Annotated in this window: 47 protein-coding genes and 1 other RNA gene (1 of these 48 running past the window's edge); 19 read left to right on the top strand and 29 right to left on the bottom strand. The window is 44.3% G+C overall.

The features are described 5' to 3' along the window. Positions 1-252 precede the first annotated feature (252 nt). From FNC98_RS02765 to FNC98_RS02725, 9 genes are all read left to right on the top strand, one after another. A complete protein-coding gene (locus tag FNC98_RS02765; RefSeq protein WP_143579829.1) occupies positions 253-780 on the top strand; it encodes a TIGR02281 family clan AA aspartic protease in 528 nt (175 codons plus the stop codon). 38 nt (positions 781-818) lie between these two features. Then, a complete protein-coding gene (gene nadC, locus FNC98_RS02760; protein WP_143579828.1) occupies positions 819-1,685 on the top strand; it encodes a carboxylating nicotinate-nucleotide diphosphorylase in 867 nt (288 codons plus the stop codon). A gap of 519 nt (positions 1,686-2,204) precedes the next feature. Then, positions 2,205-2,627: a prepilin-type N-terminal cleavage/methylation domain-containing protein gene (locus tag FNC98_RS02755; protein WP_313904113.1), complete on the top strand. Its 423-nt coding sequence runs from the start codon at positions 2,205-2,207 to the stop codon at positions 2,625-2,627. A gap of 95 nt (positions 2,628-2,722) precedes the next feature. Further along, on the top strand, positions 2,723-4,420 hold the full coding sequence (gene pilB / locus FNC98_RS02750; RefSeq protein ID WP_143579826.1) for a type IV-A pilus assembly ATPase PilB: 1,698 nt from the start codon (positions 2,723-2,725) through the stop codon (positions 4,418-4,420). Positions 4,421-4,495: 75 nt separating this feature from the next. Continuing rightward, positions 4,496-5,743, top strand: coding sequence for a type II secretion system F family protein (locus FNC98_RS02745; protein WP_143579825.1), 1,248 nt, complete (start codon positions 4,496-4,498; stop codon positions 5,741-5,743). Positions 5,744-5,814: 71 nt separating this feature from the next. Beyond that, positions 5,815-6,714 (top strand): A24 family peptidase, encoded by a 900-nt coding sequence (locus FNC98_RS02740; RefSeq protein ID WP_313904112.1) that lies wholly within the window; start codon positions 5,815-5,817, stop codon positions 6,712-6,714. Positions 6,715-6,766: 52 nt separating this feature from the next. After that, positions 6,767-7,375, top strand: a complete 609-nt coding sequence (gene coaE / locus FNC98_RS02735; RefSeq protein WP_143579823.1) for a dephospho-CoA kinase — start codon at positions 6,767-6,769, stop codon at positions 7,373-7,375. A 252-nt stretch (positions 7,376-7,627) separates the two neighbouring features. Further along, positions 7,628-8,374, top strand: a complete 747-nt coding sequence (locus FNC98_RS02730) for a cell division protein ZapD (RefSeq protein ID WP_143579822.1) — start codon at positions 7,628-7,630, stop codon at positions 8,372-8,374. Between the two features lie 21 nt (positions 8,375-8,395). After that, positions 8,396-9,223, top strand: coding sequence for a glycerophosphodiester phosphodiesterase family protein (locus FNC98_RS02725; protein ID WP_143579821.1), 828 nt, complete (start codon positions 8,396-8,398; stop codon positions 9,221-9,223). Here FNC98_RS02725 and FNC98_RS02720 read toward each other — a convergent pair. Then, positions 9,220-11,166: an LTA synthase family protein gene (locus FNC98_RS02720; RefSeq protein ID WP_143579820.1), complete on the bottom strand. Its 1,947-nt coding sequence runs from the start codon at positions 11,164-11,166 to the stop codon at positions 9,220-9,222. The two genes, FNC98_RS02725 and FNC98_RS02720, sit on opposite strands and share 4 nt — an antisense overlap. A 112-nt stretch (positions 11,167-11,278) precedes the next feature. Between FNC98_RS02720 and FNC98_RS02715 the strand changes: the two genes are divergently transcribed. Then, the gene (locus FNC98_RS02715) at positions 11,279-11,473 is read left to right on the top strand and encodes a DNA gyrase inhibitor YacG (RefSeq protein WP_409574573.1); all 195 of its coding nucleotides are present in this window, start codon (positions 11,279-11,281) and stop codon (positions 11,471-11,473) included. 183 nt (positions 11,474-11,656) lie between these two features. Here the strand turns inward: FNC98_RS02715 and FNC98_RS02710 are convergent, their stop codons facing one another. Together FNC98_RS02710 and FNC98_RS02705 are read right to left on the bottom strand one after the other, a co-directional pair. Next, entirely contained in the window at positions 11,657-12,178 is a 522-nt protein-coding gene (locus FNC98_RS02710; RefSeq protein ID WP_143579818.1) for a hypothetical protein, read from the bottom strand. A 243-nt stretch (positions 12,179-12,421) separates the two neighbouring features. Next, positions 12,422-13,303 (bottom strand): LysR family transcriptional regulator, encoded by an 882-nt coding sequence (locus FNC98_RS02705; RefSeq protein WP_143579817.1) that lies wholly within the window; start codon positions 13,301-13,303, stop codon positions 12,422-12,424. Positions 13,304-14,042: 739 nt separating this feature from the next. Between FNC98_RS02705 and FNC98_RS02700 the strand changes: the two genes are divergently transcribed. Then, the gene (locus FNC98_RS02700) at positions 14,043-14,525 is read left to right on the top strand and encodes a DUF3465 domain-containing protein (protein ID WP_143579816.1); all 483 of its coding nucleotides are present in this window, start codon (positions 14,043-14,045) and stop codon (positions 14,523-14,525) included. Position 14,526: 1 nt separating this feature from the next. Here the strand turns inward: FNC98_RS02700 and mutT are convergent, their stop codons facing one another. The 3 genes from mutT to FNC98_RS02685 form a co-directional block, all read right to left on the bottom strand. Then, positions 14,527-14,928 (bottom strand): 8-oxo-dGTP diphosphatase MutT, encoded by a 402-nt coding sequence (gene mutT / locus FNC98_RS02695; protein WP_143579815.1) that lies wholly within the window; start codon positions 14,926-14,928, stop codon positions 14,527-14,529. Positions 14,929-14,994: 66 nt separating this feature from the next. Then, positions 14,995-17,682 carry a preprotein translocase subunit SecA gene (gene secA, locus FNC98_RS02690; RefSeq protein WP_143579814.1) on the bottom strand — a complete coding sequence of 896 codons (2,688 nt, stop codon included), beginning with the start codon at positions 17,680-17,682 and terminating at the stop codon, positions 14,995-14,997. 86 nt (positions 17,683-17,768) lie between these two features. Continuing rightward, positions 17,769-18,674, bottom strand: coding sequence for a M23 family metallopeptidase (locus FNC98_RS02685; protein WP_143579813.1), 906 nt, complete (start codon positions 18,672-18,674; stop codon positions 17,769-17,771). A gap of 41 nt (positions 18,675-18,715) precedes the next feature. Here FNC98_RS02685 and FNC98_RS02680 point away from each other — a divergent pair, with 41 nt between their 5' ends. Further along, complete coding sequence (locus FNC98_RS02680) at positions 18,716-19,192, top strand: DUF721 domain-containing protein (RefSeq protein ID WP_143579810.1); 477 nt, start codon at positions 18,716-18,718, stop codon at positions 19,190-19,192. A gap of 157 nt (positions 19,193-19,349) precedes the next feature. On the opposite strand, the gene lpxC is transcribed toward FNC98_RS02680, so the two are convergent. The 18 genes from lpxC to FNC98_RS02590 all read right to left on the bottom strand — a co-directional run bounded on the left by lpxC (position 19,350) and on the right by FNC98_RS02590 (position 41,200). Beyond that, positions 19,350-20,264, bottom strand: a complete 915-nt coding sequence (lpxC, locus tag FNC98_RS02675; protein WP_143579809.1) for a UDP-3-O-acyl-N-acetylglucosamine deacetylase — start codon at positions 20,262-20,264, stop codon at positions 19,350-19,352. 200 nt (positions 20,265-20,464) lie between these two features. Beyond that, complete coding sequence (ftsZ, locus tag FNC98_RS02670) at positions 20,465-21,622, bottom strand: cell division protein FtsZ (protein WP_143579808.1); 1,158 nt, start codon at positions 21,620-21,622, stop codon at positions 20,465-20,467. Positions 21,623-21,671: 49 nt separating this feature from the next. Continuing rightward, positions 21,672-22,904: a cell division protein FtsA gene (gene ftsA, locus FNC98_RS02665; protein ID WP_144035427.1), complete on the bottom strand. Its 1,233-nt coding sequence runs from the start codon at positions 22,902-22,904 to the stop codon at positions 21,672-21,674. Continuing rightward, positions 22,897-23,610: a cell division protein FtsQ/DivIB gene (locus FNC98_RS02660; protein ID WP_260680418.1), complete on the bottom strand. Its 714-nt coding sequence runs from the start codon at positions 23,608-23,610 to the stop codon at positions 22,897-22,899. Before FNC98_RS02660 ends, ftsA begins: the two co-directional genes overlap by 8 nt. A 128-nt stretch (positions 23,611-23,738) precedes the next feature. Further along, the gene (locus FNC98_RS02655) at positions 23,739-24,689 is read right to left on the bottom strand and encodes a D-alanine--D-alanine ligase (protein WP_185968040.1); all 951 of its coding nucleotides are present in this window, start codon (positions 24,687-24,689) and stop codon (positions 23,739-23,741) included. Beyond that, positions 24,682-26,145, bottom strand: coding sequence for a UDP-N-acetylmuramate--L-alanine ligase (gene murC, locus FNC98_RS02650; RefSeq protein ID WP_143579806.1), 1,464 nt, complete (start codon positions 26,143-26,145; stop codon positions 24,682-24,684). The genes FNC98_RS02655 and murC overlap by 8 nt, the downstream gene beginning before the upstream one ends. Further along, positions 26,142-27,236, bottom strand: a complete 1,095-nt coding sequence (gene murG, locus FNC98_RS02645) for an undecaprenyldiphospho-muramoylpentapeptide beta-N-acetylglucosaminyltransferase (RefSeq protein ID WP_143579805.1) — start codon at positions 27,234-27,236, stop codon at positions 26,142-26,144. Before murG ends, murC begins: the two co-directional genes overlap by 4 nt. Further along, on the bottom strand, positions 27,229-28,443 hold the full coding sequence (ftsW, locus tag FNC98_RS02640) for a cell division protein FtsW (protein WP_144035425.1): 1,215 nt from the start codon (positions 28,441-28,443) through the stop codon (positions 27,229-27,231). The genes murG and ftsW overlap by 8 nt, the downstream gene beginning before the upstream one ends. A 28-nt stretch (positions 28,444-28,471) precedes the next feature. Continuing rightward, complete coding sequence (gene murD / locus FNC98_RS02635) at positions 28,472-29,812, bottom strand: UDP-N-acetylmuramoyl-L-alanine--D-glutamate ligase (RefSeq protein WP_143579804.1); 1,341 nt, start codon at positions 29,810-29,812, stop codon at positions 28,472-28,474. Between the two features lie 23 nt (positions 29,813-29,835). Continuing rightward, positions 29,836-30,918, bottom strand: coding sequence for a phospho-N-acetylmuramoyl-pentapeptide-transferase (gene mraY, locus FNC98_RS02630; RefSeq protein WP_143579803.1), 1,083 nt, complete (start codon positions 30,916-30,918; stop codon positions 29,836-29,838). Beyond that, positions 30,912-32,306, bottom strand: a complete 1,395-nt coding sequence (gene murF, locus FNC98_RS02625) for a UDP-N-acetylmuramoyl-tripeptide--D-alanyl-D-alanine ligase (RefSeq protein ID WP_143579802.1) — start codon at positions 32,304-32,306, stop codon at positions 30,912-30,914. The genes mraY and murF overlap by 7 nt, the downstream gene beginning before the upstream one ends. Continuing rightward, positions 32,303-33,847, bottom strand: coding sequence for a UDP-N-acetylmuramoyl-L-alanyl-D-glutamate--2,6-diaminopimelate ligase (locus FNC98_RS02620; protein WP_143579801.1), 1,545 nt, complete (start codon positions 33,845-33,847; stop codon positions 32,303-32,305). Before FNC98_RS02620 ends, murF begins: the two co-directional genes overlap by 4 nt. Then, the gene (locus FNC98_RS02615; RefSeq protein ID WP_143579800.1) at positions 33,840-35,597 is read right to left on the bottom strand and encodes a penicillin-binding transpeptidase domain-containing protein; all 1,758 of its coding nucleotides are present in this window, start codon (positions 35,595-35,597) and stop codon (positions 33,840-33,842) included. Before FNC98_RS02615 ends, FNC98_RS02620 begins: the two co-directional genes overlap by 8 nt. Next, a complete protein-coding gene (gene ftsL / locus FNC98_RS02610) occupies positions 35,594-35,902 on the bottom strand; it encodes a cell division protein FtsL (protein WP_143579799.1) in 309 nt (102 codons plus the stop codon). The genes FNC98_RS02615 and ftsL overlap by 4 nt, the downstream gene beginning before the upstream one ends. A 50-nt stretch (positions 35,903-35,952) precedes the next feature. Beyond that, on the bottom strand, positions 35,953-36,894 hold the full coding sequence (gene rsmH / locus FNC98_RS02605) for a 16S rRNA (cytosine(1402)-N(4))-methyltransferase RsmH (RefSeq protein WP_143579798.1): 942 nt from the start codon (positions 36,892-36,894) through the stop codon (positions 35,953-35,955). Between the two features lie 2 nt (positions 36,895-36,896). After that, positions 36,897-37,355: a division/cell wall cluster transcriptional repressor MraZ gene (mraZ, locus tag FNC98_RS02600; RefSeq protein ID WP_143579797.1), complete on the bottom strand. Its 459-nt coding sequence runs from the start codon at positions 37,353-37,355 to the stop codon at positions 36,897-36,899. 474 nt (positions 37,356-37,829) lie between these two features. Then, positions 37,830-39,245 (bottom strand): sugar porter family MFS transporter, encoded by a 1,416-nt coding sequence (locus tag FNC98_RS02595; RefSeq protein ID WP_143579796.1) that lies wholly within the window; start codon positions 39,243-39,245, stop codon positions 37,830-37,832. A gap of 395 nt (positions 39,246-39,640) precedes the next feature. Further along, positions 39,641-41,200, bottom strand: a complete 1,560-nt coding sequence (locus FNC98_RS02590; RefSeq protein ID WP_143579795.1) for a sugar porter family MFS transporter — start codon at positions 41,198-41,200, stop codon at positions 39,641-39,643. A gap of 650 nt (positions 41,201-41,850) precedes the next feature. Here FNC98_RS02590 and tkt point away from each other — a divergent pair. The 3 genes from tkt to FNC98_RS02575 all read left to right on the top strand — a co-directional run bounded on the left by tkt (position 41,851) and on the right by FNC98_RS02575 (position 51,079). Next, positions 41,851-43,860, top strand: coding sequence for a transketolase (gene tkt, locus FNC98_RS02585; protein WP_143579794.1), 2,010 nt, complete (start codon positions 41,851-41,853; stop codon positions 43,858-43,860). 19 nt (positions 43,861-43,879) lie between these two features. Continuing rightward, on the top strand, positions 43,880-45,520 hold the full coding sequence (gene pgi, locus FNC98_RS02580; RefSeq protein ID WP_143579793.1) for a glucose-6-phosphate isomerase: 1,641 nt from the start codon (positions 43,880-43,882) through the stop codon (positions 45,518-45,520). Positions 45,521-46,006: 486 nt separating this feature from the next. Beyond that, positions 46,007-51,079, top strand: coding sequence for a PAS domain S-box protein (locus FNC98_RS02575; protein ID WP_143579792.1), 5,073 nt, complete (start codon positions 46,007-46,009; stop codon positions 51,077-51,079). Between the two features lie 94 nt (positions 51,080-51,173). Here the strand turns inward: FNC98_RS02575 and rnpB are convergent. Next, positions 51,174-51,562, bottom strand: an RNA gene (gene rnpB, locus FNC98_RS02570) — RNase P RNA component class A. A gap of 37 nt (positions 51,563-51,599) precedes the next feature. Then, positions 51,600-52,454: a 16S rRNA (cytidine(1402)-2'-O)-methyltransferase gene (gene rsmI / locus FNC98_RS02565; RefSeq protein ID WP_185968039.1), complete on the bottom strand. Its 855-nt coding sequence runs from the start codon at positions 52,452-52,454 to the stop codon at positions 51,600-51,602. A 267-nt stretch (positions 52,455-52,721) separates the two neighbouring features. Here rsmI and FNC98_RS02560 point away from each other — a divergent pair, with 267 nt between their 5' ends. Genes FNC98_RS02560 through FNC98_RS02545 form a run of 4 tightly spaced genes read left to right on the top strand, consistent with a single transcriptional unit; the run spans position 52,722 to position 56,192 of the window. Beyond that, on the top strand, positions 52,722-54,608 hold the full coding sequence (locus FNC98_RS02560; protein WP_185968038.1) for a penicillin-binding protein activator: 1,887 nt from the start codon (positions 52,722-52,724) through the stop codon (positions 54,606-54,608). Then, positions 54,571-54,975, top strand: coding sequence for a YraN family protein (locus FNC98_RS02555; RefSeq protein WP_221932916.1), 405 nt, complete (start codon positions 54,571-54,573; stop codon positions 54,973-54,975). Before FNC98_RS02560 ends, FNC98_RS02555 begins: the two co-directional genes overlap by 38 nt. Before the next feature lie 2 nt (positions 54,976-54,977). Next, the gene (locus FNC98_RS02550) at positions 54,978-55,568 is read left to right on the top strand and encodes a phosphoheptose isomerase (RefSeq protein WP_143579790.1); all 591 of its coding nucleotides are present in this window, start codon (positions 54,978-54,980) and stop codon (positions 55,566-55,568) included. Between the two features lie 57 nt (positions 55,569-55,625). Next, positions 55,626-56,192: a BON domain-containing protein gene (locus FNC98_RS02545; RefSeq protein ID WP_143579789.1), complete on the top strand. Its 567-nt coding sequence runs from the start codon at positions 55,626-55,628 to the stop codon at positions 56,190-56,192. Positions 56,193-56,255: 63 nt separating this feature from the next. On the opposite strand, the gene FNC98_RS02540 is transcribed toward FNC98_RS02545, so the two are convergent. From FNC98_RS02540 to FNC98_RS02530, 3 genes are all read right to left on the bottom strand, one after another. Beyond that, positions 56,256-56,654 carry a ClpXP protease specificity-enhancing factor gene (locus tag FNC98_RS02540; protein WP_143579788.1) on the bottom strand — a complete coding sequence of 133 codons (399 nt, stop codon included), beginning with the start codon at positions 56,652-56,654 and terminating at the stop codon, positions 56,256-56,258. 31 nt (positions 56,655-56,685) lie between these two features. Beyond that, positions 56,686-57,327 carry a stringent starvation protein SspA gene (gene sspA / locus FNC98_RS02535; RefSeq protein WP_143579787.1) on the bottom strand — a complete coding sequence of 214 codons (642 nt, stop codon included), beginning with the start codon at positions 57,325-57,327 and terminating at the stop codon, positions 56,686-56,688. Between the two features lie 141 nt (positions 57,328-57,468). Next, positions 57,469-57,671, bottom strand: partial view of a cytochrome c1 gene (locus FNC98_RS02530; RefSeq protein ID WP_143579786.1) — the final stretch only. The gene runs 553 nt beyond the window's last position; only the last 203 of its 756 coding nucleotides appear in the window; the start codon falls outside the window, past its right edge; its stop codon occupies positions 57,469-57,471.

Raw genomic sequence — 57,671 nt, 5'->3', positions numbered from 1 at the left:
GATACCCGCACCATACTTATTGTTTAGTTCTAGTGCAACTGAAATGGCGTTTTCTCAGATGCAGGCGCATGAGATGAACGATTGAGATGAAAATTTCTGTCCCTATATATAGTGTAAGAAAACGGATTATGTTCTTAAATTCAGTATTATTGATGCTGTTGAGGAAGTTTCTATAGCGGTTGTACGATTACTGATGACAGAAAATATTTTCAGTAGTATCGTTTTTTTTAAACCACCAATTGAGAGAGTGATATGCAGCAACAGGATGATACCAAGAAAATCGGCAAAGTGATGATTTGGTTAGCCTGGATTATTGGACTACTTCTATTGGTGTGGTTCTTTCAGACAAAATTAGATGCCGACTATAACCCTAATCAAAATCCTGAAAACAGAATTTCCGCAAGTGGTTCGAAGCAAGTGGTATTGGAGCGAAACCGCTATGGCCATTATGTTACCGCCGGAACCATCAATCGAGAAAACGCATTGTTTATGCTCGACACTGGAGCTACGAGCGTATCAATTCCTCAGGAAATCGCTGATAGATATGGACTTCAACGTCAGGGAAGTCATATGGTTCAGACGGCTAATGGCACAGTTCGGGTGTATGCAACGGTAATCGATGAGTTGAGTATCGGGGATATAAACCTTTATAATGTGCGCGCCAATATTAACCCGGGCATGAGCGGTCAGGAAATACTGCTTGGTATGAGTGCATTGAAGCAACTCGAATTTAGCCAAAAAGGCAAATACCTTCACCTAACCGTGCCACAGACCTATTAGTGACAACACAGTAGTACATTTAAAAGCACAGGTAATTTATGCTGGAACACTTAGAAAACGAAATCAAACAGAGCGTAACACTGGCATTAGCAGAGGATTTAGGCGGTACTCCTGACGCTGAAAACGATATTACCGCAAGTTTAATCCCGGAACAGCATAGCGCCGTTGCCACCATAATCTGTCGTGAAGATTGCGTAATTGCCGGTGTCGCTTGGGTCAATGAGGTATTTCGTCAACTCGATGAATCTGCGGCGAATATTGAGAATACTGAAATTACCTGGTTTGTTAACGATGGCCAGGCTGTTAAGGCAAACAATACCCTGTGTGAAATTAAAGGCAATGCCAGATTATTGCTTACCGGGGAACGAACCGCGCTGAATTTTCTGCAATCTTTAAGTGGTACAGCAACCATTACCTCAAAATACGTTAAAGAAATTGCAGATACCAATACTCGTCTATTGGATACCCGCAAAACCATACCCGGTATGCGCAATGCGCAAAAGTACGCGGTAACCTGCGGCGGTGGTCATAATCATCGCATTGGATTGTTTGATGCGTTTCTAATTAAAGAAAACCATGTCAATGCCTGCGGTGGCATCGCTCAGGCAATTGCGGTTGCTAAAAATAACTTCCCGGGAAAAACCGTAGAAGTGGAAGTAGAAAGTCTCGATGAGCTTAAGGAAGGTATCGACGCTGGTGCTGATATCATCATGCTCGATAACTTCACCACCGAAATGATCGAACAGGCCGTAGCAATTAATAAAGGTCGAGCGAAGTTAGAAGTGTCGGGAAATATGACTCTGGATACGTTGAAACAATATGCCAAGGCCGGTGTCGATTTCATTTCAGTAGGCGCTTTGACTAAGCATATAAAAGCCGTCGACCTTTCTATGCGTTTTTTTTAAACAAAACGCATAGTAGACGGCAGATTGCAGATGGCAGACGGCAGAAATCTTGGCAAGTAGGCTAGCCATGATAAATCGCGTTCGCTTTAAAACAGGGTTAGCTCTTTTTACAGCAAACCAACCTAATTTCCCCTAGGCCTCTCTTAGACAACGTATTTCCCGACGCAGTCCTTTACGACGGAGTCCTCACCGATGAAATCCTCTACGACAGCGTCCTCACCCTATTAGTGTCTCCGGCGCCCCTTTGTCCTGCGCTGTCATCTCGATTTTAGGTTTGTATATTTGTGCAATAAATGTTTCATCAAATGTTAAAAAATGTTACCTAAGCTATTAATATTCATTGTTTTTTATGGAGGAAAGAATTTTCCCTGATTAACAAACGTGTATTTTTTCAGCAAATAAACAGTATTTAAGGAAAAAAGCTAATTTATTGTTAAAAAAAGTTTTACAGCCATTTAATTTTGAAGCATATTAGAAAAGGCCCCCTAAACATAAAAATAACGTTAATGGATGTTTAACATGAAAACTATGAAAAACAACAAAGGTTTTACCTTAATCGAATTGATGATCGTTGTTGCGATCATCGGTATTCTTGCAGCGGTAGCACTTCCTGCTTACCAAACCTACACCAAGAAAGCTACATTTACCGAGGTAGTAATGGCTACTCAAGCTATTAAGACCTCAGTTGACGTTTGTCATCAAACTGGCGGTACTTGTACAGCTTTAGGTACTGAAGGTCTTCCAACTGCAGCCTCCGCTGAAGCTGGGGCAGCAGTAGCATCTGTAGCGTTAGCTGCAGCAGGTACCGGTTATACAATTACGGCTACCGCCGCTACATATGGTGGTTTAGACGGCGAAACATATACTCTAACAGGTACGGCAAACTCAACAACAGGTCAATTGTCATGGGCTGGTGTTTGTTCTGATACTACTCTTTGTTAATATCGGAACAGAGTTAAAAAAAGCCTCAAAAAAGGGGCTTTTTTTATGCCTGAAATTAGGTACACTGATTTCATAGTTTCCGGGGTATAAAATCTATGAAAGGACTTCATCGTCAATCTAACTTATTATCAAAGTTTGTTCGTACAGAATTAATAGATCAACAACAGGCAGCTGACACCTTTAAAGTATGTCAGCAATCCAAGCAGCCGATTCTCGATTATATTATCGATGAGTTAAAGATTGACTCACACACGATTGCCAAAACATTGTCAAAGAGTTTCGGTTACCCTCTGGTCGAAATCAAAGATTTTGACTTAGATAGCCTGCCTGAAGGTCTGCGCAATCAAAAGCTAATTATCAAACACCGCGCAATGCCACTTTATCTTAGAGCAGGCGTCCTTCACATTGCCGTATCCGACCCAACCAATCATGATGCACTGGAAGAGTTCCAGTTCAATACCGGCCATACCACTGAATTCGTACTTGTCGATCGTTCCAGCCTTGAAAAGCAAATTGAAGCCTACCTGGATAACGAAGCGGATGCGCTAGAAATTACCGAACTTGATAACGAAGAGCTCAGCGGTATAGACGTTGCTGAAACAGAAGACAAAGACGATGACTCCGGTGGTGAAAATGATGCACCTATCGTTGTTTATATTAATAAAATCTTACTTGATTCAATAAAAAAAGGCGCATCTGATTTACATTTTGAGCCATTTGAGAAGAAGTTTCGCATCCGCTTTCGTATCGATGGGGTGTTACAAGAGGTCGCCACTCCACCGGTAGGCCTCGCCAGCCGGTTAACCGCCCGATTAAAAGTTATGTCGAAACTCGATATTGCCGAACGTCGGGTTCCTCAGGATGGTCGAATAAAGCTAAATATTACTAAGAATAAAGCTATCGATTTTCGTGTTTCCACCCTGCCCACCATGTGGGGCGAAAAGGTAGTAATGCGTATCCTGGATTCTTCCAGCGCAAAACTTGGTATCGATATTCTCGGTTACGAAGAACAACAAAAAGCCATGTATCTGGAGGCACTCAGTAAGCCTCAGGGTATGATCCTGGTAACCGGTCCAACCGGTTCCGGTAAAACCGTATCCCTGTACACAGGTTTGAACATTCTCAATACTGAAGAACGCAATATCTCCACCGCCGAAGACCCGGTAGAAATTAACCTTGAAGGGGTGAACCAGGTTCAGATCAATAACAAGGCAGGGTTGACTTTCGCAGAAGCGTTAAAATCTTTCCTGCGTCAGGATCCGGATATCGTCATGGTGGGTGAGATACGGGATTTGGAAACCGCAGAAATCGCCATTAAAGCCGCGCAAACCGGTCACTTAGTATTATCTACCCTGCACACTAACTCTGCGGCAGAAACCTTAACCCGCTTGCTAAATATGGGGGTGCCTTCCTATAACGTTGCCAGTTCAGTGAGTCTGATTATTGCCCAGCGACTCGCCAGACGTTTGTGTAACCATTGTAAAGAAGAAGACCATGTCAATGATGAGGCGTTACTGGAAATCGGCTTTAAACCGGAAGAGTTAAACGATTTGATCATATACAAACCAGTTGGTTGTGAGGAATGCACTGCCGGTTATAAAGGCCGAGTCGGCATCTACGAAGTGATGAAAATTTCTGAAAAAACTGCGGAAATTATTATGCAGGGCGGTAACTCTCTGCAGATTGCCAATCAGGCCCAACAGGAGGGTTATAACAACCTTCGCCAATCGGCATTGCAAAAAGCAAAAGCAGGTGTCACTAGTCTTGCAGAAGTCAGCAGGGTTACGGCATAGACACGACACAATAAAGCGCAGAAAGTATTAAATTGAGTTGCCCCCTAACAACAAGAGAATAACAGGTAATTATCCATGGCAGTGACTGCAGCAAAAAAAGCGCCAAAAGTAAAAGAGCTGGAGACCTTCATTTGGGAAGGGGTAAACCGCAAAGGCAAGAAAATTAAAGGGGAGCTGTCGGCTTCCAATATCGGTGAGTTAAAGGCCCAACTGCGAGCACAGGGTGTCACCCCTTTAAAGCATAAGAAGAAGCCAAAACCGTTATTTGGCATGGGGGGTGGTAATAAAAAAATTGTCCCCAAAGATATCGCCATTATGACCCGACAAATAGCGACGATGTTGGGTGCCGGTGTGCCTTTAGTGCAATCCATTGAGATGATTGGTAAAGGCTCCGAAAAACCTGCTATGCAGCAGCTACTGGGAGAAATAGGTGCTCGTGTACAGGCCGGTATCCCGCTCTCCGATGCGTTGCGTGAGCATCCAAAATATTTTGATGGTCTCTACTGTGATTTAGTACAATCTGGTGAGCAATCCGGTGCTCTGGAAACTATCTACGATAGAATCGCTCTTTATAAAGAAAAAGCCGAAGCCCTTAAATCAAAAATTAAAAAGGCAATGACCTATCCGATTGCGGTTATCGTGGTAGCAGCAATCGTGACCTCTATCTTGTTAATAAAAGTTGTTCCGACCTTTGTTGATATTTTTGCAAGCTTTGACGCGGAGCTGCCAGCATTTACTCGTTTCGTAGTGAGTATTTCCGATATGATGGTGGCCTCCTGGTACTTTGTGTTGGCAGGCTTATTCATCGCTGGCTACCTGTTTAAGCAAGCGCACTTAAAGAGTCAGGATTTTCGCGATAAGGTTGATAAAGCAGTACTGAAAATACCGGTAATCGGGATGATCTTAGATAAAGCCGCTGTTGCCCGATTTTCCCGTACTCTATCGACGACCTTTGCCGCCGGTGTGCCATTAATTGACGCCTTGGAATCAGCGGCCGGTGCTTCCGGTAATGCCGTTTACCGGGATGCTATACGAGAAATTCGCACCGAGGTTGCAGCTGGTATGCAAATGAACCTTGCGATGCGAAATGTAAACGTATTTCCCGATATGGTTATTCAAATGGTTAGCATTGGTGAGGAATCTGGTGCCTTGGATGATATGCTTGCCAAGGTCGCGACCGTTTATGAACAGGAAGTTGATGATGCGGTAGACGGATTAACTGCCCTGCTTGAACCTATGATTATGGCGGTGTTAGGTGTGGTGATTGGTGGCCTGATTATTGCCATGTACCTGCCTATTTTCCAAATTGGTATGGTTGTCTAACCTCCACAACATCTTGTATGCCTATAAAGGGTAAGCCGGTTGCTTACCCTTTCTGTTTTAAGGATTATATTTTGTTTTCCGATTTTATTACCCTGTTTGAACAATTACCTTACGTTTATTATGTCGCCGTGTTAATTCTCGGTCTACTGATTGGCAGTTTCCTGAATGTGGTCATTTTACGCTTACCGAAAATGATGGAAGCCGAATGGTATCAAGAATGTTGCGAGTTCCTCGCCGACAAGCTTTCAAAAGACACCCAGAAAACGCTAAAACAACAGGCACCTGAAAAAATTACCCTTATTCACCCAGCGTCTACCTGCCCAAAATGCCAGCATAAAATTAAACCCTGGGAGAATATTCCGGTTGTGAGCTGGATATTCCTGCGTGGCAAATGCTCTTCCTGCAAAACATCAATATCTCCTCGCTATCCAATCATTGAGCTGGTAACGGGATTGTTGTCTTTGTATGTCGCTTATCACTATGGCGTATCCTGGCAAGCCCTGGCTATGCTTTTGCTTACCTGGTGTCTTGTCGCGTTAACCATGATTGATTTCGATAAGATGATTTTACCGGATCAAATCACTCTGCCATTGATATGGATAGGTCTGCTATTAAATTTAAATGGCATGTTTGTAGATATTGAGCAGGCCGTGCTGGGCGCCGTTGCTGGCTACATGAGTTTGTACACGATATTTTGGCTATTTAAGCTGATAACCGGCAAGGAAGGTATGGGTTTTGGAGATTTTAAGCTGGTAGCGGTATTTGGCGCATGGTTTGGATATGCATTACTGCCATTACTGATATTAATGGCATCTTTAGTAGGTGCTGTTATCGGTATCGCACTGATGGTATTTAAAAACCATGAAGGTTCAAAACCGATTCCGTTTGGTCCTTATCTCGCCATTGCTGGCTGGATAACGGCTTTGTTTGGTGAAGATATCTGGTCCTGGTATATGGGACTACTGGTATAGTCGAATCGTAAAGTGCCAGCGTGATATCTTAAAATTTGATTAGGAACCCAATTTGTCTGAATTAATCATAGGTCTGACCGGCGGTATAGGTTCGGGTAAAACCACGGTCGCAAATTTATTTGAGCAATATGACATCGAAATTATCGACGCCGATATCGTTGCCCGACAAGTGGTAGAAAAAGGTTCTGAAGCGCTAAACCAGATAAAGAATCAGTTTGGTAATGATTATCTGTTGGCAGATGGGTCTTTAAACCGTGCCAAGCTGCGTACTAAGGTTTTTTCTGACCAAAAGGCAAAAGAATGGCTGAATGCGCTTTTACATCCACTTATTCGTAAATCAATGCTGGAACAATGTCAGCAGGCTAAAAGCCCGTATTGTCTGTTAGTGGCACCTCTTCTAATCGAAAACGGCCTTAACCGATTAGTCGACAAAGTGCTGGTTATTGACGTGTCCGTCGAAGAACAAATAAAACGGACAGTCGAAAGAGACAACAACAACAGGGAGCAAGTAGAGGCCATCATATCCTCACAGGTTGAACGTCAGGAACGTTTGAAACATGCGGACTTTGTCATTGAAAATACCACCGGAGAGCAACAACAATTGCTCTCTAAAGTGGAGAGTATGCATAGGGAATTTATAAAATTACTCGTAAAAGAGTAATAACCCCACCCGCTCTCCGATAAAAATAACCTTAAAGCCCAAAGAGTTAGGATCAGCGTAAATTTTTCTTCAAAAATTTAAAAGGTTTCGAATCTTTTTTCATATTTATCACTTTTTGCACAATTTTTACTGTCCCCTAGTTTAAAAAATTGTTAAGTTACTAAAATCAGGTGTGGATCAGAAGCACTAAATTAGTAAGTATCGCGCTATTTCCCCCAGATACGCCAAAAGAATAATAAGAAAAAATTGCATATGTCCGAGATACTGTACGAGCATCCGATGAATGAGAGGATTCGTAGCTACCTGAGGCTGGAACAATTGTTCGAGCAGGTGCACGGATCACTCGGTGATGACTTCGAAAATAGTTACCCTCTGTTTTTTAACGCTTTATTCGCGATTCTGGATACCCTTGATCGCCATGATATCCGTGGTGATTTGATCAAAGATTTGGAAAAACTGGAGCGTAACCTGACAACCTGGGGAACCTCGCCAAACGTTGACAATAAAACGTTGCAACAAAATCTGCATGCTGCGAAAGCGTTATCGACTATTTTTCGCTCCAAAAACCCACTTTGGTCGGAGCTCAAAAATGATAAGTTTTTGGACGGATTAAGAAAACGATTTACGCTTCAGGGCGCATATTCAGGTTTCGACCTTCCGGCCTTGACCTTCTGGTTCCACCAACCGCCTATTTTGATTCGCGAAGATATTAATCGCTGGCTCGCCGAAATTAACTGCCTTGAACATGCGTTAACCCTGATCCTGAAATTTATCAGACAACGATCAGAATTTGAAAATATCGAATCAGATAACAGTTTTTATCAGGACAGCGGTGAAGGTTTACAAATGCTTAGGGTAAAGCTCAACAAAAGTGTCGATTATTTCCCTAGCGTAAGTGGTAATCATTTTCGTTATTCGATTCGATTTATGGAATTGTGCGAGCGCAAAGGACAGCAATATATCAACGACAAAGTAAGCTTTAAATTAGCGAAGTGTTAAATAGACTTTGATGATAAATTAATGTTTAACAATATTTCACTGAAATTATTAATTTTATCTTCTTTCGGGTTAAGTCTGATACTTTATTCAGAATATCAGCAAATAAAAGATAGAAATATCCCCATACCTGAGTCTGAATTTCCAGTATTTCGAATAGCGCACGCCGGCGGCAATGTGGGAGGGCAGTCATACACTAACTCTATACAAGCACTAGAGGTTAACGCAGAAAAATCTTTTAAATATTTTGAAATAGACTTTTCTTTTACTAAAGACGATCAACTTGTTTGCCTACACAATTGGACTAGCAATTTTGAGGATATATTTGGCTATAGAACAAAAGAAAAATTAACCCTTGAAGAATTCAATTATTTGTTAGACTCAAAAAAAGGGCGGTTTCAAAACTGTACATTAGAATCACTTTCTTATTGGATGAAAAAATATCCAGATACTATTCTTGTGACTGACGCGAAAGAAAGGAACTTAGAAGCATTGACGATGATTTTTAACAGTATTCCACACGCAGCTGATAGAGTTATTCCGCAAATCTACAATCCAGAAGATTTTTATACTGTTAGGGAAATCGGCTTTAATTATGTCATTTGGACGCTTTACAAATTCAAAGAAGATGACAAAACGGTACTATCCTGGGCCAAGCAATTTGATAACAAAGTTGCGGTAACTATGCCACTGTACAGAGCTAACACGACATTACCTAAAGAATTGAATAAATTAAACATTCCCAGTTATTCACATACAATAAACGATTTAAATTTATTTAAATATCTTCAGCAAAAGGGGATCAGCGAAATATATACGGATATAATTCAACCCAGTCCCCCTGAATCCTAATGAGTCAAACTATCTAAATTAGAATTTGGATACCCAATAAATTTTTGCAATTTCATAAAGTTCATAAGGTGCTTAGATTGTTCGATTTTCGACACATCTTCGGGATCTGCCAACCGACACAAAAAGCGTTCATCGGCATAACATTCCCCGCTGAAATTGTCACAATATGAAGGCGAATTAAAGCAACTACTGTCCCCATATTTTAATGCATAGTCGTTGAAACCAAGATTAAATACTATTCTGTCAACATTTGTAGCATATTCACCTAACAAAGGCCTGCCAATAACTGACATAGACTTGTTGTAACCCAACATAGACAAGATTGTTGGCATTATATCAAGATGACTTGTTAATATTTGGGAACGATTTGGATTGATACCATAATGCCAAAACAGTAAAGGGGTTTGAAATAAAGCGTCTTGCTGTTCTATCTCATCCACGAGATGGTTTGGATAAACTGGTACTCCATGGTCACCAGTAATTACAATCAGTGTATTCTGATACAAAGGTGAACGCTCGAATTCTTCCCAAAATTCCCCTAACGCCAGATCAAAATATGTAACCCCCTTGACATAATCGTTATATTCGGGATTTTCATTGTCAATATGTAAGGAATTTATGGATTCATCTTGATAATCCCAGTTAAATGGCTTGTGGTTTGTGACTGTTAGAATTTGAGCAAAAAACGGCTCAGGCTCGTTTTCAAGCTCAGCTAGGGCGTACCTAAATACAGCCTTATCACTGATTCCCCATCCAATCATTTCATCATTTAATTCTGGGGAAGTTGCAAGCATCGCATTTAAGTCAATAAGCTCCTGGAAACCAAGACTAGGATGAAACACCCCACGATTATAAAACTCTATCTCATTTCCATGAAAAAATTTCGTTTTGTATCCTTGCCTGGTTAATACGTTTGGTAAACAATCACCGTTAAAAGCTCCATACCTGACCGAATATGGAACTTCCATATTCAAATCCAAATTACTACATAGTATCGATTGCTCTGATTTAATGGTATATAAAGACGTGCTATAGGCATTAGTAAACGAAGCAGATTCTTTGACAATGCGATTAAAATTTGGAGTGAATGATTGTTTTCTTTGGTTTTGACCAACTTCAAAAGCTCGTAAGCTCTCTGCGATTATAAGAATAACGTTTAGCTTATTTTCGGTTTCTCTAGCTTCAACTGGAACTACTTTGAAAGGATCTCCTTCCACTGGTACAGATACATGATTTGGATATGCAGCGATTAATTCTGTAAAATTTGAATAGTTATATTTATCTGGTAATCGAGTAGCTGGATTCTGGAGAATTGAATTTGCTAATAATGTATCTTCGGCTGAAATGTCGTGCTCATTTTTAAACAGTGCGCTTCTAGCTAAATACATAATAGGGTTTTCATCTTCAAATTTATAGTGTTGAAATTGATTGATGTTTAGAGGGTCGCTGATTCGCTCCTTATCCGAAAAAATCGATATTGTGTATGTTGTCAAAGTTAAATTAATAGCAACGATTGCAGATGTTGCAATAGGAGAGAATTTAAAGTGTAAAGGCTGAGAGAGTTTCCTGACAATAAAGAACACTAAAACAAGAGCAGTTGTCGCAATTGCAAGTTGTAAAATTCCAAAATGCTTAATTGCTATCAGAAATTCCTGAAACATAAACAAAGATCGAATTGAAATGTAGCCCTTATAATGCTCATAGAACAAAAAAGAAACTTGTAACCACATCAATTGAACTCCAACCAACAGAACAACTACATACACCCCCCTTCTTCCCAGTAAGATGAGCAGCACCTTTATAAGCAATATATTTATCAACACTAAAGTTGTAGAATCAACTAATGAGAAAATGCTTTTATGAAAGCCAAAAAATTGAGGGAAAAATATAAGTAGCACAGATAAAACTACTATAAACCAGTTTATTTTTCTTTCTTTAAACACTACTAAACCCGTTAAACCAATTGAAAATATTCATTAAAGCGGATGAAAACATGATACCAATCAGGAGCACCTATTGAAAACAGTAAATTGTCCCACTTGCCAAAAGCAAGTAGTGTGGTGTAGCGAGAATAAATTTCGCCCATTTTGTTGTAAACGCTGCCAATTGATTGACCTTGGCGAATGGGCAGAAGAAAATCATAAAATTTCACAGCCAATGCAAAGCAATGAGCCATTAAATGAGGAAATGCTGGACGCATTGGAGGAGCAATTCCTGCAACACAACAAATTTTTTGTGGATTCCGAGTAGCAACAATTTTAGGTCTAAATAAAATTCCTTGCAGACATGGTTAAGAGATAATAAAAAATGCGAATGGTCTATTAATAAACCATTCGCATTCGTTGTTGATCAGACATGTTGTAACCTTAGTTTTCCTTATTTTTACCTTTGCACCGCTCCTAATGGCGGGCCCATTTTCAAAAAATAAGTCGACTAAGGGGTAACTTGTGATCGTAAGTGTGCGACATTTAAACGTGTCAGGTTATCCATAACAATCTCGTCGTCACTTAGCTCCAGAGCTTTATTGATATCCGTAAACGCCCCTAAGGTATCATCCAGAAAATAACGAACTATCGCTCGATTACTGTATGCCATTGCCGACAAGTATTGAGAGGTTCGATTCTTTTCATTTAACCCAGAGATAGCGGATATCGCCTCACTGCAGGCGGTTTTCGCCGTTAAATATTCTTGGGTCTTAATGTGCAAGGCACACAATCCCATCGATTTTTCATAGTTACGAGATTGCTCTGGTAACGCCGCATTTAATTCAACAGCCCCCGCATCCAAACGACCTGAAGCGATTGCATCGCTACCAGGAGCATCTTTCACTACCGCAACCTTAAACGGTTTCTCGAGGACAGAAAGTCCCGCAAGCTCTTCTGAGTTTGACGCCGCTGACGCCGTGATTAAAGAAAACAGGATTGCACGATAAGCGAATTTCTTTTTCTTTGACATGATTTATTCCTCCCAGGAATGATAAAAATTAACTGTTGCCGTATAGCAACAATGCAACTTTAGTGAAAGAGGTATAAATCTGACAAACGAAAAATGTTGTAGATATAACGTGAATTAAATTCACTCAGCTTTTAAAGTACTTTGATATAGCAAATTCATACTGGGAGTTGTTGGTAGTTAAAGCTGGGATTTCGTTATGTAAAAGGGCCGCCATGATGAAAAGCAGCCCATATGGTTAGTTAATTATCTGTATTCTGAGAATGCCTGCTTTACCCACAAAGCAAAGGTTTCCAATTCCTTGGAGTTTTCAATGTTTTCATGTTGCAGCAGGAAGTATTTATCATTGGTCACTAATTCCTGCTCAAACAACCGGACCAGGTGTTGCTCCTGAAACCAGCTTTGGCTAATAGGCATTGGCACTAGCGCAATACCCATTCCCTGTTGTGCAGCTCGCGCCAGACCAAACATACTGTCAAACTGAATAATTTGTTTAGGGTCAAAATCAATAACCCCAGCCCTTTCTGCCCATTGATGCCAGGACCATGGACGAGACTGGTGCAATATCAGAGGTATTTTCTGCAAAGCCTGAAATCCATCCTGAGCAAATTTTCGGTAAAGTTTTTTACTACAAGCTGGCACATATCGCAAAGGGAAAAGTTCGGTAACGATACTGCCATTAGGTTTGCCATTGGCCAGAACGACGCTTAAGTCGCCACGAGCTGAAGTTGCGCCGGCTTTAGCCGTCTCTAGCTGTAGATTGATATCGGGATTAACATCTGTCCACTCACTCAGTTTTGGTACAAACAATTCGCTTGCAAAAAACTCAGGTAAGCTAACCGTAATCGTTTTATTTTGCTGATTATTGGTAAAATCTGAAATCGTTGTTTCTAAGTCAGTAATAATTGGCTGGACGGCCTTATAAAACTGTTTACCTGCATTAGTTAACTCAATGGACCGAGTCTGTCGTTTGAACAGGTCGGTGCCAAGCTGGTCTTCTAGCTGCTTAATTTGATGGCTAACTGCAGAGGGTGTGAGAAAAAGTTGCCCGGCAGCATGCTTAAAGCTTAAGCATTTAGCGGCAATACAAAAAGATCTGAGTCCACGAATAGGAGTTTGAACGGCCATAATAAGTCATTTATGTTATTGGAATTCCATTAAGTTAAAGCAAATCTTGCGCCAATTTAAATAGCCCGATATCCCCCCTTTTGCATCCCATCCGATGTATTTATCGCACCAAAAACAAGAAGCCGCACCAAAGTCGTGCAACAAATGTAAGATTCATAGGTTAAGAATGAGTTTCGACTCGCCTGCCCGGCCAGGCTGAAATAGTAACCTCTGCTTTTCACTATCCCTTTAGGGGAAATGCCGAAATGCGTTAACCAGCACCGGTCGTTCAGAGAGATACATGGACGTATTGAATGTCGGGATATCATGGATGGCAATATCCCGACGAAATACATGGACGTATTGAATGTAGGGATATCATGGATGACAATATCCCGACTAAATACATGTATAAACCCTCCCTTGCTACCATCCATGGTACGGGAGGATAAATACATCCCTGTGCAAACCCTCCCTTGCTACCATCCATGGTACGGGAGGATAAGCACGTCCGTGTATAAACCCTCCCTTGCTACCATCCATGGTTCGGGAGGATAAGCACGTCCGTGTGCAAAAAAAAAGGGCATCAAAGATGCCCTATAAAAAACCAAATGATACTTTGAAAAATCTGGGGAGATTTCGAAAGCAAAGTTAGAGTAAACAATCTAACTGTTTTTCACAAACAAGAAGAACTAAACTAATGGTTCGAATTTTTTCACTTATAGATTTATCGATATTTTAACCTCTGATGTGAGTTGATATGCCTCGAAACAAAAACCTATCCAGTAAAAATGTTATTACCGGCGTTATTCTTGTTTTTATTGTTGCTTACGTTATTAATCAACCAAGCCCCACTAATCAGCCCGACACTCCTAGAGAGCAACCTGTTGAATTAACAAACAGAGGGGCTGGCATTGAAGCAATTGAGCAAGCGTTCCAAAACCGTCAAGGGGACTTGCAGGTTCAGGCGCAAGGTAAGGTAGAAAGAGTACTTAGCGATGATAATAAAGGCAGTAGACACCAAAGGTTCATTATCCGATTAACCGATACCCAGACGCTGTTGGTTGCCCATAACATTGATTTAGCACCTCGCATAAACAATCTTAAGCCAGGTGATGTTGTCGAGTTTTATGGTGAGTACGAATGGAATGCCAAAGGAGGTGTGATCCATTGGACCCACCACGACCCTCACAAAAGACATGTGGATGGATGGTTAAAGCACAAAGGTAAGATCTATCAGTAGGCTAGTATCTGCTTGCAAATTTAAGTACTTCGTCAACAATAGCAGTATTAGCTTCGGGAAATTCGAGATCTTTTAGTTCGCTAACCTTAAACCAGCCTTGTTCCATCCCCTCCTGGGATTCTGGTTCTGAAGAAAACTGGTCAACGATGAAAACCTCAAGACAAACAGATTTGTCATGGTAATCATGGTTAATTGTTATTAGTGGCTGCATTGCTAAAACATCGATCGCCACTTCTTCCATTAATTCGCGATGAAGTGCCTGGTGTACCGTTTCTCCTTGCTCAACCTTACCCCCAGGAAATTCCCATTTGCCACCTTGATGCTGATGATGATGGCGACGAGTCAGAAACACCTGCTGATCACGGTAAATAACACCTACCGCAACATGCACTCTATTTACCATTGCTTTACCCAAACCCCGTTTAAAGAAAAGGCCGGATAATTCCGGCCTTTCGAATAAATGCTTAGCTTAACTTAACTTACCGTGACACTGTTTATATTTCTTGCCGGAACCACATGGGCAAGGGTCGTTACGGCCTACACGTTGCGCAGGCGCTTCAGAAACCAACGGCCCTGTTGCCGCTTCATGCTGAAGCTTTTGTTGCATTTCCTCAGCCTGTTTACGACGCTGTTCTTCCAGAGCATCGACATCAGATTGCTGCTGAATACGAACTTTAGAAAGAATACTTACGACGTCGTATTTGAGGTTCTCCAGCATATCGGAGAATAATGCAAACGACTCTTTTTTGTATTCTTGCTTAGGGTTCTTTTGAGCATATCCACGTAAGTGAATACCCTGACGTAAATGATCCATCGCAGCCAAGTGCTCTTTCCAATGTGAATCGAGACTCTGTAGCATGATGGCTTTTTCAATTTGACGCAGCGCATCAGGGCCTACTTGAGCTTCTTTTTCAAGATACGCCTGTTCAACGCTATCTATGATCTTTTGTCGTAGGGATTCCTCATGAAGTTTTTCGTCTTCTTCAAGCCATTTTGCAATCGGCAGGTCGATAGTCAGTTCGCCACGTAATTGCTCTTCTAATCCTTGGATATCCCACATTTCTTCCAAAGACTGAGGAGGGATATGCTGAGAAATCATGCCATCTAACACATCCTCACGAACCACTTTAATGGTCTCACCGATATCGCCATCTTCTAGTAATTCATTACGTTGCTCGTAAATGACTTTACGCTGATCATTGGCAACATCATCGTATTCTAGCAATTGTTTACGAATGTCAAAGTTACGTTGTTCAACCTTACGCTGAGCATTCTCAATACTGCGGGTAACCCACGGATGTTCGATCGCTTCTCCGTGCTCCATGCCAAGTTTACGCATCATATTAGCAATACGCTCTGATGCAAAGATACGCATCAGGCCATCTTCCATAGAGAGATAAAAGCGGGTTGAACCCGGATCACCCTGACGACCAGAACGACCACGTAATTGGTTATCTATCCGGCGGGATTCATGACGTTCAGTGGCGACAATATGCAATCCGCCCAGCTCAAGCACTTTGTTATGCTCTTCTTGCCACTGTTCGCTCACTTTGGCAATTTGAGCTTGATCAGCACCGTCGATTTTCGCCAACTCCGATGATAAGTTACCACCTAATACGATATCGGTACCACGGCCTGCCATGTTAGTGGCAATTGTGACAGCGCCAATTTTACCAGCCTGCGCAACAATTTCGGCTTCCTCAGCATGGAACTTAGCATTCAGAACTTTATGCTTAATTTTCTCTTTGCGGAGGAACTTAGACAACATCTCTGATGTTTCAATACTGATGGTACCAACAAGTACTGGCTGGCCTCGCTCAACACAATCTTTAATATCGGCAAGAATCGCTTCAAACTTTTCTTCGGTGGTCAGATAGATCAAATCGGCCATATCATCACGGATCATTGGACGATTGGTTGGGATCACAACGGTTTCAAGACCGTAAATGTGATTGAATTCAAACGCTTCGGTATCTGCAGTACCAGTCATACCGGATAGCTTTTGGTATAAGCGGAAATAATTTTGGAACGTAATCGATGCTAACGTCTGGTTTTCATTTTGAATATTCACACCCTCTTTAGCTTCAACCGCCTGGTGTAAACCTTCTGACCAGCGACGTCCTTCCATCGTACGACCAGTATGTTCGTCAACGATAACGATTTCACCTTCTTTTACGATGTAATCGACATCCTTTTGGAAAAGCTTATGTGCACGTAATGCTGCCATTACATGGTGTAATAGAGCAATCGAGCTTGCTGCGTATAAAGATTCGGATTCTTGCAACAAACCACGTTGCTGAAGAATTTCTTCGACACGAACCTGACCTCGCTCGGTTAAATAAACCTGTTTAGCCTTTTCATCAATGGTGTAATCGCCGGTACTTTCTTCAAATTCCTTGTCTTCCTCTTCCTGGACTTCGAGCTCAGGTACAACAGCATCAATCATTTTGTACAGCTCAGAGCTGTCCTCAGCCTGACCAGAAATAACCAACGGCGTTCTGGCTTCATCAATCAGGATTGAATCAACTTCATCGATGATCGCGTAATGCAGCGGGCGCTGCACACGTTGTGCAGTAGAAAACGCCATATTGTCGCGCAGATAATCGAAACCAAACTCGTTATTGGTACCGTATGTGATATCTGCCGCATAGGCGTTTTGTTTTTCCTGCTGAGAAATATTTGGAATATTACATCCTACCGTCAGCCCCAGGAATTCAAATAACGGACGGGACCAATCTGCATCGCGTCTCGCCAGATAATCGTTAACGGTAATAACGTGAACACCTTTGCCTGTTAAGGCATTAAGGTAAGCGGGCAAGGTTGCAGTGAGGGTTTTACCTTCACCGGTACGCATTTCCGCAATTTTACCTTGATGCAGAACCGTACCACCAATCATTTGCACATCAAAATGACGCATACCAAAGACACGAACCGAGGCTTCACGAACTACGGCAAACGCTTCAACAATTAAACTCTGCAGAGTTTCACCATCTTCAATACGCTGCTTGAATTCGGCAGTTTTCGCTTTTAATTCTTCGTCCGAAAGCGCTTGCAACCCTTCTTCGAGGGCATTAATTTTCTTTACGTCTTTTCCCATTTGTTTGATTAGTCGGTCATTTCGACTACCAAACAACTTTGTCATCATTTTTACAAACATGTTAAATCAAACCATTTCCCTGAAGCCTTGCTTCAGTTTCAATATTTATAAACTTCTTAGTTTAATGTTTAAATTGTTGGTACCGTTTATTTTTTAGGCTTTCGATAAACGTACTTAATCGGATTAATCTGTTGATTATCGCGCAGGATTTCGTAATGAACGTGAGGACCTGTTGAGCGACCTGTACTTCCCATGCGGGCAATAACCTGCCCCTTACTAACCACATCACCAACTTTTACTAATAGCGCCCTATTATGCCCATATCTGGTTTTAAAGCCAGTACCATGATCAATTTCTATCAATTTTCCGTAGCCATAACGCTCAGAAGCCCAACTAACAACACCAGAACCGGTTGCAATTACGTTCGCATTCTCTTTGCCGGCAAAGTCTACACCCTTGTGCATAGTCGGGTTGCCGGTAAATGGGTCCTTACGAATACCATAATATGAAGATAACCAACCTTTACTAATCGGTCTGCCAGATAAGTAACTGTTATCTTCTATGTGGTGACCAAGAGCGAGAGATTCAAGTAGGCTGAATTGATTTTGTTGCTGTTCAACATTTACCGCCAACAAGCCAAGCTGGGATTCCAGTTCGGTTAACGAATTTCGACTAACAATCGTTTCCGTCTGCAATGGTCCACCTGCTGAAGGTAAGGTACTCATATTAAATTCATCTTCAGGAATATTCGCTTCTTTAGCCAGACGTCGTGCAAGTGCATTCAGGCGCAGGATATGACTTTGTAATTCGGCAATTCTGGCAGTTAGTGCCGTGACCTGCAGGGCATCATGATTAATTTCACTTTCGGGCAGTTGTTGCGCCTCAACTAAGGCTACTTCGAGATGATTTGGTACGTCGACAGGCTTTAAGATCCAGTGCATAACAAAACCAGACAATAGAGTAAAACTGGCCAGGATAGCCACCCAGCGTGCTTTACTTAATTGCAGGGAAAATCGAACATTCTTTCCACGGTATAAAACTGTTAAACTCATAATTATTATTCTTTATCGCTTCTTTGGAACTCGCGTTTATCATGTCCCGTATCGAAAAAACGCCTCAGGATTTAGCCAACTTAATTCGCCAGTCTTCTGGCAATTTAGCTGGGTTTAGCGCGAAGGCAAAAACACTGCAAACCCTGGGTACCATTATTGCTGATATCTGCCCGGATATTCCCGATGAAATTTGGCAAGTAGCTAATTGTAGACAAGAAACGGTGATATTAGAAGTCAAATCAGCTGTTTGGGGGCAAAGATTACAATTTGAACGTAATCGTATTTGCCAACAACTGGCAAAGGCAAGCCAAGGGCAACTTACCAAGCTTGAACTTAAAGTAAATCCCTACGGCCATCGCCGGGAAGAGCCGCAAAAAGCCGTAAAAGAAGCGGATAAGCCAGGTAAATACATGTCGGAGAATACCGCCGAACAGCTGCAAGCGGTAGCCAAAAACGCCCCGGCAGGCTTGAAAGAAAAGTTAGAAAAACTCGCTAAACACGCAAACAAAAAGCCTTAACCGGTAAACCCGTTGTAACCCCTGCGATGCAGGATAATTTCGTCCATGTAATCACCCGTGCATCAATCCGTCCATGTGAACCAGGATACTTACGTATATGTATAAAAAAACCGGAGCCAGGCTCCGGTTTTTTCGTAATATTGCTGTTCACAAAAATTTAGTTGTGAGCTAACGCATCCGCATAAGCAATTGGTGCCGGGCGGTTATCTTCATAAGTTACCCACTCCCAGTTTTCGCTTTGCTTAAACACTTCACGCAATAATAAATTATTTAATCCATGTCCTGACTTAAACGCATTAAGTTCACCTAAGATGCTAACGCCAGACATATACAAGTCACCAATCGCGTCCAGGATCTTATGCTTTACAAACTCGTCATCATAACGCAGGTCATCAGCGTTAAGCATGCGATATTCATCAAGAACGATTGCATTTTCCAAGCTGCCACCTAAAGCCAGGTTGTGAGAGCGCAAGAACTCGATATCTTTCATAAAACCGAAGGTTCTGGCGCGGCTAATTTCTTTGATGAATGAGCTACTGGAAAAATCCATGCTCATGGTTTGAGCCGTGTTAGCAATAACCGGGTGATCAAAGTCAATGGCAAAGTTTACCTTAAACCCTTCATAAGGACGAAGTTCTGCCCACTTATCACCTTCTTCAACACGAATCGTTTTCTTAATACGTAAGAAACGTTTTGCAACGGATGCCTCTTCGATCCCAACGGACTGAATCAGATAAACAAATGGTAATGAACTACCATCCATAATTGGGATTTCCGGAGAGTCGACGTCGATAATCAGGTTATCAATACCAAGCCCCGCAACGGCAGCAAGCAAATGTTCAACGGTGGAAATCTGAACACCTTGCTCGTTAACCAGACAGGTACACAACGTCGTCTCGCCCACAGCTTCCGGGCAAGCTTTGATATCGACTACCGGGTCAAGATCTACACGGCGAAAAATAATGCCAGTATTGGCAGGAGCAGGACGGAGAGTGATCTGCACCTTTTCACCTTTGTGTAAACCGACACCTGTTGCCGAAATACTATCTTTTATCGTACGTTGTTTAATCATAATTCGCCTTAATGCTGCGCAAAATTAATCTTTTTTTGTTAACTCAATGTCCAAACAATCCTGAATTTAAACAGTTCAGACCAGTGAGCCGGGGGCGTAATATAACAAAACTCTCATTGGCAGTCAAAATTCCCCCCTCTCAGTTATATAAAAGTGAGAACTTTCAACCGCTTAATTTTTCCCCAAACAGGAGACTTTGGTTAATCTGCCTGCTTACGCAAAAATGCCGGGATATCTAAATAATCCGGGTCAGCACTATTTGCCTGTTGCGGCGCAACCTTCTCTTCCACGTATGGATTTGCTACCGGCTCAGCTTCGGCCGTGTTACCGGCAAAACCACCATTAACAACCATAGGTTCCTGAGCAGGTATATTCGGCACTATGGTGATTTCTGGCTTTTGCGTCACACCAATACCGGTTGCAACAACGGTTACGCGAAGTTCATCAGACATATCCGGGTCAATAACCGCACCAACAACAACCGTGGCATTTTCTGAAGCAAATGCCTTTACAGCATTACCAACGGTTTCAAATTCGTCGATGGAAATATCCATACCTGCTGTGATGTTAACCAGGATACCACGGGCACCCGCCAAATCGACATCTTCTAGTAACGGACTGGAAATTGCAGCTTCAGCCGCTTCTTCAGCACGATCTTCACCAGATGCAATACCTGAGCCCATCATCGCCGTTCCCATTTCTGACATGACAGTGCGAACGTCAGCAAAATCCACGTTAATCAAACCTGGACGGGTAATTAACTCAGCAATACCTTGAACAGCGCCCAACAACACATTGTTTGCGGCTTTGAAAGCGTCAAGAAGACTGGTACCCGGACCAAGCACTTTAAGAAGCTTTTCATTTGGAATTGTGATCAGAGAATCAACATTGCCAGCAAGGAACTCAATGCCCTGTTCGGCATAGTTCATACGCTTTTTCCCTTCAAACGGGAATGGTTTAGTTACGACAGCAACGGTCAAGATGCCCATTTCCTTCGCTACTTCGGCAACGACAGGTGCAGCACCAGTACCGGTGCCACCGCCCATACCGGCAGCAATAAATACCATATCCGACCCTTGTAGAGTCTGGCGAATGGTCTCTCTGTCTTCTTCTGCAGCACGGCGGCCAATTTCAGGGTTGGCGCCCGCACCCAAACCTTTGGTGACATCAGCACCAAGTTGCAAGGTAATGTTTGCAGATGAATTGCGTAAAGCCTGGGAATCGGTGTTAGCAGTGATAAACTCAACCCCTTCAATGGTTTGGTTTACCATATGCTCTACCGCGTTACCGCCGCCGCCGCCGACACCGATAACTTTGATGACCGCTTCCTCGTTGTGGTCGTCCATAAGTTCAAACATAGTTTTCTCCGTCTTTGTTACTTTTTTTGTTCCACCAAAAACTGTATTTCTAAAATTCCTTTAGCAGGGTGCGAAACTTACTCCAAAGCCCCGCCATACCCTCATTACTGCCCGCTTCGGTATTACCCTGATTACTGTGTTGTAAACCATAGTGGAGCAAACCCACTACTGTACTATAACTTGGGTCGTTTACATAGTCCGTTAAGCCTTTAATATTTAACGGAGTTCCTATGCGAACCGGCATCTGGAATATTTCTTCGGCAAATTCTACAACGCCTTCCATTTTCGCTGTACCACCAGTTAATACAATACCAGCAGCGATCTGGTCTTCTAAACCGGTTTCTCTTAATTCTTCCTGAATTAATTCGAACAGCTCATGATACCTAGGTTCGACGACTTCTGCCAGCGTGTGGCGTGACATACTTCTTGCAGGTCGACCGCCAACACTTGGCACTTCGATATTTTCTTCCATCGAAACCATATTTCTTAGCGCACAGGCGTATTGTACCTTGATTTCTTCCGCATGACTCAAAGGTGTACGAAAAATTTTTGCAATATCACTACTTACCTGGTTACCGCCAACGGCAATGACCGCGCTGTGTCGCAGTGCGCCACCAGTAAACACCGAAATATCCATGGTGCCCGCGCCCATATCGACAACACATACACCGAGCTCTTTCTCATCTTCGGTTAATACCGCATAACTTGAGGCGAGTGCAGAAAATATCAACTGGTCGGCATGAAGATCGCAACGTTCAACACACTTGACGATATTTCGTGCCATGTCATTAGCACAGGTAACAATATGGACTTTGGCTTCCATACGAACACCGGACATGCCAATCGGGCTCTTGATCCCTTCCTGACAATCAACGGTATATTCCTGAGGCAATACGTGTAGCATTCTCCGTTCCGCTGACAGCGGCACCGAGCGCGCGGTGTGAATGACGTTATCGACATCTTCTTGCATCACTTCGCTGTCATTAATGGGTACCATGCCATTTTCATTCTGACATTTAATGTGCTTACCGGAGATCCCCAGATAAACATTACCAATTCGACAGTCAGACATTAGCTCGGCTTCATTGATTGCGCGTTGAATGGATTGCATCACTAAAGTCAGGTCGTTGACGCCACCTTTGTCCATGCCCCGGGCAGCATGATGACCAACACCAACAATACTCAGGGTATTATCCGGCGTGACTTCACCAACAACGGCAACGATCTTTGACGTACCGATATCCAGTCCAACCACTAAATTTCTTTCCATTGCTTTAGGCATTACCATTGTGCTCATCTTTTTGTTGTTTGGGTTTAAAGCCGACTGCTAAACCTGTGTCGTAACGCAAATCGACATAATCCACTTGCTGCTGTTCTGTCTGTTGTGCCTTAATTTGTGGATAGGCGTCCATATATCTTTGTAATCGCTTAACCCGGTCTTCACGTCCCAGGTTAAGATAAATACCGTCACTCAATGTCAGCTGCCAGGCAAAGCGCTCGGTCAATACCAGTTCACTAATATCTGACTGAATAAACGTCAGCAGCTCGCTGAGATTACGGTAATTCTCCAGCGCCACTTTTTCGCTGCCCTCCGGGCCGAATAACTTAGGCAATGGATGCGTCACCCGCTCCTGTGCCGCCTGAAAAATGGTGCCATGTTCGTTGATGAAAAAATCCCGATTCCATTGCGCCACCGGTTTTTGATCTTCGACATAAACTCTAAGTTCATTAGGCCATTGCTTTCTGACGGTTACCGAATAAACCCAGGGAAGCGCTTCTACCTGACGCTGGATCTGATTGACATCCAATTGAAAAAAGTTATCCAGCTTCGCCCTGGTAATCGCCGAGACAATTTCATCCCTTTGGGTGTAAGGCATGTTGCCATTAATCACCAAAGACGACACTGGAGCCACATTTTCCTGCATCATCCCCTGCAATACCCGACTCAGGCCAAATACCAAGCCAATACAGGTGACAATAAAAAACACCAACCCAAACCAAAACCGTAGATTTGGTTGCGAGTTTGTCTCTATAACTGTCAGTTCCTTACCCATATTGCCCACACGTGTAATTTTACTTTGCCTATTCCTTGTCCTGGTAACCCAATCAGATTACGCTAAACTGCGCTAAGCTGCAGGATGCGCTCAGTTAAATCAGCAAAGCTCAACCCGGCTTGTTTAGCCGCTTTTGGCACCAAGGACGTTTCTGTCATGCCCGGTACGGTATTTACTTCTAATACTTGCCAGTTACCATCTGAATCCTGCATGACATCAACACGTCCCCAGCCTTTTGCGCCGGTAGATTTAAATGCCTGTAACGCCAGAGCCTGTAATTTAGATTCCTCTGTCTCAGTTAAACCACATGGACAATGGTACATGGTGGTTTGACTCTGATATTTCGCCTGGTAATCATAAAACGCATTTGGCGTTTCCATCCGAATCGCCGGCAACGCCTGGTCGCCTAGAATGGAAACCGTATATTCCGCTCCACTTAGCCACTGTTCGATCAACACCTGCTGGTCATACTCGAATGCGGTGGTTAACGCATTAGCGAGTTCTTGTTCAGAAGTTGCTATGCTCATACCAATACTTGAGCCTTCTTTTGCAGGCTTGACCATCACTTTGCCGCTAAGAGAAGACAATATCTTTGACAAATCAGCCTGCTGAAAATTTTCCCGGCTTAATACATGAAACGGTGCGGTGGGAATATTGCTCGCGGCAAACAATTGCTTCGAGCGGACTTTATCCATAGACAAGGCCGAACCCAATACCCCGGACCCGGTGTACGGTATTTTCATATATTCAAGAGCACCTTGCAGGCAGCCGTCTTCACCGCCTCGACCATGCAGGGCGATAAATACCCGATTGATTTTCAGCGCATGTAAATCTGCCAGGGCAAAACCCTGGGTATCAATAGCCAGTACCTCGTAGCCTTTTTGTTCAAGACCTTTAACGACAGCTTCGCCGGAATTCAGCGATACTTCCCGCTCAGCGCTATCACCGCCAAACAATACGGCAATTTTTTCATTGTGTAATTGGTCAATCGAAAGTAATGATTGGTTACTCATCCTTACCCCCTTGATCTTTTAATGCTCTGTCCGTTTTGACATTGAGCACTTTTGCATCAATGAGCTCCCGGGCAATGGCACCAATGTTACCTGCACCCTGGGTGATCAACATATCACCATCTTGCAGAATTGACGCCAGAATGTCTGCCACTTGATCCGGTGAGCTCACATAAATAGGCTCTAACGAGCCACGCGAGCGAATGCTTCGAGCCAAGGATTTAGAATCGGCGTTAACAATCGGTTCTTCGCCAGCAGCGTATACGTCGAGCAATACTAACGCATCGGTCTGTGACAACACCTCGACAAAGTCTTCATACAAATCCCGGGTACGGGAATAACGATGCGGTTGGAACATCATGACCAGACGCTTACCTGGCCATCCGTTGCGCATCGCTTTAATCGTTGCATCAACCTCACTAGGGTGATGACCATAATCATCAATTACCTGCATTTCACCCTGTTCGGTGTTCAGTGTTGCTAAAAACTCAAAACGTCGGCCGATACCTTCAAACTTACTGAGGGAATTAACAATGGCTTCATCACTTACACCTTCATCGGTAGCAACGGCTATCGCTGCCAGCGCGTTTAAAACATTGTGTCGGCCCGGCAGGTTCAGGGAAATATCAAGATCGGCTTTGCCATTGCGATGCACCGTAAAAGAAGAGGTTTGTGAACGTTGCTGATAATTGGTTGCCCGCACGTCGGCGTCTGATGAAAAACCATAGGTGATGGTTTGGCGGGAAATACGCGGCAATAATTCTTTTACAACCGGATTGTCCAGACACACAACCGCGAGCCCATAAAACGGCAGATTGTGTAAAAATTCGATATAGGTGTCTTTGAGTTTTTCAAAATCACCTTCATAGGTTTCCATGTGGTCAGCATCAATATTGGTTACCACGGAAACCATAGGTTGAAGATGCAGGAAGGAAGCATCACTTTCATCGGCTTCAGCAACCAGATAACGGCTGCTTCCCAAACGCGCGTTAGTACCGGCACTATTTAACAAGCCACCGATAACGAATGTCGGGTCAAGTTCGCCTTCGGCCAGAATACTGGCTATCAAACTTGTGGTTGTGGTTTTTCCGTGGGTACCGGCAATGGCAATACCATGTCGAAAACGCATTAGCTCTGCGAGCATTTCTGCGCGACGCACCACAGGAATACGCATTTTTTGGGCCGCTTGCAGCTCAACATTATTGGCATCAATTGCCGTCGATACCACGATAACACTGGCACCTTTAATATTGTCGGCGTTATGACCAATGGCGATCTGTGCCCCTAAAGACGTTAACCGGTTTACAACAGCGTTTACGCCAATATCAGAACCGGTTATCTGATAACCTTCATTCAAAAGTACTTCGGCAATGCCTCCCATTCCGGCACCACCAATGCCGACAAAGTGAATCGTTTTCACTCGGCGCATTTCTGGAATATGGGCTGTTAATTGTTTCATACGTGTACCATTGATTGACAGATTTTACTTACATGTTCAGTGGCATCGGGCCTGGCCGCCTGCACACTGGCTTTTCCCATATTAATTAAGTTTTGCTCAGAACTAAACAAGGTTGTCAGTTGTTGAGCCAACGCTGTTGCGGACAGCTGTGTTTGCGGCATTAACGTTGCCGCACCAGCATTAACCAAAAACATCGCGTTCTTGGTTTGATGATCATCAACTGCATGTGGCAAAGGCACAAAAATCGCCGGTTTCCCGGCAAGCGCCAGCTCAGATACCGTTAGCGCCCCAGCCCGGCAAATTACTACATCGGCCCAGGCGTAGGCAGCTGCCATATCATCAATAAATTCACTTACCTTTACTTGCTCAGCATCGATACCAAGTGATTCGTAAGTTTCATTTACCGCGGCAAAGTGTCCAGCACCCGTTTGGTGCCATAAGGCAATGTTCTGCGATTTCATTTGCGAGACAGCTAGAGGCACAGTGTCATTCAATACCTTGGCTCCCAGGCTGCCGCCGACAACCAATACATTGCGGCTAACTGTAGTTTTGTCTTCAGACGATATATTTGACTGCAACAATTCGATAATGTCAGCTCTTACTGGATTGCCAACCACCTCGACGTTCGCCATCGATTGAAACGCACCAGGAAATGCCGCTAATACTTTACTGGCAATTTTCGCCAACAACCGATTTGATAACCCAGCCGCTGCATTTTGCTCATGTAACACCAGTGGAATGCCACGAATTTTGCTCGCCAAGCCACCAGGCGCGGATGCATAACCGCCCATACCAAGAACAACGTCAGGTTTGACTTTATCAATAACCGCTAATGATTGTTTGACTGAGTGAATAATTTTAAATGGTGCGCTCAACCAGGAACGCATACCTTTACCGCGCAGTCCGGCAATGTCGATAAAGGAAATGTCATAGCCATGGTTCGGAACCACTTTTGCTTCCATTCTTGCCGCTGTGCCCAGCCAATGTACCTGCCAGCCTTGTTGTTTAAGGTAATCAGCAACTGCAAGGCCCGGGAATATATGCCCGCCTGTGCCACCCGCCATGATTAAAATCGAAGGTGCTTTATTCATCTTCACCTCCAACGGATTTCTTACGTCGTTTCGCTTTGGTTGCGGTTTTGTTGGTTGCATTAATCGCCTGCACTCGTAATTCATGATCGATGCGGATCAGGACAACTATTGCTAATGTCATTACTATCATTGAACTACCGCCATAACTGATTAATGGCATAGTTAAACCTTTGGTAGGAAAGACACCAGCACTTGCGCCTACATTTACCGCTATCTGGAAACTGAACCAGATGCCGATGGCGTAGGCAAAATAGCCTTCAAAATATTTTTCATTAAGTAGGGCGCGTTTCCCCAAAAACAAGGCCTTAATGACTAAAGTCAGGCAAATTAATAAAATTACCAAAATTCCAAGGAAGCCAAACTCTTCGCCAATTACCGCCATAACAAAATCAGTATGGGCTTCCGGTAAATATTCCAGTTTTTGAATACTATTACCTAAACCCTGCCCGAAGGTTTCGCCACGGCCATACGCCATCAACGACTGGGTCAGCTGATAGCCTTCATCAAAAGGTCTGGCCCAGGGATCTAAAAACGCGGTGATACGGCGCCAACGATAAGGTGAAATAACAACAAGTAAAGAAATGGAAGCCAGGCCAATTACCGCCACACCGATAAACTGCCAAAGTTTGGCACCAGCAAGGAACAACAAACCAATGGTGGTAATGAACATCACTACCGCAGTTCCCAAGTCTGGCTGCATTAGCAATAAAAACCCAAGAAAACCTAGCACCAAAAGGGGCTTAATAAAACCCTTAATCTGCTCTTTGATTTCGTCTTTTTTACGCACCAGATACGCTGACAGGTAACAGAAGAAGAATAACTTCGCCGGCTCCGCCGCCTGAATGTTAATCGGCCCCAATGCAATCCATCGGGTTGAACCATTTACGGTTCGGCCAATTACCAGTACCGCAGCCAGCATTACAATGGCCAGAACCAATAAGTAACCGCTGGCCTGATGCCATTGTTGCATTGGTCGGGTAAGGGCTGCGACGGCAATGATTAAACTAACGACGATAAAAAAGCCGTGACGAAAAACAAAATGAAAAGGGTTGTCGAACAGGCGCTCAGCGACAGGCATCGAGGAACTGGCCACCATGACCATACCAATCAGATACAAGGCTAACGCCAACAGTAAGAAACCACGGTCGAATGTCAGAGGTTGTTGATTGTTGTCTTTGAAGTTAAACCACTGCTCCCACACTGGCATACCTGTTGCCGGCAATCCCGGAGTTGCTTTAGTCATTTAGCACCTCCTCAATGCAACGGCGAAAATCTTCACCGCGGGCCATGTAATTTGGGTACATATCAATACTGGCGCAAGCGGGAGACAATAACACCATATCCCCGGGTTGAGCTTCGGATTTCGCGACTCGAACCGCTTCCATCATCGAATCAACGACAGAGGTGTTAGCTTTTAAATTCGCCAGAGCGTGTCTGTCCTGACCTAAAGTGATCAGAGTATCGACCCGATCGTTAAGTGCCGCTTCCAACGGTGAAAAGTCTGCGCCTTTACCATCGCCACCAGCGATTAACACCAGTTTATTGGTCGTTGGCGCTAAACCATCGATAGCTGCCAGGGTGGCACCGACATTGGTGGCTTTTGAATCATTGACCCAGGCAACACCATCAGAAGATTCAATTCGTTGGCATCGATGTTCAAGTCCGGAAAAGGTTTTTAACCCGGCAAGCATTTGCGCCATCGGCCAACCGAGTAGTTGCCCATAGGCCAGTGCTGCCATGCAATTCAACAAATTATGCTGACCTGCAACAGGAAGTTCATCGGCGGCGATTAAGCTCTGGTCGCCAAAACTAATGTAAGTTTTATCGGTGGTAACCAGGCCAAAATGCCCGGTTTTTCCTTGCTGCAAACCAAAACTAATCGCTTGAGCTTTTGCGTTTTCAGGGTATGTCAGCACATCTTCACGATTAAAAACAAAAGACTTACTCATCCCATAAATGCGTTGTTTTATCGCCTGATAGTTTGTCATGGTTTTGTGACGATCGAGATGATCATCACAAATATTGAGAATGCCGCCAACCTCAGCGCGCATGCTCGACATGATTTCTAATTGAAAACTGGATAACTCTAAGATGACGATATCGGCGCTATCATCAACCGTATCAAGTACTGGCACTCCGATATTACCGGCAAGTATGCTGTTAATGTTGCATGCTTTTGCGAGGTGCGCGATTAGGCTCACTACGGTAGATTTACCATTAGAACCGGTTAGTGCTACAACCGGCTTGTTATTGACGCGAATAAATAACTCAACGTCACCGATTAGCTCGGCAGAAGCCGCAACAGCATCATGGATTTGCGGTTGCTGCACGTCTACGCCCGGGCTGGCAATAATGACATCGCTGCTGGCAATAACATCGCTATCCCAGCCACCAAGGTGAACCCCCTGGCACTGCTCTAACGCATTAACCTCGGCAAAGGCAGGAACACAGGAACGCGAGTCCATCACTGCAAACGGAATTTGCTGTCGCTCAAGATAGCGGGCACAGGACATCCCGGTCGCACCCAGACCGAGAATCGTTATCCGTTTATCTTGCAGAAAATCCAGTTCCTTCATCCTGTGTTGTATTCCTGATTTTTTTATCTGAGTTTCAGCGTTGCCAGGCCAATAAGCACCAGCACGATAGAAATAATCCAAAAGCGCACGATAACCCGAGGTTCCGGCCAGCCTTTTAATTCATAATGATGATGAATGGGCGCCATACGGAAAATTCGCTGGCCTCTGAGCTTGTATGAACCAACCTGTAAAATTACCGATAGGGTTTCGACAACGAACACGCCACCCATAATAAATAAGACAATTTCCTGTTTTACCAATACGGCAATAACACCAAGAGCTGCTCCAAGGGCTAACGAGCCAACATCACCCATAAATACCTGAGCCGGGTATGTGTTAAACCATAAGAATCCTAAACCCGCGCCAACAATCGCGGTGCAGACTACGACCAACTCACTGGCATTTCTCAAGTGCGGTAAATGCAAATACTCGGAGAAATTAAGGTTACCGGTAACGTATGCGAAAACCGCGAAAGCACCGGCAACTAAAATGGTCGGTACTATGGCCAAACCGTCGAGGCCATCGGTTAGGTTTACCGCATTAGAGGTACCGACAATAACTAAATAAGCAAACACAATGTAAAAGATCCCCAGCTGCGGCATGACGTCTTTTACGAACGGGATTAACAAAGAGGTTTCTGTTGGCGAAGCTGCAATGTAGTAGACAAAAAATGCCGTAATCAAACCCACTACGGTTTGCCAGAAATACTTCCATCTGGCGATCAGGCCATTGGGGTCTTTGCGAATCACTTTCCGATAATCATCGACGAAACCAATCAGGCCGAAACTGATGATCACAAACAACACGATTTGTACGTACTGATTTGTTAAGTCTGTCCATAACAAAATACTGGTAACAATGGAGCCTAGAATTAAAATCCCGCCCATGGTGGGCGTGCCGGATTTTGATAAATGGCTCTCTGGACCATCATCACGAACCGTCTGGCCAATTTGCATTTTTTGTAATGCCCGAATCAGTTTCGGTCCGAAATAAAGTGACAACCCCAAGGCGGTCAGGGTGCTGACAATCGCCCGAAAGGTTAAATATGAAAATACGTTAAAAACGCTAAAGTACTGGGTAAGATATTCACCCAACCAAACTAGCATGTTGTTCCCCCTGTCGTACTGCGTCGCCATTCGGCGATATCTGCAACGACTAATTCCATCCGCGCACTGCGCGAACCTTTGACTAATATTGTTATTGGCTGACGTTCAGTCTCTAACAACTGCTTTAAATAATCTAAAAGCAGTTCTCGCGATGAGAAATGTCGGCCTTTTTGTTCGTAGACATCGGATGCTGACTGGCTCAGCACACCCAAGGTAAGTAAGTTATCAATACCCTGTTTTTGCGCATATTCGCCGATTTCCTGGTGGTATGCACGGGCATCTTCACCAAGTTCTGCCATGTCACCCAATATCAATAAGGTACGACCATCGTAACCGGATAAGAGTTCCGCTGCAGCTCTGGTCGATTCCACATTGGCATTGTAGGTATCGTCAATCAGCGTCATTTCACCCGGTAATTGGTGCAGGTTTAAACGTCCTTTAACCGGCTGCATGCTTTGCAGCCCCTGCTTAACCTGCTCGAGTGTCGCGCCCATTGCCATGCAAACGGTAGCGGCAGCAACGGCATTACTGACATTGTGGATGCCGGGTAATGGTAGCTGCAACGCTGTGCTTGCTGTGGGGGTATGCAGTACGAACGCAGCACATCCTAAAGAATCCATTTCAATATCACTGGCAAAATAATCCGCTTGTTGCTGATTATCACTGCCAGAGAAAGTTTTTGTCTCTTTGCCTTGCAGGCGCCATAACCACTTATCGGCATATGGCGTATCAAAGTTATAGGCACCTACACCATGTTCACCAAGACCATCAAAAATCTCACCTTTGGCTCTGGCAACACCGTTAAGATCGCCAAACCCTTCCAGATGCGCGGCAGCAATGTTATTGATCATCGCTACATCTGGCTTAGTCAGGTTTGTCGTATACGCAATTTCACCTAAATGATTAGCACCTAGCTCAATAACCGCATACTCATCGCCTTCGGTTAAGCGCATTAAGGTAAGAGGTACGCCAATATCGTTATTGAAATTGCCACCTGTTGCTAATACCTGGCCAAGTTGCGCCAGAATCGCCGCAGACATCTCTTTCACCGTAGTTTTGCCACTACTACCGGTTATCGCCAGAGTCTTTGGATTCACTCTGGCTTTAACCAGAGCGCCGAGTTGTCCAAGGGCTTTGTGAGTATCGGCGACAACCAACTGAGGAATGTTAATAGCCTGCACAGATTCAACAATGGCAGCGCTACATTTTGCATCTTCGGCCTGTTGAATAAAATTGTGGGCGTCAAAGTTAGGGCCTTTAAGGGCAATAAACAAATCGCCTTGTTTTAGGGCTCGGGTATCGGTGCTGACTGATTCTATCGTGGTATCAGAACCAATCAGGTTTGCGCCCAGATGGTTAGCAATTTCAGATAAGGTTAACTGGATCATGACTGACTCCCGGAAAAATAGTCGGCAACCAACGCTCGCTCATCATAGTCAATGCGCTCTTCACCAATAATCATGTAATCTTCATGGCCTTTACCGGCAAGTAAAACCATGTCTTGTGGACCTGCATTGCTTAATGATGCAGAAACGGCCTGACGACGATCGAGGATAATCTCGGCTCGACTCTGATTGCTTAATCCGGCGAGGATCTCATCGGCAATGGTTTGCGGATTCTCAGAGCGAGGGTTGTCGTTGGTAATGATGATATGGTCGGCATGTTGTTCTGCCACCTGCGCCATTAATGGTCTTTTGCCTTTGTCGCGATCGCCACCGCAGCCAAATACTACCCAAAGATTTGCCGGATTATGATAACGACATGCTTTTAAGGCGTTTTCAAGGGCGTCGGGCGTATGAGCGTAGTCAACGACAGCGGTGGTGGTATCAATGCCACTGAAAGCTTCCATCCTTCCAGCTACGGCATGAAGTTTGGTTGCGGCATTTGCAATATCATCTAGTGCATAGCCTTCAATCAACAGGGCACTAAAACATGCCAGTAAGTTATCGACGTTAAACCTACCGAGTAATGGCGTTGCTACCGCGACGCTTCCCCAACTTGATTTAAGGGTAAAATTAAGGCCTTTGGAGTGACACTTGATATCGCTGGCAATCACGTAATGGTTCGCTTGCGTAAATTGTTGTTGCAGCTCATCCAGATTTTTTGTCGAGGAAAACATTACAATCGGATTGCTGCCGCAAGCTTTAGCTAAATAACGAAGGGATTGTTTGTCATCGGCATTTAACACCCAGCGTTGAGTGTCATTGGCGACAAATAATTTGCCTTTGGCATCACCATAAGCGCGCATCGAACCATGATAATCAAGGTGATCACGACTTAAGTTGGTGAAAATTGCGACATCAATTAGCTCTGGTAGCAGTCGCTTTTGCTCAAGCGCATGGGAAGAAACTTCCATCGCCACGTTTTCTCTGCTACCGGCTTTGAAACCCGCTAACAGAGATTGCAACAAGGTAGGTCCTGGGGTGGTATTATTGATATCAACCAGATTATCAACGGCGCCTGCACCTAAGGTGCCAATCATCGCCGAAGGTTTGTTTAGGATATCAAGAGATTGGGCGATAAGCTGGCAACAACTGGTCTTGCCATTCGTGCCCGTCACACCGTACAAGGTCATGTCTTTGGCCGGATGCTGATAATATTCTGCCGCTAACTGTGCCAGATTGGCACCGAGTTGATAAAATTCCACCGCAGCAACCGGTCCCGATGGCCCTTCTAACCAGCGTAACTGGCCGTGACCCGCTTCATCATCAACATCAATCAACACCATAGCTGCGCCTGCAGCAATAGCTGATTCGATAAAGACATGTCCCTGGCCAAGGGTGCCGCGAACCGCGGCAAATATATCTCCCGCCATGATCTGGCGTGAGTCATTAACTATCTGTTTTTTATCCGCATCCAGCTTAGGGTCAAGGGCAATCTTGAACTTAGCTAGTGCCGAGGTAATGGAATAAGCAGTTACATCACCCATTGCTCACTCCTGTGCTACTTGATTGTGTACTTGTTGCCTGTGTTGACAACTGCGGGATATCATCCGGCGCTATATTAAGATAGCGCAGCGTTCCCGCCATAATTTTTGAAAATACCGGGGCGGCGATTTCGCCGCCATGATATAGATCACCAGCAGGATCATCGATAACAACGACAACCACTACTTTGGGATCCGATAAGGGCGCAATACCGGCAAATAAGCCGCGGTAATCATTACCATAACCTCCGGCAATCGATTTCTTTGCGGTTCCGGTTTTACCACCGACCCGATAGCCTTCAACTTTTGCCCGCTTACCGCCGCCATCTTTGACAGCCAACTCTAGCATATCAACCAGTATTTTTACGTTTTCCTCAGAGGCAACCCGCTCTCCCTGACTAAATTTTGGATCTTTTAATACCGACAGTGGTTTCTTAATGCCACCATTACCCAGGGCGGCGTAAAAACGAGCCAGTTGCAAAGGGCTTATCGCCAAATTATACCCATATGACAAGGCGGCTATTTCATGTTTTGACCAACGATTACTATCCGAAATCATCCCTGAGGTTTCGCCAATCAGACCGGTGCCGGTATCCTCGGAAAAGCCCATCTCATAAAACTTCCCGATAAAGTAATCTTTCGGCATGTCTAAAGCAAGACGTGCAGAGCCCACATTCGAAGAATTTTTCAAAATATCCGCTAACGTCTGCTCTCCATACCCTCGAGTGTCGGTTACACGGCGACCACCAATGCGCATTGTCTGACCGGTTTTAATCACAGTTTCGGTATCTGCACTGCCAAATTCCAATGCACTTAGCACCGTTAACGCCTTCATCGTTGAACCAGGCTCGACGACATCGGTTATTGCCCGGTTCCGGAATCTGTGGGTTGCGACCCCTTTACGGTTATTAGGATTAAATGACGGGCCATTGACCAGGGCGAGAATTTCACCGGTATGCACATCGACCACGACGGCGCTGCCGGAATCCGCTTTAAATGATTTAATACCGGCAACTAATTCCCGGTAAGCGAGAGCCTGAATGCGTTGGTCAATCGAAAGAATGATATCCTGAGGCTGCTGAGCTTCTTGCTCCTCGAGAAGTTCAATCAGGTTGCCTTTGGCATCTTTTCGGTATTGTTTTTTGCCCGATTTACCGGTCAATACATCATTATAAACACGCTCAAGACCTTCAATGCCGTTATCATCAACGTCAGTAAAGCCAATCAAATGGGCGGTAATTTCACCTGCTGGATAAAAGCGTTTAGATTCTTTACGTAAATGAATGCCCGGGATCTTGAGCTCTTTCACATATTGGGCGATCGCCGGATTAATTTGTCTGGCAAGGTACACAAATCGTTTTTTCGGGTTAGTACCGATACGTTTTCTTAAGGTGGTAATATCCATACCAAGGACATCGGCTAGCGCTTGCAAGCGCCGTGTCTTCGACAGACCATCTTTTTCAATGACATATTTAGGATCGGCGTATACGGTTTGCACGGGAACGCTTACCGCGAGTTCTTCGCCATTGCGGTCAACAATAGAGCCACGGTGGGTATCTTTAGTTGCGGTTCGCAGTGAGCGCAGATCCCCTTGGGCTTTTAGCATGTCCGGTTCGATGACCTGAATGTAAGCCGCGCGCAAAATCAGACCGAAAAAAACCAAAGCAATGCCACCAATCACCAGATTGAATCGCCAGGCGATGGTCATCGGTTGCACGTTGTCTTTATTTTTCCGTGGTTTCTTTGCCGTCATGGTATTTTTATTATTTTTTCGTCTTTGGGTAACGGTCTGGTCATCAGTAAAAAGCTTTCTGCTTTTTGCTCAATTTCGCTATGTTCCGCCAAGGCACTCTGTTCAAGTATCAAATTGCGCCATTGGATATCCAGCTGATCTTTTTGACTCAGTAACTGATCCAGTTCTGTCGTAGTCTGGCGATTCAAATGGGTAAAATAAATGACAGCGAACGCCGACATCAGCAGCACAAACATCAATACATAGGTCGTCTTGTACTGATAAATATCCTGCCAAATTTGTTTAACCAGTCCTTGATTATCCATTGCCATTGCCGCCTGTTCGTTATTTGATTTATAGCGCCATGAATCGCAGTTTACTTACTCAACCGCTCAGCTACGCGTAACACGGAACTTCGCGATCGAACGTTTTCTTCTACTTCTGATTTACTCGGTTTTTGCTTACGTCCAACAAGAGATAATTTCTTGCCTTTTTGCAATTCCTGCTCAGATATTGGTAAGCCCCGAGGTACCTGTTTCCCCTGGCTTTGTTTCTTCATAAACTGTTTAACCATTCTGTCTTCTAAAGAATGGAAACTAATGACCACTAAACGGCCACCGGCTTTTAATACATCCAAAGACGCGTTCAACGCATCTTCAATTTGCTCTAATTCACTATTGATGTAGATGCGTATTGCCTGAAAACTTCGGGTTGCCGGGTGCTTTTTGATTTCTCGTTGCGGTGCCGCAGTTGCAATAATTTTTGCCAGTTGGGAAGTGGTGACAATATCTTGCTCTTCACGGGCATCGACAATGGCATTGGCAATTCGCCAGGCATGCTTTTCTTCGCCAAAGGTGCGCAGCACCCAGGTAATATCTTCAACGTCGGCTTTGGCAATCCACTGAGCAGCAGTTTGCCCTGTACTGGTATCCATGCGCATATCCAGCGGGCCATCTTTCATAAAGCTGAACCCCCGGTTGGCATCATCTAATTGCGGTGAAGACACTCCCAGATCCAACAAAATACCGTCAACTTTATCGGTTAGCGAAAGCTCTGAAGCGATACTGGCTAATTCGGCAAATCCATTGTGAACAATTTGAAATCTTGGGTCATCCGCATACTTTTTCGCTGCGGCAATTGCTGTAGGATCGCGATCGATGGCAATCAGACGGCCGTCATTATTGAGATTATTGAGAATTAATCCGGAGTGGCCGCCACGGCCAAAGGTACAATCGATATAAGTCCCGTCCGGCTTGATCGCCAGACCATCAATTGCTTCATCAAGCAGCACTGAAATATGTTTAAAGTTTTGTTCCATGACTATAAAGAGAAGTCCTGTAACCGTTCGGTTAATTCAAAATCGCCGGACTGAATACTGGCGATCCCCTGCTGCATTTGTTGTTGCCATCTGGCTTCGTGCCAGATTTCGAATTTGTTAAATTGGCCGACCAGCATACATGCCTTATCAAGACCAGCATGTTCTCTAAGCACGGGAGCAATTAGCAAGCGGCCATTTTTGTCCATTTCACACTCGGTTGCGTTCCCTAACAATACCTGTTGGAACATGCGTTCTTCAGGGATCATGCTCGAGAGCCGGGAAAGTTTCAGTTCAACCTCTTCCCATTCCGATAATGGGTAAAGCAACAGACATGGGTTCTGAATGTCGACCGTGCAAACCAACTTCCCTGAAAAATCCCCATACAAAACCTCACGGTACCGTGTTGGTATCGTGAGCCGGGATTTACTGTCCAGGGTTACCTTGTTTGCGCCTCTAAACATCAGCCTTATTCTTATATCTTCCGTTGCTAACTAGGTGAGTAAAACATTTTAAATATAGTTAAGATCACACAAAGATCCACTTTTTTCCACTTTTCCCCACAATTACACAGTTTAGTGAGTTTGTTAAAGGCCTGTCAAGTAACCTTAGGGATTAAAATCTGACTCGAAAGTCTAATAACAATGGGCGTTAGCGAGAAGTTTTTGAATTCGTGGGGTTTTGTGACCGAACCGCGCAAAAACCAGGATCACATACCAAGTTCGATTGATATTATTCGACAAATGCGTGGGGGATTTTAACATAACCGGGTTCGTAACGTCATAATCGATTACGTAAAATTACAAGTTTCAAAGGCTAAACAGGCGATGACCGGATCGGCGATAAATCCTTCTATCTACAGAAGACAAGCCGGCACTCTAGCTCTAAGATTGATACCACTCCTATCACCACTAGTATCAGCGCCAAGTAAAATGGCGCTACGCTTTCATCTCTTCGAGCTCTTTGCCCTTGGTTTCATGGACATACTTAAATACGAAGATTGCCGATAAAACAGCGCCGAGGGTGTAGAAACCGTAAGCACCTGCCAAACCAATACCGGTTAGCATTACTGGGAATGAAATAGTAATTAAGAAATTGGCCAACCATTGCGCCAAGCCAGCAATTGCCAGTCCTGAACCGCGCAATTGATTTGGGAACATTTCCCCGAGCATCACCCACATCACAGGTCCCCAGGAGAAGTTAAAGAAGATTACATAAGCATTGGCACCGATTAACGCCAGGGTGCCGTATTCCCCGAGATCTAGCTTGCCATTGTCGCCAAGGTCAGCATTGGCAAATGCAAACACCATTAGCCCCAGGGATATCGCCATCCCTACAGAACCAATCAGTAAGATAGGTTTGCGGCCAATTCGGTCAATTAATAATACCGTAGCAATACAGGCGGCAATGCTCACAGCACCAGAGATAATATTAATCTGTAGGGCGTCGGATTCAGTAAAGCCCACCGCCTGCCAAAGCACGGCACCGTAGTAAAATACCACGTTAATGCCCACGAACTGCTGAAATACCGCAAGACCAATTCCCACCCAAACCAGAGGTCGTATCTTTCCTGTAGCTTTGTCGATAAGATCGGCCATCGATGGCGTATGGTCGAATTTTTCCACCGATTCACGAATCGTTTTTAAATGGCTTTTACCTTCGACATCGCCATAAAGCTTGAACAGGACTTTTTCGGCTTTTACGTAGCGTTGTTTGATAATCAGATAACGGGGACTTTCCGGAATAAACATCAACAGGATCAGAAATAACGAGGCAGGAATCAACTCCATCCAGAACATCCAGCGCCAGGCTTCAAATCCAAACCAAAACTCTGCCGTCGATTGCCCTGCAGCGTTTGCGAGAAAATAATTGCTTACAAAGGCGAGAAATAAACCGGTAATAATGGCGATTTGTTGTATGGTTGCCAGGCTGCCACGGATCCTGGCGGGAGCTACCTCGGCAATGTAAGCGGGCGCTAACACACTGGCGGCACCAACAGCAAGGCCACCAATAATTCGAAAAACAATAAATTCGCCACTACTGGTGGCAATCCCGGAACCATAGGCGCTGATGATAAAGAAGATTGCAGCGACGATAAGCAAGGTTTTACGGCCAAAGATATCAGCCATGCGGGCCGCGAAAAATGCCCCGACGGCGCAACCAAGAAGCATACTGGCAACATTAAAACCAGTGCCTACGCTGTCGGAATTAAACGCTTTTTGTAAACCATCAACCGTGCCATTAATAACACCGGAATCAAAACCAAAGAGAAAACCACCAATCGTCGCCACACAGCTTATTAATAAAATAAAACCGATGTTTTCCTGATTTTCCTGAGTGGCAACTTGATTCACGATGGCCCCTTTAAAACGACGACAACAAATCTTGTTGCTTTATTGTAGTCGAATCAGGACCATACCTTTTGCTAATTGTGAAGAATTTTAGCTTAGATTCGATTGCGTTTTGTTTTCGAGATAATGGAAAAACTCAAAATCTGCCGCTTTTTTCATGCCAGTTAAGTGCTGAAACCAAAAACATAAAATTATGCCGCGCCAAGGCCAATGAAAACCATTCCTTGCTTAAAATTATTGATCAATGTTTATTCTAAATTAAATACTTGCCGTTGACAGAAGATGAAATTTAAACAGCCATGTTAGACACAAAAACAATTAAAAATATTTGTTTCAACTTATACCTTATCCTTGGTAAAGGCGCGGGCAATACGACACGCGCTTACTAATCGTCTTCATTATGCTTTAATCGGCACCAGTTCCCGTTCAATTTGTTCAAGTGTTTTATTTTTAGTTTCCGGCAATAGCCATATCACTAATACCAAACCTATCACCGCAAAACCACCGTAGAGCATAAATGTCATGGCATTACCCAGGTTATTTATCTCCCAGGGTAATAACAGCTGTACAGTAAAGCTCACGCCGGAATTAATTAAGCCTGTCGCTGCTATAGCAATTCCGCGCAGATGATTTGGAAATATTTCCGCCAGTAATACCCACATAACCGGACCAAGGCTAATCGCAAACGAAGCTACAAAGCTAAGAATGCCGAACAACACTAATTCAGGTTGAATGTTAATCGCCGCCTGAATCAATTGTGCTTCATTGGCTTTATATTCTCTTGGCGTTAACCTTTCTCGAAGTGCCGACTTAAACGCTAGATCGTCACTAAACTTAACGCCAACCACGCCATCCAACTTTGCAGATTCAATTTGAATTTGCTCAACAGTCTCTGGGGTCAACTCATAGGTTGCGTTTTTAAAGCCATAAGAGGCAATACTCATGCTGATAAAAATCCCTGCAAGACCGGCAATAAGCAGCGGTTTACGTCCAACTTTATCGATCAACAACATAGCGATAATGGTAAATACGACATTAATAATTCCCACCCAAATCGCTTGCGCAAACGCAGCATTAGTACCAACCCCACTCTGCTCGAAAATAGAAGGAGCATAGAAATAAATGGCATTAACCCCGGTAATTTGCTGAATGACCGCAATCACAATGCCAATGGTAAGAACTAATCGCATGTTTTTAGAGAATAAATCTTTGAAGCTATCAAGAATGCGAGCTTCTTTTTGATGGGATTTTTGTTCGATCTCGGCCATTTCCATTTCCATGGCCTGCTCACCATGTAATTGTGTCAGAACTTCACGGGCCTGCTGCTTCTGACCATTCAAGGCAAGAAATCTGGGACTTTCAGGAATAAGTGTCAGCAACAATAAAAATATCGTGGCGGGCACCAATTCAATGCCGAGCATCCAGCGCCAGACGTTTTCAGTAATACCTAAACTAACAGCCAGCTCAGAGCCACTCTCAGCAACATTCAGTAAAAAGTAATTGGCGAAATAGGCCGCGGATAAACCAATAACGATATTGAATTGGTTTATCGAGATCATCTTGCCACGATTACTAGGGGCTGAAATCTCAGCAATGTAGACCGGCGCCAGAATCAAAGAAGCAAAAGCAAACCCGCCGATTGCTCTGGCGATAACCAACATCCAGTAACTTGTCGCCAGTGCAGAAAACAATGCGGAAATCACATAAAGCGCCGCAATACCAAGCAACACTTTCTTTCGCCCGATACGATCACTTAGGGTGCCCGCGATTAATGATGCGATAGCAGCCCCAAGGGTTGGCGCACTAACGACGAACCCCTGCTCCCACTCGTTAAGATCAAACTCAACGGCGACGAAATTGACGACGCCGGATATCACCGAAGCGTCAAAACCAAAAACGAATCCGCCCAGGGAAACAATAACGGCAATGAATAAACTAGAAGGTAATGCTTTTGTCATTATTATACTCTTAGCTGTTAACGCTATCATTTACTCGTCTATAGACATAGTTTCTAGCTCTATATAACAGCGAATTTGCTGATTGTTGTAATTTTGCTGATTGTTGTAATAAAGGTTAGTTTCAGTTGTTGACCTATATTTTATTTTTTGTTCTGCTAACCACTCGCCCCGTTTTTTTTTACAAAAAGTTAACGTATTGACTTAGAGTTGGTTAATTGATTTGCCATGAGGCTTTCTGCATAAAAACAGATCAGCAATTAGCCTAACACTAAGCCGTTCAAGATGCACCCGCCCGTGTTTCACTTAAACCAATAAACGGTTAAACTCGTCCCCCATTGATTAACTGGTTTATTATCACCACCTGTTTATAAACCAGTCCCCTGGCATCTCACCGCACGAATTGATAGCGTTAACATTTTAAACTTATTCCTAAGCGATAAATTTAGGTGTCTAGGTATTGACCTTGGCATCAAACGTAAGTCCCCCTGAGCACTGAACATAGCGTTCGGTGCTATTTTATAGCCATTATCATGGTGACATCTTTTATCAACATGCTAATATGCCGGCTTAACCCGCGATCTATCGCAGGTTTATTGCCTACTTAAAATAAAAACCCATCAATTCAATATTTAAACTAAGGTAAGTAACAGATGACCTCGCGCAAACAATTAGCCAATGCTATCCGTGCATTAAGCATGGATGCCGTACAACAAGCCAATTCTGGTCACCCAGGAGCGCCAATGGGAATGGCGGATATTGCTGAAGTGCTATGGAATGATTTCTTAAAGCACAACCCGGCAAATCCAGGCTTCCCGGATCGCGACCGTTTTGTATTATCCAATGGTCACGGGTCGATGCTAATTTATTCACTGTTACACCTTAGCGGTTATGACTTACCGATTGCAGAGCTGAAAAACTTCCGCCAGTTGCATTCAAAAACCCCAGGTCACCCGGAATACGGTTACACTCCGGGTGTTGAAACCACGACTGGCCCACTTGGCGCCGGTATTGCCAATGCCGTAGGTATGGCTATTGCAGAGAAAACCTTAGCGGCACAATTTAACCGTGAAGGCCACGATATTGTTGATCACTTTACCTATTGCTTTATGGGTGATGGTTGTTTGATGGAAGGTATTTCCCATGAAGCCTGTTCACTTGCCGGCACCTTAGGCCTTGGCAAGCTAATCGCCTTTTGGGATGACAATGGTATTTCCATCGATGGTGAAGTTGAGGGTTGGTTTACCGACAACACACCTGGCCGTTTTGCCGCTTATGGCTGGCACGTTATCGCGGATGTTGATGGTCACGATCCAGAGCAAATCAGCGCAGCGATTAAAGAAGCACAATCTATTACCGACAAGCCGACACTAATTTGTACTAAAACCATTATCGGTTTTGGCTCGCCAAACAAATCCGGTTCTCACGACTGTCACGGCGCGCCATTGGGTAAAGAAGAAATTGCCGCAGCCCGTGATTTCCTTAACTGGAACGAATCTGAGTTTGTGATTCCAGACGAAGTGTATCAAGGTTGGGATAACAAACAAGCCGGCGCTGAGGCAGAACAAGACTGGCAACAGCGTTTTGATGCCTATCAACAAGCTCATCCAGAGCTTGCGAAAGAATTTACCCGTCGAGTTATCGACAAGAAACTACCCGAAGATTTTTCTGCAAAAGCCGATGAATTTATTGCCCAGTGCCAGGCTGATATGGCGAACATCGCCAGCCGTAAAGCCTCGCAAAATAGCATCGAAGCCTTTGCCCCTATGTTACCTGAATTGCTAGGTGGTAGTGCCGACCTTGCGGGCTCTAACCTGACATTATGGTCTGGCTCTAAAGGCATCGAAGCCAATGACGCGAGCGGCAACTACCTATTTTACGGTGTTCGTGAATTTGGTATGAGCGCAATCATGAACGGTATCTCCCTTCACGATGGTTTTATCAACTACGGTGCTACCTTCTTAATGTTTATGGAATATGCTCGTAATGCGGTGCGCATGTCAGCATTGATGGGCGTACAAAACATTTTTGTTTATACCCATGACTCCATTGGTCAGGGTGAAGATGGTCCAACCCACCAACCAATCGAGCAACTAGCTAACCTACGCATGACGCCAAACCTTACTACATGGCGCCCATGTGATGCGGCGGAATCTGCAGTTGCCTGGAAAGCGGCAATTGAAAACCAAAAAGCGCCTTCGGCATTAGTATTTTCACGTCAGGGCCTAACCCATCAAGCGCGAACTGACGAGCAATTAGCAAACGTTGCTAAAGGCGGTTATGTGCTGATCGACAGTGACGGTACGCCAGATATTATCTTGATTGCTACCGGTTCAGAAGTGGAACTAGCGGCGCAAAGTGTGAATACCTTAAAAGAGCAAGGCATTAATGCGCGTCTGGTATCTATGCCAAGTACCACGGTTTTCGACCAACAAGATAGAGCGTATCAGCAGCAGGTTCTGCCAGATAGCGTCGTAAATGTACTGGCGGTAGAAGCTGCCCATGTGGATTACTGGTTTAAGTACGTAGGTAAGCATGGTGACGTTGTTGGCATGACCACCTTTGGTGAGTCTGCGCCGGGTGGTGTATTAATGAATCACTTTGGTTTTAATCTGGATAATGTTGTAAGCAAAGCCAAGCAACTGATCGAGCGCAATCAATAAGGGACAATAGGAAATACTGATGGTATTACGTACGCAATTACCGGGTTGGCAGGCAGTGGAAGCTCAGGCTGAAGCAATGAAATCGATGCATATGAAAGACTTGTTTGCGAGTGACGCCGAGCGTTTCAACAAGTTTTCTTTATCACTTCCGTCGATGTTATTTGATTACTCGAAAAACCTGGTGGATGAATCTACCATGGCGGCGCTGTTCAACCTGGCACGCGAATGTGAGTTAGAGAACTGGCGTGAAAAAATGTTCAGCGGTGAGCGGATTAATATTACCGAAGACCGCTCTGTACTTCATGTTGCCCTTCGCAATCGCAGCGACGATGCATTAATGGTTGATGGCGTTAATGTACGAGCCCAGGTTAAAGCTGAGCTAAACAAAATGCGTTCCTTCACCAATACCGTGCGCAGCGGCGACTGGAAAGGCTATACAGGAAAATCCATCACCGATGTAGTAAGCATTGGTGTTGGTGGTTCCAACCTTGGTCCGCAAATGACCACGGAAGCGCTAAAAAGCTATGGCGACGGCACCTTAAAAGTACACTATGTATCGAATGTCGATGGCAACCAAATTGCCGACGTTTTGGCTCCACTTAATCCAGAAACCGTGTTGTTTGTGGTTTCCAGTAAAACCTTTACCACTTCAGAAACCATGACTAATGCCAATACTGCAGTGACTTGGTTTCTGGATGCTGCCACGGATAAAGCGGCAATCGCTAAGCATTTCGTAGCGGTTTCTACAAACACCGAAAAAGTTACTGAGTTTGGTATTGATGCCGAGAATATCTTCGATATGTGGGATTGGGTTGGCGGACGCTTCTCACTTTGGTCGGCAATTGGCTTACCGATTGCCCTATATCTTGGATTTGAGCAATTTGTTGAGCTACTTGATGGCGCCCACCTTGTTGATAACCATTTCGAACAAGCACCACTAGAAGAGAATGTACCTGTGATCATGGCGTTACTGAGCCTGTGGAACTGTACTTTTTTAGGCGCGCAATCGCAGGCCATCCTACCATACGATCAGCCATTACACCGTTTAACCGCTTATTTGCAGCAGGCAGAAATGGAAAGTAATGGTAAACACGTGAATATGGCAGGTGAGGTTGTACCTTATCCGACAGTGCCAACCATTTGGGGTGAGATTGGTATTAATGGTCAGCATGCGTTTTATCAGTATTTGCACCAAAGCAATAATATTGTGCCAGCAGATTTCATCGGTTCGGTTGAGAGTGTTGCAAACGTTAATGGTCACCACGATATCCTGATGGCAAATTTCTTTGCGCAATCGGAAGCAATGATGACTGGTGTTACCGAAGACGAAATCAGAGCAGACCTTGCCAGCAAAGGTCATAGTCAGGCTTATATCGATAACGTTGCGCCCCATAAGGTGCATGAAGGCAACCGCCCTACCAACACCATATTAATGGATAAACTTGAGCCAAAAACCATGGGTATGCTAATCGCCCTGTATGAACACAAAATCTTTACGCAAGGTATTTTGTTAGACATCTGCTCATTTGATCAATGGGGTGTTGAGCTAGGTAAAGGCCTGGCGAATCGTATCCATAGCGAAATCGCCAGCAATCAGGTGAGCCCTCATCACGATAGCTCGACCGCTTCGTTAGTTCGCTACTACAACGATAAAAAGTAATTTTGGTCGGTTAAATCAAGCGTTGCAAAGCCCGGCAGAAGCCGGGCTTATTTATCCGTTTTGCCGACGCATCCCCCGCAGCTGCAATAACTTCTGGTGATTTTCCAATACAGATAATTTAGCTAACACCAATCACACTAAGTTTGTGCACAACTCAGAGTTAGGGCAGAGGTTCATTTGCAACATAGATTTTATTGATATAGTCATTCTATATTAATGAAATATAGGGCCGTAAATGGGCCTCTCACTAACTCCCTACGGGTGAGCTTTAAAGGCGTTTATCCTGCGTTAAAGATTTTGACAATGGAACGACCATTCTCTGCAATCAAAGCCTTGTCTAAAAGCCTTTAAATTCTCACTGAGTGAGCAATAATTTAATGTGATTGGTATAAATAATAACAAAGTGATGCAAAATATGGACACGACGTCATCTATCCAGCAAACTGCTATTATTAAAGCAATCGTGAGCCACCAGCCGCATTCATTTTGACCGAATCCCTTATCGCCATAATCATTCTCCTTATCGCCATCCTGGCGTTGGTGATTAATAGCCTGAGAAATCATGTCAAACAGCTGAACAAACCCATACTCGATGACAGCCAATCACGACGGCTCGTGCTCGGCGCACTAATGATTTTTGTGGTCATTATTGTGGTTATAATAGTCTTTGGCCTGCAGCGCATCAAAATGCAAACCAATGAGCAGGTTGGTAAGGCTCTGCAAGCCATGGTAGAAACCACCGAAACCGCATTGGAAAACTGGTACGAGGGGCGAAAAACACTGCTCAGGTACATGGCCGACAATCCTCAAATGGTGCGCCAGACACAACAGCTATTGAGCATCGAAAAAAATTACCTTCAAGGTAGCGGGCCTCTTAAGACCATCCGCGAGTTTTATCAAAATCTCCCGAATGATTATTACGGCTCTCTCGGCTTTTTTATCATCTCCAAAGACTACATAAATTATGGTTCGATGCGTAACGAAAATCTTGGCCAGGAAAGTATTATCTACAAGCAACGACCCGAATATTTAAACCGGGTATTTCAGGGGCAAACCATACTGATCCCACCGATGCTTTCTGATGTGCCTTTGCACAAGCTTCAACGAGGCGCCGGTTCTCACAACACAACGATGTTTGTGGCGTCACCAATTTTTAATAATGACGGCGACATTATTGCTGCGCTGGCTCTTCGTCTTGATCCATTTAAAGAGCTGGTTGGTATCACTCAAATAGGTTACCTGGGGCAATCTGGTGAAACTTATCTGGTAGATAACCGAGCGATATTGATTTCATCGTCTCGGTTTGAAAAGCAACTCGCCGATTTAAACCTTTTGCAGCAGGGCCAGGCCAGTATTCTTAATTTGAAGGTATTGGATCCTGGCAGGCAATTAACCAAAGACAAGCCTTTTGACGCTTTGCGAGACGAACTCCCCCCCACATACAGTGTTCAGCAAGCCTTAAATAAAAGTGAAGGTTTTTCAACTGATGGCTACCGGGATTATCGGGGTATTCCCGTCATTGGTGCCTGGAACTGGAACGAAGAGTTAAACCTCGGAATAATTTCCGAGATTGACTATCAGGAAATACAAGCGGGGCACCTAGCCTTAAGAAATACCGTTACCGCGGTGTTGATCAGCATTTTAGTGCTGTTCACCCTACTGGGAAATTTTTCCCTGCGCATAGTTCGTACCATGAACCACAGACTCAATGAAGCCAATGCCCGGCTTGAACAAAGGGTTGAGGAACGTACCCGCGATCTTACCGACAGAGAGCGAAGGTTATTTGATATCTATGAACATTCCCCCATTGCTTATGCGACCATTAGTCCGAGTGGCCGCTTCGATAAGCACAACCAGGTATTCGCAGAGTTAACCGGATACCCAAGAGAAGCCTTTGAGAGCATAGATTTTTGGCAATTATTACCTGGAGGTATCGATAACGAAGATGGTAAGGCACTGTTAATCAACGCCCAAAAAGCGCCGCAAAAGGATATCGGGTTGACGATTATCGATTACCGCGGTCAGGAAAAGCAGGTTTCAGCGTCGGCCACCTTCACCAAACAAAATCATGAAATACGCCTATCGCTGCTGGATATCACCAGCCGTGTTCAGGCATTGCGAAAAGTTGCCCTGAACGAACAACAAATTCGCTCGATAGTCACCAACCTGCCAGGGGCAGTGTTTCGTTTTGAAATGGACGATGACCGGTGGCAAGAGCGAGGTAAATTGAAATTTCTCAGTGAAAAAATTGAGGCGCTAACCGGCTACCCCCGAGAAACCTTCACTAAGGAAAAACCGGATATGTTGTTGTCGCAGCTTATCATTGAAGAGGACAGAGACCGCGTGATCAAGCAATTTTCCGATGCGATATTCAATCAACAGCCTCTTCTCACGTCCTTCAAGTTGATTGATAAAAGCGGTTATGAACGGGTAGTCCAGGTGCGGGCCAATGCCAGCAATGATGAATACAGCAATAAAGTCTATTTCGATGGTGCGCTATTAGATATCACTCAACAGGAAAGCCTGAAAGCGGAACTAAAAGAAAGTGAAAATCGCTTTGCGACAATTTTAGACAGCGTCGCCGATGGCGTGGTGGTAATCGACCGCAAAGGCGTGATTCAAAATTTTAGCCGAAGTGCAGAAACTATTTTTGGTTACGATCGCACAGAAGTTGTCGGCCGCCCTGTCGCCATATTACAGCCCGATGAAATGGGTGATACCCACGATATTTTCCTTTCTCATTATCATAGTCGTAAGGATTCCGATGTGGTCAATCACGTCCGACAGTTGACCGCACAACGCAAGAATAAAGAAGTATTTCCAATGGAAATTGCGGTTCGTGAAGCGGTATTGGATCACCAGCAGGTTTTCATTGGAATACTCAGGGATATCACTGAACGTAACCGCCAGCAACAGCGGCTTATCGAGAGTGAGGAACGCCTCGATAGCGCCACTCACGGTGCCAAGATTGGTTTATGGGAACTCTACCCACAGGAGGGCTGGGCATTAATCAATTCGGTATGGGCAACCATGCTCGGTTACGAACCACAGGATATTCTCGAAAGTGATAGCAAATGGTCGAAATTAAAAGGTGGTTATGAAACCTGGATGGGCTTGTTTTTATCGGAAGACCAGCAGATGTTAAAGCAGTTGGTAAAAGACTACATGAGCCAGAAAATTGTCGAGCATAGCAATGAGATCCGAATGCGCTGTAAAGATGGCAGCTATAAATGGATTCTGACCATGGGTCGGGTTATAGAAACCGATAACCATAATGTACCAACGCGAATTTCCGGCGTTCACATTGATATTAACGAAAGGAAGAAGCTCGAGCTAAATTACGAATCGGCAAAAGAGGTCGCGGAAAATGCAAACCGGGCAAAATCCGACTTCCTTGCCAATATGTCCCACGAAATTCGCACCCCAATGAATGCCATAATCGGCATGTCGCACCTGGCGTTGAGTACGGATTTGAATCCGCAACAACGGGGCTATATCGATAAAGTCCACCGCTCTGCAGAATCGTTATTGGGCATCATTAACGACATCCTTGATTTCTCGAAAATTGAAGCCGGTAAACTGGAAGTTGAGGCGAGCAACTTTGATCTTGCAGAAGTTCTGGAAGATTTGGTCAATTTTGTCGGTATTAAAGCCGAGGAGAAACACCTGGAACTGTTATTTGATATTCAAAATGATCTGCCGATGGCGCTTGTCGGCGACTCATTGCGACTCACTCAGGTACTTATAAACCTTACCAATAATGCAGTGAAGTTTACTCAGGAAGGGGAAGTGCTGTTACAGGTTTCGTCACTACGTACCACTCATTCCGATGTAGAGATTAATTTCGCCGTCCAGGATACCGGTATTGGCATGAGTGAAGAGCAACAGGCAGATTTATTCAAGCCTTTTACTCAGGCAGACGCTTCGACAACCCGAGTCCATGGCGGAACTGGATTAGGGCTGGCGATATCGAAGAAACTGATAAATTTAATGGGCGGTGAAATCAGTGTCCGCAGTAAACTCGGTCGCGGCAGTACGTTTTCGTTTTCAATCAAATTTAAACGCCAGACCAATGCGCCAAACAGGGTCGTTTCAAAAGTCAGTAAAATACAACATATTTTGGTTGTCGATGATAATCCCCATGCCCAAGATATTTTTGCTCGAATTCTCGAATCTATGGGCTATCGATACAAATTAGCCAGCAGTGCCAAAGATGCGCTGGCATTAATTAATCAAAATGATGAATCCGATCCGTTTCAACTATTGCTATTAGATTGGCAAATGCCGATAGTTGATGGCGTCTCGATGGCGAGAATCGTACTAACTGAATTAACGCTGAAAAATCCACCTTTAGTGTTTATGGTGACGGCTTTCGGACGTGAGGAATTAAGTTTGCAACTCAACGACCTGGCAGTCGATGACATATTAACCAAACCGGTAACTCGCAATAAACTGCATCAGGCTATTATCCAGGCCAGTGGTGAGCGCCATGTCATCAGCCCACAGTTTGCGACCCCGAAATTAAAAATGAAAACGGCAATAAAGCAGCTTAAAGGTGCGAAAATTCTGGCGGTAGAAGACAATGAAGTTAATCAACAATTGATAACTGCCCTGCTTACTAAAAATAATATCGATTGCGATATTGCTGAGAACGGCCTGATCGCTCTGGACATGCTCAAGCCTGGACGTTACGACGGCATATTAATGGATTGTCAGATGCCGGTCATGGACGGATATACCGCAACCAAAAAGATTCGTGAGCAAGAACAATATAAAGATTTACCGATTCTGGCTATGACCGCTAATGCCATGGCCGGAGATAAAGAAAAAGCAATTCAAGCTGGCATGAATGACCATATTGCTAAACCAATCAATGTCGAAACTATGTTTCAGATAATGGCGAATTGGATCAATACAGATAGAGACAATTCTGCTACGGATGTCGCAGTTTCTCACCCTTCACTAGTACGAGACATTATTCCTCACAAAATGATCACCATAAATGTTTCTGACGGCCTGCGCCGGGCAATGAATAATCAGTTACTGTATCAAAAACTGTTATTGGGCTTTAGCAAAGGGCAAAGTAACTTTAAAGAGAAATTCCGAGCCGCTATTGAAAAAAATGATGTTGATGAAGCCATTTATCTTGCCCATACATTGAAAGGATTAGCCGGGAATATTGGTGCCTTTGATGTTCAGCAAAATGCCGAAGTTCTGGAGCAACAGGTGAGATCCGGTAATCTGAATTTTTCGGCAATGCAGCTCGTTACCGTACCTCTGGAAATGGCAATAAAAGAAATCGATGTGAAGATCCCGAAGCTTGGCAAAAATATCGAAATATCTAAGGCCAGTGACGAGCCCTCGCAGTCTCCTCAAAAGTGTCTTTCTGAGCTAAGAACCATGTTAGCCGAGTATGATACTGCCACTGCGGATTTTATTGGCAAGCATCAACAAGCGTTGCAAACCGAGCTCGGTGCCAGCCTTTTTAGTCAAATCAGTAAAGCCGTAATCCGATATGATTACGAAGCGGCGCTTAACGCCCTGAACAGTAAAGAGTAGTTGCGCAAGGATTACGCGAGCCACCGCTTTTTGTTGCGCACTTTCCTTAAAAGCAAAAAACCCGACCTGAGTTAACAAGTCGGGTTTTGTGAAATTATTGAGCTGGCCGTATAAGCCGGGTTCTGTTCTCTTTTTCAAGAGCGACAATCATTCGTCTAGGCCTTAAATCGCTCTAAGGCTCAAGCAACCTACCCGGTTCTCGCGCGAGCCACGCGTTAATTCCTAAGAATCGTAGAACCCTATTTGGTCTTGCTCCGGGTGGAGTTTACCCTGCTGCCAACTGTTACCAGCGGCCCGGTGCGCTCTTACCGCACCCTTTCACCCTTACCGGCCTTCCGAAAAAGGCTTAGGCGGTCTTCTCTCTGCTGCACTTGTCGTAGGCTTGCGCCCCCCAGACGTTATCTGGCACCCTGCTCTTTGGAGCCCGGACTTTCCTCCCCTGCTTAACCGAAATTAAACAGCAGCGATTGTCTGGCCAACTCGGGCGGCATTGTACCCATTGCCAGTATACAAGGCAATATTAATCCTGTTTTTCGGCAAGGGTTAGTGCATATAAATCGTTTTTCTTCAGGCCGAATATTTCCGCGGTTACCGCACAAGCTTTTTTCGGCTTCATCTCTTTTAAAAGCAGATTCAAGGTTTTCTTGGCGATAGGCGGGATGTCATCAATAACGGCAGTTTTCCCTTCGATCATCAATACCAATTCGCCTTTTTCCTGATTGGCATCCTGCTGTAACCAGGCTAAAAGTTCACTGGCAGTAGCGTCATGGATGGTCTCAAAGGTTTTGGTAATTTCTCTGGCAATAACCACGTAACGGTCTTCGCCCATTGCACTAATAATGTCTTCAACCGTATCGATAATGCGTCTCGGCGCGTCATAAAACACCATGGTTCTAGGTTCATCTTTCAGTGCCTCTAGCACACTCAGGCGTGCTCCCTGTTTTGACGGTAAAAAACCCTCAAAGGTAAATCTATCGGTTGGCAGACCAGCAACACACAAAGCCGCTATGGCCGCACAGGCACCAGGAACTGGCACAACGTTGAGGTTTTGCTGACGGCAATGACGCACCAGGTGAAACCCAGGATCTGATATCAAAGGTGTTCCAGCATCACTAACTAAAGCTACTGACTGTCCTTCTTTGAGCCAATTGCTAATTTGTTCCTGGCGTTGTCTTTCATTGTGGTCATGTAATGAGATGGTGCGGTTACTGATACTAAAGTGCTGCAATAAGCGTGCACTGTGGCGCGTATCTTCACAGGCCACGACATCTACCTGAGCCAAAACTTCAATTGCCCTTTGGGTGATATCAAGTAAATTACCTATCGGTGTTGCCACCACGTATAACGTACCTGCTTCGACCATGTATTGATTCATAATTTGCCTGTTTTCATACAACCCATTGGTATGGGTGCGATTACCTTGGTTAAGACTATGCTATTTGCGAGTCAATTGATTACACCTTGTAACATCTAGCTGTTGCCCTTATCCCTCACGGCGGTTTATTATAAAGATAATTACAACAATTATCTGCTATCTGATTAATGATATAGGCGATTCGTTCAAATCGACCTAATGTTCATGAATAAGCATCAAGATAATAATAAACCTAGCCCCCTTACGCTAAAGCGAAAGTCAGACTTTATGAAAGCAAAATCCCTGCTGTTTTTTGGTATTGCCGTATTGATATTAAATGGTTGTGCGACCCCAGAGCCTAAAAAAGCACAAAAGAAAGCACCGAAAACAGAACAACAGATAGAAAGTGTTGAGGAACAACCAGTAACGGTTGAAGAGCTACTGGCCCAAGCCAAAGGACAAGACAACCAGCAAGCAATCATATTGCTACTTCAGGCTGGGCAAAAACTGTTAAAGCAACAGCAACCTGAAAAATCACTGTTTCTTTCCCAGCAGTTGGCGAACCTCCCTCTTAATCAAATCCAAAGCAATTACAATTTGCTGAATATGGCAGAAGCGAGCCTGATGCTAGGGGATGCCGATTTATGCTTATCGCTACTTTCAAACATTAAAGCCTCAAGTACCGCTAAACGTAAATTACGACTAACCGCCGATGCTTTGCTAGAACAAGGTAAATTGCCTCAGGCTATCAATGCCTATCTACTGCAATACCAAAGCTTTCCTACTGACGATATTGAAGAGCTCGAACAACTAAAAAACCTGATCGGCCAACTGATGCCATGGCAACTTGATTATCTGAAGAAGCAAAATCCGCCACAATTATCCGGCTGGTTAGCGTTAATCGGGATTGAAAGCAGTAACGTGCAACAGTTACAAAGCTCCAATGCTTACCAGGTTTGGCAAAATCGTTATCGAACCCATTTGGCAGCCCCATTAGTGGCAAACTATCTCAATCCGGAGCCACAACCGGTGCCAGAAACAGATGTTGGATTAGACCGTGAAACCGTGGCGTTAACCCTGATCCCCGAGCAACAGTCGATTGACAATATCACTGTCATAATCCCGCTGTCAGGTCGAGAAGCCAGCATCGGGCAGGCAATTCAGCGAGGTTTGTTAGCGGCTTACCAAAAAAATGATAATCAAAGAAAACTGTCATTTATTGATAGCAACAGCGCAACCATGACAGAAATCTCACAGCAACTTATGCTCACACCTCCGGACTTTGTCATTGGCCCATTATTAAAACAAAAAGTAGATGCTTATATCGCGACTGAACAGGTGCTGATGCCCCATACCTGGCCGACCCTTTTGTTAAACCTGCCAGAGCAGCAGCAATTAGGTGATAAGCATTATGTGTTTTCGATGCGACCAGAAGATGAAGCGAAGCAGGCTGCATTCACCCTATTCCACAAAGGCTATCAGCATCCAGTAATCCTTAGTCAGGATTCCAGTCTCGGCAAGCGTCTGGCTGATACCTTCCAGAACCAATGGTTTTTACAAAGCGGTAATACGCCACAGGTGATTTACTATCAGACCAGTAAGGAGATGGAACAAGCCGTTAAAAATGCGCTTGATGTCAATCTTTCCAAAGAGCGAATTTTCCTGATGCGTAATCGCATGAACGAAAACCTTGAAGCTGAGCCTCGAAATCGTCGTGACATCGATATGATCTACATCTTCGCAAGCGCCGATGACGCCAGATTATTAAAGCCGTATGTTGACGTTAATATCAGCCCCTTTGCTAAAGCAATTCCAATTTTTGCCAGCTCGCGAAGCCACAATATTAATCGCGATAAGAATACCAGTCGCGACTTGAATGGCCTGACTTTCACAGAAATTCCATGGTTGTTACCAAAACAAGCCAGAGCACAGGACCTTTCCGAGCAGGCGAGAGAGCTATGGCCTACCAGTTCCAGCACCATGCAACGTCTTTATGCGATGGGTATCGACAGTATGAACCTGGTTGATAAAGTGCAGGTGATGGCGAAGAACCCCGCACAACATCATCGCGGAGAGACAGGTACTTTACAGATGGACAGCGATAAAGTTATCAGCCGTTCATTGTCCTGGGGGAAATATGGTTTTCGACAGGTTACGGCGACTTCGATGGAGTAACATTTCACGAACACCAATCGCTGCGGCGATGGAGAAGCGCGCCAGTCGCTTTTTAACTGCACAGGGACTAACCTTTGTAACGGCAAACTATCACAGTAAATTCGGCGAAATAGATTTGATTTTTAAAGAACTGGATTGCTGGGTTTTTGTCGAAGTAAAATTTCGGTCCCATGATGATTATGGCGACGCTAGTTCACAAGTCGTCAAAAGCAAACAACGGAAAATCATTCGCACCGCGCAAGTTTTTCTGCAAAAACAGGGGTTGAACGAGTACAATACGAGCTGTCGTTTTGATGTCGTAAGCCTAAATGGTTTAGCCATCAACCCTAGAATATCCTGGCTTAAAAATGCCTTTTATGGAGCTTGATTATGTTAGAACGAGTTAAAGACAATTTCCGCGAAAGTATTGAAACAAAAATCGCGGCCAGTGAAGCCTTACCTGTAGCTATTGAAAAAGCTGGCATGGTGATGGTGGAATGTCTTTTAGCAGGGCAAAAGATTCTGTCATGCGGTAATGGTGGCTCCGCAGGCGATGCTCAGCACTTTTCATCAGAGTTACTCAACCGCTATGAGACCGAGCGCCCAAGCTTACCTGCGATTGCCTTAACGACAGATAGTTCAACCTTGACGTCTATTGCCAACGATTATAGTTACGAAGAAGTATTCTCCAAACAAGTTCGTGCCCTTGGTAGCGCTGGCGACATACTGCTGGCGATCTCAACCTCAGGTAACTCAGGAAATGTTATCAAGGCAATCGAAGCCGCGGTAGCAAGAGATATGAAGATTATCGCCTTGACTGGTAAAGATGGTGGTGAGATTGCAGGGTTACTTGGTGAAAACGACGTAGAAATACGTGTGCCGTCGAATCGTACCGCAAGAATTCAGGAAGTACACTTGCTAGCCATACACTGTTTATGCGAAATTATTGATACAACCTTATTTCCGCAAGCGGAAAACTAAACCTTAACCCCGCCTTTAACTCGCTAAAGGCACCAACAAGTTAACAAGAAGAATATTATGTTGAAGCAGATTATTTTTGTTGCTGCTATAGCCAGCACACTTCAAGGATGCGCTGTGGCTCTGGTCGGTGCCGCTGCGGGTGGAGCGATGTCATACAATGATCGCCGCACGTTAGGAGCCCAGGTTGATGATCAGGCTATTGAAGTTAAAGCCTATGGCCGCATTCGCAACGAGCCACTATTAGAAGAAGCCACTAATGTTAAGTTTACCAGTGTAAACGGACACCTTTTAGTTGTTGGCCAGGCGCCTACTCAGGCACTAAAAGATCAGGTAATTCGCCTGGTTAGTGATATCCCAGGGATCCGCAAGCTGCATAATCAAGTTCGCGTCGGCAAACTCCTTTCTATCTCCAGTAAAGGCGCTGATTCGTGGCTAACGACAAAAGTTAAAACCGAATTGCTGATGGATGAACGCATTGATGCCTCAGCGATTAAAGTTGTCACTGAAGATTCTGAAGTCTTCTTAATGGGTCTGGTAAATCAACAGGAAAGTCAGATAGCGGTAGACATCGTTCGTAATGTCTATGGTGTTGCTATGGTTTACCGGGCATTTGAATACTTATAGTCTTTGAAACTTAAGTAATAAAAAACGGGCTAAGTGCCCGTTTTTTGTATCTGAAATGTAAGCCTACTTAACGATAGAAAGCGTAGGTTTGCCTTTTTTTGGTGGTTTGGGATCTTCTTCTACTGTCTCTGGTTCTTCTTCAGATAGCGGTGGGTAGTTCACTTCAAAAGATGTACCTACACCGTTTTCACGGGCATATATTGCCGCAACCGCCTCGTAAGGGACAATAAGATGTTCCAGTTTACCGCCGAATCGGGCACTAAATTCAATCGCATGTTCACCCATCGCAAAACCACCGACACTCACCGGCGCAATGTTTAGAACGATTTGTCCATCGGTAACATAAGCAACAGGAACCTCAACGTCTGGAAAATAGGCATCAACCGCAATATATGGGGTCAATTCGTTATCTACTATCCATTCAAAAAAAGCCCTGATTAAGTAGGGCTTATTTGACGTCATTACGATATTCATACAACCAAATACCGGTTTATTATGCTGGATGACCGAAACGCAATTCGCGTTCCGCTTCAGTTAATGAAGCCTGGAATGACTCCCGGTCAAATAAACGCAGCATATAAGATTTAAGCTCTTTACTCCCCTGGCCTGATAACTCAATACCAAAAGCAGGTAAACGCCATAACAGCGGAGCAAGATAACAATCGACCAGACTAAATTCTTCGCTCATAAAATATGGTGCTTCGTTTAGAATAGGAGCAATTGATAACAGGCTTTCACGCAATTCATTGCGCGCCGATTCTGCTTCCGCAGCAGAACCATTTAAAATCTTGTCGGCTAGTGTATACCAGTCATTTTCAATACGGTGCATCATTAAGCGACTACGACCGCGGCTAACCGGATATACGGGCATTAATGGCGGATGCGGAAAACGTTCATCCAGATATTCCATAATGATCTTAGCTTCGTAAAGCGCTAACTCACGATCAATAAGGGTTGGGACAGTTCCGTAAGGATTTAAGTCAATTAAATCTTCCGGAAGGTTATCCATGTCCACTAAGTGGATATCTACACCGACACCTTTCTCGGCCAGCACAATACGTGTCTGGTGAGAGTACATGTCATCGGCGTTTGAAAACAAAGTCATGACAGAGCGTTTGTTTGCGGCTACAGCCATATATCCTCCAAAAATATTCTTATTAATGAGTATCGGTTCAAAAAGACCTGATACGACAAAGGGGCTGAAACTAATATCCCTGATTCGATATTAGTATAGCCCCTGAATTAACCCTAACTGAAGACGTCAGGGTAAACCAATTTAGTGAACGTCACGCCAGTATTCTTTCTTAAGCAAGTAGCTCAGGATAAACAGAATAAACAGGAATCCTAAGACCCAGTAGCCAAGACGTTTGCGCTCAGCTTTACCTGGCTCACCTGTGTACTCAAGGAAGTTCGCAAGATCACGCACCATAACATCGTACTCGGCTGGCGTCATTGAACCTTCCTGCACCAATACCAAGT

It is taken from the genome of Thalassotalea sp. PS06, assembly GCF_007197775.1.
GTDB lineage: Bacteria > Pseudomonadota > Gammaproteobacteria > Enterobacterales > Alteromonadaceae > Thalassotalea_A.
Note: the sequence above shows the minus strand (reverse complement) of the source record. Positions and strands in the feature narration are given on the sequence as shown.

Coding starts and splice junctions, on each gene's coding strand:
- mraY (WP_143579803.1), bottom strand. CDS start 30,918: ATGCTAGTTTGGTTGGGTGAATATCTTACCCAGTACTTTAGCGTTTTT.
- FNC98_RS02545 (WP_143579789.1), top strand. CDS start 55,626: ATGTTGAAGCAGATTATTTTTGTTGCTGCTATAGCCAGCACACTTCAA.
- pgi (WP_143579793.1), top strand. CDS start 43,880: ATGGTATTACGTACGCAATTACCGGGTTGGCAGGCAGTGGAAGCTCAG.
- ftsW (WP_144035425.1), bottom strand. CDS start 28,443: ATGCCAGTGTGGGAGCAGTGGTTTAACTTCAAAGACAACAATCAACAA.
- FNC98_RS02540 (WP_143579788.1), bottom strand. CDS start 56,654: ATGACGTCAAATAAGCCCTACTTAATCAGGGCTTTTTTTGAATGGATA.
- murD (WP_143579804.1), bottom strand. CDS start 29,812: ATGAAGGAACTGGATTTTCTGCAAGATAAACGGATAACGATTCTCGGT.
- secA (WP_143579814.1), bottom strand. CDS start 17,682: ATGTTTGTAAAAATGATGACAAAGTTGTTTGGTAGTCGAAATGACCGA.
- FNC98_RS02555 (WP_221932916.1), top strand. CDS start 54,571: ATGGTTTTCGACAGGTTACGGCGACTTCGATGGAGTAACATTTCACGA.
- pilB (WP_143579826.1), top strand. CDS start 2,723: ATGAAAGGACTTCATCGTCAATCTAACTTATTATCAAAGTTTGTTCGT.
- nadC (WP_143579828.1), top strand. CDS start 819: ATGCTGGAACACTTAGAAAACGAAATCAAACAGAGCGTAACACTGGCA.
- FNC98_RS02620 (WP_143579801.1), bottom strand. CDS start 33,847: ATGGGTGATGTAACTGCTTATTCCATTACCTCGGCACTAGCTAAGTTC.
- murG (WP_143579805.1), bottom strand. CDS start 27,236: ATGAATAAAGCACCTTCGATTTTAATCATGGCGGGTGGCACAGGCGGG.
- murC (WP_143579806.1), bottom strand. CDS start 26,145: ATGAAACAATTAACAGCCCATATTCCAGAAATGCGCCGAGTGAAAACG.
- FNC98_RS02685 (WP_143579813.1), bottom strand. CDS start 18,674: ATGAGTTTAACAGTTTTATACCGTGGAAAGAATGTTCGATTTTCCCTG.
- sspA (WP_143579787.1), bottom strand. CDS start 57,327: ATGGCTGTAGCCGCAAACAAACGCTCTGTCATGACTTTGTTTTCAAAC.
- ftsL (WP_143579799.1), bottom strand. CDS start 35,902: ATGGATAATCAAGGACTGGTTAAACAAATTTGGCAGGATATTTATCAG.
- ftsZ (WP_143579808.1), bottom strand. CDS start 21,622: ATGTTTGAACTTATGGACGACCACAACGAGGAAGCGGTCATCAAAGTT.
- FNC98_RS02700 (WP_143579816.1), top strand. CDS start 14,043: ATGCCTCGAAACAAAAACCTATCCAGTAAAAATGTTATTACCGGCGTT.
- rsmH (WP_143579798.1), bottom strand. CDS start 36,894: ATGGAACAAAACTTTAAACATATTTCAGTGCTGCTTGATGAAGCAATT.
- rsmI (WP_185968039.1), bottom strand. CDS start 52,454: ATGAATCAATACATGGTCGAAGCAGGTACGTTATACGTGGTGGCAACA.
- FNC98_RS02730 (WP_143579822.1), top strand. CDS start 7,628: ATGTCCGAGATACTGTACGAGCATCCGATGAATGAGAGGATTCGTAGC.
- FNC98_RS02590 (WP_143579795.1), bottom strand. CDS start 41,200: ATGACAAAAGCATTACCTTCTAGTTTATTCATTGCCGTTATTGTTTCC.
- ftsA (WP_144035427.1), bottom strand. CDS start 22,904: ATGCCTAAAGCAATGGAAAGAAATTTAGTGGTTGGACTGGATATCGGT.
- FNC98_RS02655 (WP_185968040.1), bottom strand. CDS start 24,689: ATGAGTAACCAATCATTACTTTCGATTGACCAATTACACAATGAAAAA.
- FNC98_RS02710 (WP_143579818.1), bottom strand. CDS start 12,178: ATGTCAAAGAAAAAGAAATTCGCTTATCGTGCAATCCTGTTTTCTTTA.
- FNC98_RS02765 (WP_143579829.1), top strand. CDS start 253: ATGCAGCAACAGGATGATACCAAGAAAATCGGCAAAGTGATGATTTGG.
- FNC98_RS02560 (WP_185968038.1), top strand. CDS start 52,722: ATGAAAGCAAAATCCCTGCTGTTTTTTGGTATTGCCGTATTGATATTA.
- FNC98_RS02550 (WP_143579790.1), top strand. CDS start 54,978: ATGTTAGAACGAGTTAAAGACAATTTCCGCGAAAGTATTGAAACAAAA.
- tkt (WP_143579794.1), top strand. CDS start 41,851: ATGACCTCGCGCAAACAATTAGCCAATGCTATCCGTGCATTAAGCATG.
- FNC98_RS02725 (WP_143579821.1), top strand. CDS start 8,396: ATGTTTAACAATATTTCACTGAAATTATTAATTTTATCTTCTTTCGGG.
- FNC98_RS02755 (WP_313904113.1), top strand. CDS start 2,205: ATGAAAACTATGAAAAACAACAAAGGTTTTACCTTAATCGAATTGATG.
- FNC98_RS02680 (WP_143579810.1), top strand. CDS start 18,716: ATGTCCCGTATCGAAAAAACGCCTCAGGATTTAGCCAACTTAATTCGC.
- mraZ (WP_143579797.1), bottom strand. CDS start 37,355: ATGTTTAGAGGCGCAAACAAGGTAACCCTGGACAGTAAATCCCGGCTC.
- FNC98_RS02705 (WP_143579817.1), bottom strand. CDS start 13,303: ATGGCCGTTCAAACTCCTATTCGTGGACTCAGATCTTTTTGTATTGCC.
- murF (WP_143579802.1), bottom strand. CDS start 32,306: ATGATCCAGTTAACCTTATCTGAAATTGCTAACCATCTGGGCGCAAAC.
- FNC98_RS02745 (WP_143579825.1), top strand. CDS start 4,496: ATGGCAGTGACTGCAGCAAAAAAAGCGCCAAAAGTAAAAGAGCTGGAG.
- mutT (WP_143579815.1), bottom strand. CDS start 14,928: ATGGTAAATAGAGTGCATGTTGCGGTAGGTGTTATTTACCGTGATCAG.
- lpxC (WP_143579809.1), bottom strand. CDS start 20,264: ATGATTAAACAACGTACGATAAAAGATAGTATTTCGGCAACAGGTGTC.
- FNC98_RS02615 (WP_143579800.1), bottom strand. CDS start 35,597: ATGACGGCAAAGAAACCACGGAAAAATAAAGACAACGTGCAACCGATG.